Source organism: Kerstersia gyiorum (genome assembly GCF_004216755.1).
Classification (GTDB): domain Bacteria; phylum Pseudomonadota; class Gammaproteobacteria; order Burkholderiales; family Burkholderiaceae_B; genus Kerstersia; species Kerstersia gyiorum.
Genome location: NZ_SGWZ01000007.1, coordinates 56,355 through 114,025, shown reverse-complemented (window position 1 = coordinate 114,025; position 57,671 = coordinate 56,355). Strand labels below are relative to the sequence as shown.

Here is a 57,671-nt window from a genome sequence, read left to right as displayed (position 1 = left end):
CCAGCCGCGCCGCCAGCCGAAGCCGACAACGACAGCATGCGCAACACCGTCATCACGAAGCCCGCATACTCATCCGGCGCCAGCGCCAGCTCGCCGCGACCATGCACCGCAACGGTGTAGAACAACTGGATGGCATCCGCGTCCATCCCTTGGGCCAGGCGGACGATATCCGCCCCCAGGGGGTCATCCGCCGAGATCGCGGCCGGCACACGCTGGGCGACGGCGATACGCGACAGCAGCACCGCCAGGTCGCCCAGCGCACCGGAATACGACAGGCCGCGCACGGACAGTTCATCGGCAACCGCGAGGATGGCGGAACCATCCTGGGCCAGCAAGGCGTCCAGCAGTCGTACCAGATGACGCTGGTCTATGGTGCCCAGCATGCCGCGCACGGCTTCGTCCGTCATGCTGCCCGCGCTGTAGGCAATGGCCTGGTCAGTCAGCGACAAAGCGTCACGCATCGAGCCCGAGGCCGCCTGTGCGATCAGCCACAGGGCCTGCGTCTCGAAGGGAATGCCTTCTTCGCCCAGCACATGGCTGAGGTGGCCCACGATGGCATCGGCCGACATCTGCTTCAGGTTGAATTGCAGGCAGCGCGACAGGACCGTGGGTGGAATCTTCTGCGGATCAGTGGTCGCCAGGATGAACTTGACGTAGGGCGGCGGTTCTTCAAGCGTCTTGAGCATCGCGTTGAAGGCGTGCCCGGAAAGCATGTGCACTTCGTCGATCATGTAGACCTTGAAGCGCGCCGCGCTGGGCGCATATGCCGCTTGTTCGAGCAGTTGGGTCATTTCGTCGACGCCACGATTGGACGCAGCATCCAGCTCGACGTAATCCACGAAGCGGCCGGCATCAATTTCCGTACACGCACGGCAACATCCACAGGGGCGGGCCGTGATGCCGGTTTCGCAGTTCAGCGATTTGGCCAGGATGCGCGACAGTGTGGTCTTGCCCACGCCGCGCGTGCCGGTAAAGAGCCAGGCATGGTGCAGGCGCTGGGTCGTCAGCGCGTGCGTCAACGCACGCACGACGTGGTCTTGGCCGACCAGCGTGTCAAAGGATTTCGGGCGCCACTTTCGGGCAAGGACCAGATAACTCATTGCGCGATTGTAGAGCCTGTTGGCACATGCGCAAGATCACATTGCCAGATTATCCGGCCGCTTATCCTGCATGGGACGGAAACGAACAAGCCCGGTAGCGCTAACGCCACCGGGCTTGTTGAAATTCAAAAGGCGAGCCTGACTCCGGCACTGATTCTGCACGACTATGGCTGCTTCGTTCCCGACCTGACCAGATTCGCCGCCGAACCATGCGGAGGGGCCCGCCAAGCCGAATTCTAACAGAGTTTCATTTTATCTGCGCAAGGCTTTCCGGCCCCCGCCCCGGATGCCCTTTTCCGTCATGCATCAGGTCGGCCTGCGGCGGAACTGCGTCGTCACCAGCAACAGGGCCAGCGCAATCAGCCCGCCACCGCCCAGGTGCGCCAGGGACAATTGCTCGTCGAGGAACAGATAGCCCCACAGCACGCCGAACAGGGGAATCAGGAACGTGACGGTGGTCGTGCGTACCGGCCCCACTTCCGCCAGCAGGCGAAAGAACAGAATGTAGGCCAACGAGGTACAGACAAAACCCAGGGCAATCAGCGCGAGCCAGGCCTTGGCCCCGGCATTCAGCATATTGCTGCCCTGCTCCGGGTGCAGCAACAACGACACCAGCAGCATGGGCAGCAGGAAGATTGTTGCGCCCAACTGGCTGCCGAACGCCAGCAGGCGGTTATCCATGCCGCCCCGGCGCGTGATCCAAAGCCGCGTCAGGTACCCTACCGTGCCATAGCAAACCGTGGACACCAGACAGGACAGCATGCCGACCATGACCTGCCAGTCCAGCGCGACCGGCCCGCTTTGCATCAACACCCAGACCCCGGCCAGCCCGGCAAAGATACCGAAAACCTTGCTCAGGCTGACGGATTCGCCGAAAAAACAGGCCCCCACCAGCACGCTCATCAGGGGCGTATTGGCATTCAGGATGGCACTGTAGCCGGCTGGAATGAACAACGAGGCGATGGTGTAGCAGAGGAAGGGAATGCCGGAACCGATCACGCCCAGCAACAGCGCCGGTACCAGGCGGCCATCGAAATCCAGTTTGATGCGCGCCATCCTGAGCAGCGCGTACAGGCCGATGGCCGCAATAAAGACCCGCCCGAACACCGTAGGCATGACGCCCATGACCGGCGTACTGATCCGCAGGAACATGAAGCTGCCGCCCCACACTGCCGCCAGCAGCAATAACCTCGCCCAGCTGTCCGCCTTCATGTCTCCCCGCTCTCGCCGCTACCGGCATCAGTATCTTCAGCCCGCCACTGTATCGCCTGCCCAGGCCAGGCCGGGAGATGCCTATGCTCCATGCATGGACATTGCTGCATCCACACCACACGCGCCCCGGATGACCGAAGGGTGCCCGCCGTCCAGGCCAGCCACGCCAACGGCTCTTGCCGTGGCCTGCCAGGCAGGCCCACCCTGGCATCTCGCGCCATTCATGGGCCGCTGCCCCGCCGCGCTTATTTCTTCTCCTGATTTTCTTATCACAAAAAGGAATAAACGGATCAGCTTATACGAACACATACACATATAAACTGGCAGCGATTCCCCGGAAAAATTCATGAAACACGCCATTCTCACTACCGTCCTGAAAGGCGGCGCTGCCCTCTTCATGGCTGCCTGCAGCCTGCAGGCAGCCGCCAGCCAGCCCGTCCTGGACCCGGCCGCGCTCAATGAGCTGCGCACAGCGCCGGAAACCCGCATTATCGACATCCGCCCGCCCGAGCAATACCAGGCGGGCCATGTGCCCGGCGCCCTGTCCGCCCCCTATGGCTCCTGGCGTGGTCCGGCCAATAGCCCCGGCCAGCTGCCGCCGCTGACCCGCCTGGCAGAACAACTGCGCCAGCTGGGCCTGGACCAGGGCAGCCATGCCATCGTGGTCTCCAGCGGCGCGGACATCACCGACTTTGGCGCCGCCGCCCGAGTCTACTGGACCCTCAAGTATCTGGGCCTGGAAAACCTGTCTGTGCTCAACGGCGGCATGCATGCATGGCAGGACGCCGGCTTGCCCCAGGAACAGGCTGCAGCCAGCGTCGCTGCCAGCCAGTATGAGCCTGTGCTCAATACCGCGATCCTGGCCACCCAGGACGACGTGCAGGCACAGATAGGCAACCCTGAGGCACGCCTGGTCGACGCACGTCCGAAGAATTTCTTCCTGGGCCAGGTGAAGGCGCCCACCGCCTCGACGCCGGGGACCATCCACGGCGCGGTCAATCTTGAACACAGCGTCTGGTTCGAACCTGGCACCACCCGCATCGTCGGCGCCGAACAGGCCCGCGAAATCGCCCGCCAGCATTTCCCTGAAGTGGCCGACGACACCATCGCTTTCTGCAACACCGGGCATTGGGCCGCCACGGACTGGTTCGCGCTGTCCGAACTGGCAGGTCTGCCGAATGTGCGCATGTATCCGGAATCACTGGCAGACTGGACCAATGCCGATGCTCCCCTGCCCATGGACAACGAACCGGGGCGCGGCAGCCAGATCGGCAACAAGATCAAGAGCCTGTTCAACTGATGCTTTCCCGGCGGCGCGCCGAAGCCGGACGAATGCGCCGGTTTCCGGCCGCCACCGGCCCTTTGCCTTTCCTTCGCCCTTCTCCTGATATGTCACGCCTTCCACTCTCCATCGCCATCGCCGCTGCCTTCGTGGCGCTGGCCTGGTTCGTTTCGCTGCGCCAAGCCCTGCTATTCCTGGTCGGTCTGGGCATGGGCGGCATTCTGGCCGGCGCCCGCTTCGGTTTTACGACCGGCTGGCGCAAACTGATCGAAAACCGCGACGCTACCGGCGTGTGCGCCCAATTGATCCTGCTGGCCGTCGCGGCGGCCATCTCCATCCCTCTGCTGGCCGCCTTCCCCACCGACCTGATGGCTGCCCTGGGCCCCCCTAGCTTCAGCCTGCTGATCGGCGCCTTCGTCTTCGGCGCCTGCATGCAGATTGCCGACGGCTGCGGTTCAGGTACGCTCTACAAGGCAGGCATGGGCGTTCCGCTGAACATGGCCATCCTGCCGTTGTTCACGCTGGGCAGCTTCCTGGGATCGGCCCAACTGGAGCAATGGGTATCACTGGGTGCCGTCCAGCCGATCGGGCTGGTCAACACCTACGGCCCCGGCAAGGCCTTGCTGCTGACCTTCGTCGGCCTGGCACTGGTTGGCGCGCTGGCCCTGGCATGGGGCAAGCGCGGCGAACGCCGTTCGCGCTGGCTGGATCGCAAGCTGGTGATTGCCGGCATCGGCCTGGCCTTACTGGCCGTCCTGAACCTGGTCATCGCCGGCCAGCCCTGGGGCGTGGTCTATGGTTTCGGCCTGTGGGGCGCAAAGATTTTCACGTCGCTGGGCCTGTTCGATCCTGCCGCCAACCCGTTCTGGAGCCAACCCGGCAACTTCCATACGCTATCGCAGAATGTCCTGCTGGATGTGACCACCATCACCAACCTGGGTATCCTGGCCGGCGCCCTGTGGATTTCTGCCAGCAAGGCAGGCGCAGGCAAAGCCCTGACCGGCAAGCAGTGGGTCATCGGCCTGATCGCCGGGTTCCTGCTGGGCTACAGCTCGCGACTGGCGTTCGGCTGCAACGTGGGCGCCATGGTCAGTGGCATCAGTACGGGCAGCGTGCATGGCTGGATCTGGATCGTGCTGGCCTTCGGCGGCTCCATCCTCGGCGTGCGCCTGCGCCGCCGCTACGGTTTCTAAGGACAGATCATCATGCAGCGCAAATTTTCCATTACGCTTTTCTGGATCGTCCTGGTGGCCTTCCTGGCCTGGGACTGGTCAGCTTCCGCCCCCATCAACCTGCGCAAGGAACCAGCCATCATTGCATTGGGGTCTGGCCAGGCGCCGACCGGCGGGCACTGCTCGGCATTCTGAAGACAGGCGGGCCAACCGCGTACGCCCGGGCTGCAACCGGGCAATGATTGCCCGCCCCCCCCCGCCTGTCTGAACGCCAGCCCTTGCCGTCAAGCCTGCATTGAAGAAGGCCGGTGTGAATCGCTTCACACCGGCCTTTTCTGCGTGTCCCCATGGCCCTCACTTCAGGGCCAGGAGAAACACTGCCGTATCAATACAACTGATAACGCTGGCGATATCGGAAGGTTTGTTCAGGTTTTTCGGCAATGCGGAAGAACCATTCGATCTCCGTTCCGGGGTCCAGGGTTCCATTGGATGCCTGGCGCGGGTCATAGACGAGGAAGTAGACAGTTTCCCCGCGCTTGATCTTCTGGCCATTCGTCAATCCAACAAAGCTCGGCAATTCCGGACGATCGCCATCGGCCTGCACTCGCATATCCGACACGGTGTAATCCTTGTCATGGGCCGTCATGCTGAACAGGACACCTGCATTCCATGCCTTGCTCAAGGACGCGCCGCCTGCCGGATCCTGCTTCACGGCCACGGTATTCATCCAGTCATGCGGCCAACCCAGCTGCGGCTGCACACCCCCCCGGGTGGGATACAGATTGGCGGGGTCATCATAGGCGCCATGCGTCCTGAGCAGCAGGCCGGGATACTCCTCTTCCTTCACTACCTCGACCGCCACCTGCTGGGGCTGGGTCTTGACGATGCCATCGCTGGTAATGAACTGGTAAACATAGCGGCCTGGATACTGGGGCGTGAAGCTCAAGTTCTCGGTATCCACCGCCTCGACCTGTTCGCTGCCTTTCGGCTGCTCGATCAGGGTCCAGAGCGGATACAGCTTGTCGCCATCGGGGTCGCTCATGCTGATCGGCATCAGGTCGATGCGCTGTCCGACGAGATAAGGTTGCGCCGCGGTGCCCAAATGACTGCCCACCTGCTTGTTGGCGATGGACGTCCAGAGTATCGAGAACTCGCCATAGGCGTAATGATAGAGTCCGGCATATACCGGCGGGTTGTTGACGGACTTGACATGGATGCTGCCAGACGCGGCCTGGCTACGTGCGCCTTTGCTGTCCACCACCACCAGATCAACGACATACCGCCCCGGTTTATCGGCTTTCATGCTAGCCGTTTTGCCGCCGTTCAGTACCTGCAACGTCGCTGCGCTGCCGTCTGGCGTATCAGCCACGGCCCATTCGCATGTCAGTTCATCGCCATCCGGGTCGCTGCCGCCGCAACCGAACTTGATATCCTGATTGATCAGGGCTGTAGCAGCCGTCACCACGACACTTGCCTTCGGCTTGTGATTGGCGCCACGTTTGGCGGTATAGACCGCTTCGACCGGCAAGCTGTCCGCCAGACCATCATTGGAAATCAAGCGCACGCGATAGTCACCCAACTCCGTGGGCGTGAACTGTGTCGTGCTCCAGATGGGCGCGGACCAATCTGGCGGCGTAAACCCTGCCGGATAGTCCAGCAACTGCAATTTGTGCTTGCCCCAAAGCGAGTCTCCATCAATATCGTAGGATGAAAACGCGCTGATATTGGTGAGTTGGCCCAACTCCATCTCATACGTTTCGGTCGTCGTGACCGGATCCAGCCTTGCGACCGGCGGCGTATTCTCTGCCCCCTCGGGCTTGACCACATTCAGCAGGGCAGAAACCTGGTTGTAGAGCTGGCCATCGAAGACTTGCAGCGAGACCGACCAGTCGCCAGCAGCGACATCCGGCGTCATGCGGAATTCGGCCTGCTTGCCTTTGAGCTTGTTCGCAATCTCGGATCCCTGGGTCCAGCTTGTTGCGCCCCAGCGATAGCTGAGTTCATCCCCATCGGCGTCCGTGCTTCCGCTGCCGCTGAACACAACTTCCTGGCCACGTTCGACCTGATATTTTTTGTTCTTGCCAGTCAAGGGTTCTACCGGCTTGCCGCCAATTGACACCACTTCGATATTTGCTACCGGGGCAGTATTCCCTTTCGCCGCACGCACCAGCACTTCACGCGGCTGGCTGACCTGGTCGCCGTAGTTGACGATCAGCAAGGCCAGGTATTCGCCTTCCACATCCGCATGGAAACGCGCCTTGGCCGTCGTCGCATCCGTCAATTCGGCCTGGGAACCCGAAGGCTTGGACAACAGCGTCCAACGATACACCAGCGCACCGGCATCACCATCGCTGGGCGCAACGCTCTGGCTGCCGTCGAGCACGACTTCAGCGCTCAGGGCCACGTCCTGCACCGGCTCGGCGATCGCCACCGGCACCGTGGTCGTCGCCGTGATCGTCACGCTGTCAGATGCGCTATCAACCACGCCGTCGTTGACAGTTAGCGTCGCGGTATAACGGCCCGGCAGATCCGCCAGGAAGCTGGGGTTCACAATACCCGCATCGGCATAGACCGCGCTGCTGCCCATCGGTTTCTCGGGCAGGCTCCAGATGTAGCGCAAATCATTGCCGTTGGTACCTGCCTCACTCGCGCCACCGTCGAGCTGAACAACTGTTCCCATCGGCACTATCTGATCAACCCCGGCATTGGCCACCGGGCTTTTCGTTACCGGGCGCTCGCCGCTATCGCCATCTCCGCCGCCACCGCCGCACGCGGCCAACATCAGGGGAAGGCCGAGCAACATCACGTACTTGTTCAGTTTCATGCTGGTCTCTTTCTGTTCAAAAAAATCGGTTATTTCATTGCCCCGGCACAGCCAGGTCCACGCGCATGCCCGTTGCCGGGCATGCCTTCTTCCTACCCTTGCTGGCGGGGGTCATCCATCAGGTTGCTGTCGTCTGTATCCAGTCGGCGGCAAAGGTTTCAGAAGTTCAGCGTCAGGCCCAGCCGGGCCGTGCGTCCAGGCGCCGGCACCATGCCCAGGCTGAGCGGATCGACGTAATAGCGGTCGGTCAGGTTGTCGATGTTGAAATCCACCGACACCGCCTCGCTGTACTGATAGCGGGCGTAGATATCCACGACCTTGTAGTCTTGCCAAAGCGTCGGCCAGTTAAAGGCCCGCTTGGTGTCATCATTGAATGCCGGCGTCGGGTTGCGCTTGCCCATCAGGGTCAATCGGGCGCCAAGGTCCAGCTTGCCGTCCAGCCAGCGTGTGCCGAGCAGTACGCTGGCATGCCATTTCGGCGGAATCATGTCGTTGAAGTAGGACGCGGCGACACCATAGTTATTGCAGTCATCACGACGGTAGCTGCCCTCGTGGCAGACTTCGATGAAGTTGTAGCGGGTGCCGCTCAGGCGTGTGTAGACACGTCCGGCGTCGTAATCCAGGGTGGCTTCGAAGCCGCGCAGCTTGACGCTGCGGATATTGCGCATCACGAAATCCTGCTGCAGGTTTTCCCACTCGTTGGGTGAAGTGCGTGTCAGGTAATCGTTGGTCTTGTTGCGAAAGTAGGCCGCCTTGAATGCCAGCCTGTCGTTGCTGCGCAGCACATCGTTGGTCAGCAGGTTCAGGCCGAATTCACGATTGCGGGTATGTTCCGGCCGTAGCGGCACGCCGGGCGCGGGCTGTACCGACCAGCCCTGGGTAGATTCGAACAGGCTGGGCATACGCAACGCTTCGGCATGCCGCGCATAGAACTGCAGGCCATTGAGCCAGGGCTCCCAGCTGATGCTGTACACCGGCACCGTACCGCTGTTGCGGGTTTTATAGTGATAGGAGCAGGCTACGCCATCGCACATTTCCGTCGGCACTGCGACATATTGCTGGCAGCTTTCCACGCCCTGCGCATCCATGGCCCATTTGCCGCACTCATAGCGCATATCGGTACTCAGCTTGCCATCCCGGGTGCGGGAATTCTGGTAGCGCAAGCCGTAATTGATCTGCCATTCAGGCGCAGGCTGCCAGTGCCAGTCCATATACAGGCTGTATTCCCTGCGGTTGCCCTCGCGCCCTGCAGCGTCATCCAGCGCCCCGATGGACGGATCGGTCGAGATTTTCTCGTGCTGGAAGGTGGCGCCGTAGCTGAGTGTATGTTCGCCCCATACCTCGAACTGCGAGGTATTGCCCAGTTCCACCCCGATGCGCCGGTACGTTTCGGGTTCGGGTGCAACACCGGACTCGGCCCCGGCCTCGGCCTGGTCTTCCGAGGCGTAGTTGCGGTTCAAGCTGTCCGTATGCGTCATCCAGACTTTGGTGCGCAAATCCAGCCAGGACTGATCCGCCGGCTGCCAGTGATGTGAGAGCGTGGCAGTCTGCGCCGTCACTTCGCTGTTCTGCGTCTGGTAGATCTTGTTGAACCACATCAGCTGCGAAGGCATCAGCTCGCCATATTCGCTGTGGTAGCGCAGATAACTCAGTTCGATATCCTGAGCGTCGGACAACTTCAGCTTGCCTTTCAGCAACTGTGAATTGCTTTCGTTGTTACTGTTGAGCACACGCTCCCCAGTGTAGAAGCGCGTGGTGCCGCCATTCGTGACCGTAGCGGTGTCGTAGTAAATGCTGGGCGGCGGATCGGTCAAGGTGATGACCGGCTCTGCCCCCTTGCCATGCTTGCCGGCAAAGTACGTGCCCTGGCGGCGCTTGGAAACGGCAGCCACCAGCTCCAGTTTTTCGTTGCGCCAGGCGCCCGCGACACTGGAGGCATAGCTATAGGGATCGAGCGTGCCGGGACGGTCGAAGTTCTCGTCATTGCGATAGGTGTCAGGCATGCTGTACTGCCCGCCGCACAGGGCGGCGGGGTCGCAGTTGACCCGGTAGGTGCCGGCATTGAACATGCCGCCCGCCGTCCCCGCCGCGGGCGCTGCGCTGCTGTTGCCGGACGTACTGCCGCGCACGCGTATGCCCCAGTTTTCATCCTCTTTCTTGATGATGTCCTTGGCATTGATGGTGCGCATCGCCACCACCCCGCCAGTCGCCCCGGTACCCAGGGCACCAGCAACCGGCCCCTTGCTGATTTCTATCCCGCCGATCAGGTCAGGATCGACATAGGAACGCGAAGCCACGCCGGAATAGCCGCGATAGACCGTGGTTTCCTGGCGCGCGCCATCGACCAGCACCGGCACCCGGCCCTGGCCCTGCATCCCGCGGATGTTGATATCCAGTCCGCCTGAATTGCGGTTTTCGCCCACCAGCACACCGGGAATGCCCTGGAAGATGTCCCCGACCGAGGTGCCTCGAAAGCGTTCGATATCGTCCTGTGACAGGTAATTCACACTGGCCGCCGTGCGGTAAACCTCATCGGCCGGCTTGGGGTCGTTTCCCAGGACTTCCACCGCCTCCAGCTCCGACACGCCACTGCCATCCGGCGATGGCGCCAAGCGCAGGCGATAGCCGCCGTCCGCCGCACGATAGGCTTGCAGGCCAGTCCCGGACAGCAACCTGACCAGAGCCACGTCGACACTGTAGCGGCCGCGCACCCCCGGGCTATTGCGCCCCGCGGTCAGGCGCGTATCAGCCAGCACCATGATGCCGGCCCTGGCACCAAAACGGCTCAGGGCGTCATCCAGGCTACCCGCCTGGATATCAAAATCACGTTCGGCATTGGCCGCCGCAGCGGGCATGGCGGACTGGGCCTTGACGCCCTCTGGCGCATAGGCCGCCAGTATCAGCAAACTGACGAGAGAGACACGGAACCGCATTGGCATTCCTGAAAATTGGTTACCCCGCCGCGCCGCGATCATGCCCGCAGCGAGGCTTACATATGGGTTAACACTTCAGAAATGAGAAAGCGCCTCGTTGTTACAACTTTTTCGGCAATACCCGTATCCAATAACGGGAAAGCTGTTGCACCCTGACCGGCAAGTCCTGCGGCAGAGCGTCCAGCACCCTGTCGGTATCGCCCAGCGGAAAAGCGCCAGTCACGGTGAGATGCGCGACGTTCGGGTCGCACTGGATGACCCCCGAGCGATAGCGGGACAGTTCCTTGAGGAATACATCCAGCCGCATGCGGCTGGCGGCGAACATGCCCTGCTGCCATGCGGCAGGATCGCCCTGAATGTTTTCGATTTGCTGGCTGGCCTGCGGGCCGAAATCCAGCTGTTGCCCTGCCGCCAGCTCCAGGGGCTGAGGCAAGGTCGGCCCCTGCACCCGGACTTGCGCTTCCAGCACGCTCAGGCGCGTCACCTCGCCGCCGTCGAGGACGCGTGCAATGAAGCGCGTTCCCAAGGGTTCCATGACGCCGGCCTGCGTGTGTACCCACATCGGCTGCTTGACGGCAGGATCGTGCCCGGTCTGCACCAGGATTTCCCCTCGCCGCAACAGCAGCGTATTGCCTGCCTGCGTGATGTCGATATCCAGTGCGGTATCGGTGTTGAGCCAGATGCTGGCACCGTCGGCCAACAATACTTCCCTGGTTTCGCCCCTGGCGGTGCGGTATGCCGCATTCCAGGCCGGCCATGCGCGGTTGCCTTGCCAGACGGCGCCCGCGCCTACCGCAAAGGCACCACCGAGCATCAACGTCTTGATGGCTGCACGGCGTCCCTGCGCCGCGCTGGCCTGGTGCAGCACCTTCACGGCGGCACGCGGCGCCATGCTGGCGGTGCTGCCGCGCAAGCGCGCACCTACCGACACCACGCCCTGCCAGGCCCGTTCGTGGTCCGGATGTTCGGCCCGCCAGCGCCTACAGGCTGCTTCGGCATTGCCACTGGCATCATCGTTGACGCGCAGCAGCCAATCTATGGCCTGATCCAGCAGTTTTTCATTGGGCAGCGCTACCGCGCCTTCGTCACGAGCAGACATACCGTGCTACCCCACCATCGCGAAATAGCAATGCTTGATGCCCTGCGCCACCGCTTTCTTGACGACATTCACGCTCAGCTTCAATTCCGCGGCGATCTCGGGGCTAGTCATGCCTTCCAGCTGGGACATCAGGAAGATCAGGCGGGTACGGGCCGGCAAGCCGTCCAACACAGCGCAAGCCTGCTCCAGCGCCTGTACCGCCAGCAGCTGTTCCTCCGGGGAGGGTGCCAGGGGTTCGGGCAGGCTTTCCAAGGATTCCTGGTAGGCGCGAGCAATGCGTTCATGACGCACATGATTGAGCAGCACATTGCGCGCCACGGTCGTCAGATAGGCGCGCGGCGCCTTGAGCACCTGCGCCAGATCGGCACGCATGATGCGCTCGAAGGTATCGTGCGCCAGATCCTGGGCCTGCGCCGCGTCCGGCAGGCGCCGCCGCAACAAAGACACCAGCCAGGCGTGATTGTCGCGATAGAGGTCGTTGAGGTCGGCGGGCGAAGACGCGGGCGCGGAAGAAGACATGGGCATACCTGGCCGACAGTGGCAGGCGGCGCCCGCACACCAAATTAATGTAAATCAATCTCACTATTGGAGCATAACCGGCAAACTTGCAAAAGCAAGGAAAAGCCCTCAGCGGCGCGCACGCAACAGTCGGCCGCGCCGTAGCGGCCCCGACAACGGGACAGAATGAGACGAAAACCAGGCGAACAACAGCACCGCCCCTCCCAGGCGAGCGCCAAGGGATGCGACTGGAAGCCGCATCCGTCCTTCAACTTGCCATCGGCCTAGCGTCAGCGCGCCGGGGCGCTGCCCATATCCAGCCAGAGATCCAGCCGGGGGAAATACAGGGCCGCCCGCGCCGCGCTGCGCGTCAGCGCGGTGACCTGATCCAGGTAGCGCACCATCTGCGGCATATAGCGGACGCGCATGCGGCCCGCGAATGCCTCGGCGGTCTCGCCCGGCCAGGGCGTACCGGTTTTGTAGTCGACGATCAGCCAGGTGCCATCGTCCTCGAACGCCAGGTCCAGGATGGATACCTTGCCGCTGGCGTCGAGCAGCGGCCACTCCCGGCGTGCCGCCGCACGCTGCAGCAACCAGCGGCCGCGGTTGTTGCGCAGGGTAGCCAGCAGAATTTCCAGCACATCCCCTGCGTCCTGCGCCGCATGGGCCGTCCGGGTGCCGGCACGCGTCAACTGCCGCGCCATGATGTCCAGGCTGGCGCGCAGGCGCGTTTCCGGCCAGCATTCCAGGCCATCCTGCCCCAGCCGTGTCAGCCAGGCATGCACCAGCGTGCCGATAGCTGCCTGGCGGCTTTCCTCTTCCCCCCACTGGACGCTATCGCCTACCGGCGCCGCCTGCCCCGTCAGGGCAGCATCCGCACCGCTGCTTGCAGCCGGCGCCGTGTCCGCCAACGACAGCAGATCATCCTGGGAAATGCGCTGCAGCAATGCCCCATGCAAACCGGCGGCCTCGGCAGGGGCCAAATCCGCTTCCGGCAGCACGGGCGGAGGCGTTCTGTCGCAATCGTCCAGCAACGGCCACAAGCGCCCCAGCAGGCTGCTGCCTGCCGGCTGGCGCACTTGTCCGCTATCGTCGAGCATGACGCTACCAACCAGATGCAGGCGCTGCCGGGCACGCGTGGCGGCGACATACAGCAAGCGGTCGACTTCGTAATCACCGCGCACCTTCTCACGTCGGCCGATATAACGCGACAGCGGATCGGGTTCAAGCTGTGCGCGCGGCTTGGCAGGCCCGAACAGCACATTGCCGGCAACATGTTCGAAGCTCAGCAGCGGCGTGGACGCCGCCCGCGGCACGCGGTGCAGCCCGTAGAGGATCACCGTGTCGAACTGCAGGCCCTTGGATTTGTGCATGGTCATGATTTCCACGACCGGCCCGCTGCCTGGTTCCGGCTGCCCCGAGGCGAACAGGCGCGCCAGCGCAGCATCCAGCGCCACGGTATCAAGTTCGCCATAAGGCGCGAGCTTTTCCAGCAGCACGAAAACGCTTTCAGCGTCTTCTGCGGTACTGCTGCCGGCGTAGAGCCGGGCTCCCCCCAGGCGTTGCCACAGCGACTCGACCCAGGCCGCCCAGGGCAACACGCCATTTTCGTTGCCGCGATCGAGCAAGATAGCCGCCACGCGCAGCAACCGTTCCCGTTCTGGCACCGGCAAGGAAGCAAGGATCTCGCCGACGGCACTGCCCGCCGCAGCGTGCAGGCACTCGCGCAACACCTGTGGCACCGGCCGCTCGTGCCGGCTGCCAAACAGTCGCGTCAGTGTCGTCAGAGTCAGGCCGCACCAGGGCGCCCGCAACACCGACAACCATGCCAGCCGGTCGGCCGGATGCACCAACGCGCGCACCAGTTGCACCAGGTCCGCCACGACATGGCGCTGCGCCAGCGGCACCAGCTCCACGGCACGGCAGCCGATACCAGCCCGCGTCAGGGCACGCACCAGCTCGCCCAGATGGGTACGCGCCCGAACCAGAATGGCCACGGAATGCGGCTTGCCCGCGGCCGAGGCCAGGGCATCGCGCACCAATTGCCCGGTAATCGCCAGCGCGGCTGCGTCCGACTGCGTCGCCGCGTCGCCCCAGGCCGCATGAAAGCATACCGCCCGGCCCGGCAACGCGGGATTGAATGCAACCGACCGCGTATAGGCCACGGCCCCGGCGTCGGCATTTTCCTCTTCGCGCGATGGCAACAGGCTACCGAAACGCTGGTTGACCCAATCCACGACTCCGGCCTGCGACCGGAAGTTATCGGTCAGGTTCAGGAACTCCAGCCGTAACTCGCCGATGCCGTGATCGCGCACCTGCAGGAACAGCCCCACTTCCGCCTTGCGGAAACGGTAAATGGACTGCATCGGGTCGCCCACCAGGAACAGCGTACGCCCATCGCCCTGCATCCAGCCCGATGTGAGCTTTTCCAGCAGGCGCACCTGAGACTGGCTGGTGTCCTGGAATTCGTCGATCAGCAGATGCCTGATGGAGGCATCCAGCTTCAGCAACAACTCGCCCGGGTCATCGGCTGACCCCAGGGCAGCCTCGGCACGCTGGGAAATCTCGGTGAAATCGACCTCGCCTTCTTGCGCGAAGCGCACCCGCAATTGCGCTGCCGCCAGGCGCAGCACGCGCCATTGCGCTTCCAGGATTTCCCATTGATCGTCCGCAAAATGTGCTGGCGGCAATTCACGCATGGCCGCCAGCGCAGACGCCCATGAAGTGTCCAGGGCGTGTTCATCCAGCCACTCACCCAGCACTTCCTTTTGCTGGCTCTTGGGCGGACAACCGAGGTTCTTGTTCAAGCCCCGGGGCGAACGCGGTTTGCCTTCGCTGGTCAGCAACAGATCTGCCAGAGCCGCCCAGGCCCGGGCCTGCGAGGCGTCACGCGCCAGCGGAGGCAACCAATCGCGCAGCGGTGCCAGTTTGTGGTGCGGGCCGCTTTCATCCAGTGAAGCGACTGCCAGGCGTGCCGCCGGCGCCAGCGCGTCCTCCCAGCCACGCGGCATGCGCCGGGCGGCGGCCTCGATATCGGCCTGGATGAAGTGCGCGAGCGTGGCCTCCTGGCCGGCACGATCCAGGCCGTGGCGCAACAAGGGCATCCACTGGTCGCGCTGCGCCAACATGCTGGCAATCGCCTCCATCGCCGCGGCGACATCCACATCCATATGCGCCAGCAAACGCCGTACACATTCTTCGGATTCTGCCATGCGCAGCGTTTCCAGCGCGGCAGCTTCATAGTGGCTCCAGGCGTTTTCCGCGATGCCCGGCATGCCGCCCAGTTCGGAGAGCCACGGCATGCTGCGCACCAGGCGCGCGCAGAACGAGTCGATGGTCTGGATCGCCAGGCGCGCCGGATGCTTGAGCAACTGCCAATCCTGCTGTTCATCCCGCGCCAGGGCCTGGCGCGCCAGGCGCCAGCTGGCGCGCAGATGAGGCGCATCCGGTTCGATGCCGCTGGCGGCATGACGCAGTTTTTCCAGCACGCGCGCATGCATTTCCGACGCGGCCCGGCGAGTAAAAGTAATCGCAACGATTTCTTCCGGGCGCTCGACCGTCGCCAGCAATGCCAGGATGCGATCCGTCAGCAGCTCCGTCTTGCCCGAGCCCGCCGGGGCCTGCACCAGAAACGAACGCCCAGGGTCCAGCGCCCGGCGGCGCTGTGGCGCGTCCGCTGGCTCACGCACCGCGCCCTGGGGCGCTGCCGGTACAGCGGGCACGCCGGCCGCTGCAAACTGCCCCTCGCCCTGCCCGCCTGCCAGTGCCGGCGGCGTCACATCATTCGGCATGTCGTCAAATTCAAACCCTTGCTGCGTCATGCTCATTCCTCTTCCCGCTGCAGCCGGAGAAACGGCAACGCGTCGCAATAGACCAAATCCTGCGGCTGCAGGACGAAATTGGCGGCATAGCCACGGCTGAATTCATCAGCCAACATGCCGATGGACGCCTCCCAGCGCCGCAGCACGGACGACCAGTCCTGCCCTTCGAAGGCCTTGCTGTCCGTCACCGGTGTGACTCCCTTGATGCCCAGGTCTTCCGCGCCCAGCCCCTTGGCCCGGATGTGCCTTGCATGCACCTGAGCCAGCATCAGCCCGGCGATACCGGATTGCGCCGTCCCGGCCTGGCCAGCCAGGATCGCCGCATAGAACGGCAACTGCAGGTTGACCGGGCGCTGGCGCGACCAATCCGCCTCGGGAAACGCTTCTCCCATGCCGGTTTTGTAGTCGATGATCAGCATGCTGCCATCACCCAGTTGGTCGATGCGGTCCACCCGCGCGTTGAGCGTCAGGCGGCCGTGCTCCCAGCGGTAGCGTTCTTCGCGCTGATAGACGGCAAAAGGCGGGCGTGCCGCTTCGGCATGGCACCAGTCCAGCAACAACCCACGACCGCGCTCGCACTCCAGTTCGCGCAGCGCCGGCTCGTAGGCGCCCAGGTGCTCCTGCGCCGCCTGGCGCACCACTTCCACGACCAGCGCCTCCAGGCGCCCCTCTTCCATGGCGGCATGCAATTGATCCTGGTCGGGCAGCATATGGCCCAGCAACTCCAGCGCATGATGCAGGAACTGCCCGCGCACGTTCATCCCGGCGACCGGTTCATACGCCGGCAATTCGCGGCCGCCCAGGCGATGGCGCACAAACGCCCAGAGCGGATTGCGCGCCTGAGTATCCAGTACATCCAGCCCCCCCGTCACCTGCTCGCCTTCAGCCAGAGGCGGCCCCTGGCTGTCATCGAGTTCTTCCAGCTGCAGTGGTGGCGCGTTGGCCGCCGCTGCTTGCGGCGGCACCACTGGCAGCCCGGCAATGAACGGCGAAGGCCGTAATTCCCGCTCGCCTTCGCGCTCGGCATGGCTGAACACCACGGCAGGTGCACCGCGCAACAAGGCCTCGTAGAGTTGTGCCGCCCAGGCGCGTTCACGGCCCGCCGTCGCCCGCGGAGCACCGGCACGTCGCAATGCCGGCGCCGGAACCAGCGGATTGGGCTTGGGCGACGCAGGCAGGACTTCGTCCGTCAGGCCGATCACCCAAAGCCCGTCCCAGCGCCCGCCCTCGGCCTCCAACAAACCCAGTACATCCAGCCGCGCACGAAAATCGCGCTGCGGCTGGAAAGGCATGCTGTCGGCCAGGCGTTCCAGCAAGGCAACCGCCATGCGTCCGCCCAGGCGGCCTGCCACGGGTTCGAGCGCGGCAAAACGCGCCAACGCCTCGCCAAAGGCCTCCAGAACCTGATAGCTCACGCTATCTATCTGCTGCCGTCCCGGAAACCCCAGCGCATCCAGGGTATGGCGCATGGCGGCTGCCCAGACGGCGGCACCAGCAGCCCCCTGGGGCACACGCCAGGCCTCGCGAGCCCGCTGCCAACGCTCGGCAAAAGCCTCGCCGCCGTCCTGCAAAACCCGGTTCCAATGCGCCGCCCCCACCGTACTCCAGCCGCGCCTGCGCCACTGTGCATCCAGTGCCGCAGGCGGCCAGCGCAGACCGCCCCAATCGACATGCCCGGCCAGCAGCGCCGCCCCCAGGGTGGCGGCATCGCAACCACTGGTGTCATCCCAGCCAGCCATGACCTTCAACCATGCCAGCGCGGCGCGCACTGCCGGCCACTGAGGCAGCGGCCTAGCCACCGAAATATTGAACCAGGCAGACTCCGGCAGCTCAGGCGCCAGCGGCCGCAACGCGCGCGCCAGCACCCGGCGCGCCAGCGGCGCATCCGCTTCCAGGCCGGAGGCCACGATCGCAAACCGCCCTTCGGGTTGGGCAACCAATTGCTGCGCCGCCCATGCCGCCGCTTCACGCCATTCGGCCGCGTGGTCCACCGCCATCAGGCGCGTGGCTTCACCGGTATCCGCCTGCTCTTCCGTCAACGCCAGACACTGCGTGCCGGCCTCTCGCGCCAAAGCAAGAATGCGCTGCATGCGTGGCGACTGCTCGGTAAAACCAGCCAGCACCAACACCTGCGGCCAACGAATGGCCTGTTGCCGCATGGCAGCCAGTACACGGCCTATGGCCTGATTCGCATCCTCGGCGTCCAGCGCCTGCAGTTTTTCCAGATAGGCGGCGCGCCAGGCCAGGAAACGGCGGTATTCGTCCGTTTCCTCAGGACCGAGTACCTCGATGTCCCACTCGTCAAGCAGGGTATCGGCCTCGCGTGCCAGCGACGCGGCCTGCGCGGCATCCATCAGCAGGCGTTCGGCCTCGGCCTCGTGAATCACATCCATCCACACCATGGCGGACGCAAAACTATCCAGCCAGTGCGCGGGCAAATGGGCATCCGGCACGAATGCCAGGCTCTCTGCCGCCTCGCGGTACCAGGATGCCAGCGGCACGATATGCGGCAACTCGCTGACCTGGCGCGTACTGCGCAGGCGCTCGGCGAGTGCCTGGGTCAGTCGGCGCGCCCAACGGTTATTGACCGTCAGCACCAGCGTCCCGCCTGCCGGCATGTCCGCCAAGGCCGCGATGTCGATTCTGGGCATATCGGTATGTAGCTCTGGCATAGATTCCTGGGTTCCTGACTGGCTTGCGCAAGCGGGAATCATAGCGCGCCGGCCGGCAGCCGACACCCTGCCCCGACAGCCCGCCCGGCTGCCAGCCAGACCACCCGCGCCTGAATCAACACGTGCAAAGATGGGGCATTAACAGTTACAATGCTGGATTCAGGTGCCGCTTCGTCCCCATAGTTCAACGGATAGAACAAGAACCTCCTAAGTTCTAGATACAGGTTCGATTCCTGTTGGGGACGCCATAAATCATGCGTAATGCATTGATTTATAAGGAAATATAGGCAACAAATAAAAATCTTTATATCATCCCTTATACCAAAAAAGTCGGCTCTACCCCGTAAACGGGGGACCGGTCACTCATCAGACTCGGTTGATCACACCATTCCAGTCACACTGGGCCAAGACCCGCATGCGGTAATTCTCAAAGTTTCCTTGCCTTACACAAAATCTCACATGATGCATGCGTGGGCAACACAGGGAATGCATCTGATGCACTGATCGTCTGGCGCAAGGCCGACGTCGCATCGCATGCGCAGTCATACTGCATATACCATCAGCCCGGCATATTCCCCTTTACGCGCTCCGATTCAGCGAAGCCATCATGCCCGGCGCCAGTGGAACATGGCGTGACCACCACGCGTGCGCGGCCTCGAAACAAACTGTACTTCGCAACAGCAACAGCGCCACTGTTATCGCTGCCCGTCCGGGCAACCGTCGGGCGTAGCGATGTATCTGTGCGCAGGCGCATAAGCCCCTGCGCACCTGCGCCTTACTCCACGCTGACGAACACCGGATTCGAATAGAACCACAGATCGTTGTAGTTACGCGCATTGATGGCGTCGAACCGGGCCTTGTTCTCGGTGATCGTCACCTTCGCGTCCGGCAGCGGTTCGCCGTTGGCGGTCTCACCGTCCACGTCTGCCCCAAGATTGGTACCGCGCAGGCGCAGATACTGGTTGCGTTCGGCAGTCATGGTATAGCGGATCGTGTAATAGCCGTCTTCGTCCAGCGTCCAGTCCTCGCGGGTGAATCGTGCCAGCACATGCGTGGACGAATTGGTCGCACGTTCGTACGCGGCTGTGCCGGGCTGGGCCTTGCCGGTGACGTCGCCGACGATCAGGTCCACGTGATCCACTGTGGGACGCACGTAGGTCGGATTGCCGCTGCCCAGCGGATACTCGTAGTTATTGGCGGAAGGGCTGCGGAAGCGGATGGTCACGTCCACCTCGCTGCCCTGGGCCACCTTCAGTTCCTGGCCCATATGGGCGCTGGCATCGCCACTCGCAGCCTGGAAATCCAGCGCGTCGATCAGATCGCCGAACACACCGAACAAACGCCCGGCGCGCAGGCCGGCCAGAATGTCGGCCATGGTATCGCCATCCTTGAACAGATACGTGCGTGCATACTCTCCTGGTGCGTAGCCGCTGCTGTGCTGGCCGTTGGCGGTCAGAAAGTGATAGTCGGAATTGGCCACGTTCCAAACGCGCCGGCCTTCGCCTAGCAGCGCGTCCCAGGTGCCGCCGAGCTTGGCAACCAGATAATCCGTTCCGCCGTAGGTCCGCGAGGGCAGATTGCCATCGGTATAGGCTTCGGCATAACCGCCGCGATCAGGCTCCATCTGGTTGCCGACCATACCTTCCATTGCAAAGAAAATCTCTGGTGCCAGATCGTTCATTTCGCGGATCTGGGCAATGGTGTATTTGCCCATGTAGCGCGAAGGATGATTCAGCAGCACATAGCTGTCTGGATGGTTGTCGCGCAGCCAGGCGATAGCCTTGAGCGAATCGGCGTGGGAGGAATAGGCCCGGGTCTCGGCGGACAGGCGCTCGACCAGAGAGGCATCGAACAGCGCGGCGTCGCGGCTGGTAAACAGGTACTCGAATTCGGCCACAGCCGTCAGCGATTCGGCGGAGAACGGGGCATCCAGGCCGATACCGATGTTCACGTGATCATGCGTGGGCATATCCCATTCGAACGACGAGAAAATCGTTTTGCCAGCGTACTTGCCGTTGGCCTGCGCCTGCTGGATGAAAGGCACTTCATACTCAGCCATGCCTTGCGAAAAAGGAATCGAACCGCCAGCGATCTCGGCGCCGGTATGGTCGCGGCGGGACAGGCGCAGGTGGTTGGAAATAGAGACCCAATCCAGATCGTAGCGCTCGAAAGCAGAATCGAGCACGTGTTCCAAGCTGACCTGGGCGTCGTCGGACTGATAGGTATGCACGTGCAGATCGCCCGCGCTCCAGGCGCCGGATTCTGGCTTCGGCTCGACGGTGGGCGGAATCGTGATGCCCGTATTGTCATTGTTGTCGCTGCCGCAGGCGGCGAGCAGGATGGCACAGGTCAGACCCGCCAGCATGGAGGGCAGGCGGGGTGCGAGGCGTTGGGAATGCATATTGAGGTGAAGCTCCGATGTGGCATCGGGCTGGACGATCCAGCCAGGGAAGCCGCGCAGGGAGCGCGGCGCAATGCCGATGAGGACGGGTGTCGGTAGCAGCCCGGATTAGAGGTGCGGGAAAACTATAGAGATTTGATGTGACGGTTCAATGACCCAAGCAGAACGCGCGGTTCGGACGTGAGTCGTCACGAATCAACGCTGGTGTCGTTGATGCAGCCGCATGCACACGGCGCGTCGGCGCCCATTACATCGTATTACGCGACTGCGCCGGATCAAGGGCGTTTGCGGCAGGAAACGCTACCATCCGGGATGTCTCGCCCCGCTGCCTGCCACGGCAGCTCCGGCCCCGGTGCTGGTGCGAATGTTTGAGTGCTGGCCGTGGCGCCAGGCGGGTTTTCCTGCTTTACGAAGGAGCCGCTATGAATCTTTCCGTGCTGGGCCGCTATGCCGTATTCCTGGCCTGTATTGCCTATACCGTCATTTCGCTGCCGCTGTTGCTGCTGGCCGGCCATTTTTCCTGGGCGTGGCTGCCTACCCTGATCACGCTGGCGCTCAGCATCCTGGGCTTTTACGATCTGCGCCAGACCGCTCACTCAGTGCGGCGCAATTACCCGGTTACGGGTAATGTCCGCTATCTGGTGGAGAGTTTCCGCACGGAAATCCGCCAGTATCTGATAGAAGGCGATAACGAGGCCCTGCCTTTCTCCCGCGCCCAACGCGCACTCGTCTATTCACGCGCCAAGCAGCAAAGCTCGGACAAGGCTTTCGGTTCTCTGCTGGATGTCTACCAGCCCAGCTATGAATTCATGGCGCATTCGATCCGCCCCGCCCCGCTGGCAGACCCCGCCACGTTCCGCGTGGATATCGGCGGCCCCGCGTGCAGCCAGCCTTATTCCATGTCGGTGTTCAATATTTCCGCCATGAGTTTCGGTGCTCTGAGCGCCAATGCGATCCGCGCACTCAACCGGGGCGCGCGCATGGGTAATTTCATCCACGATACAGGCGAAGGCGCCATCAGCCCGTACCACCGCGAATACGGCGGCGACCTGACCTGGGAACTGGGTAGCGGCTATTTCGGCTGTAGGAACGCGGAGGGGCGCTTCGATCCCGCCCTCTTCGCCAGCAACGCCGCTGATCCCCAGGTGAAGATGATCGAGATAAAGCTGAGCCAGGGCGCCAAACCCGGCCATGGCGGCATTCTTCCCAAGGAAAAGATCACACCGGAAATCGCCGCCACGCGTGGTGTTCCCATGGATCGCGACTGCGTATCGCCTTCCAGCCACAGCGCCTTCAGCACACCGCTGGAGCTGTTGCAGTTCATCACGCAGTTGCGCGAGCTTTCCGGCGGCAAGCCGGTCGGCTTCAAACTCTGTATCGGCCATCCCTGGGAATTCATGGCCATCGCCAAGGCCATGCACGAAACCGGCATCCTGCCCGATTTCATCGTGGTGGACGGCAAGGAAGGCGGCACCGGCGCCGCTCCGCTGGAATTCATCGACCACATGGGCTTGCCGCTGCGTGAAGGGCTGCTGTTCGTCCACAACACGCTGGTCGGCCTGAACCTGCGCCAGTCCATCCGGATTGGCGCCAGCGGCAAGATCATCAGCGCCTTCGATATCGCCAGCGTCCTGGCCATGGGTGCCGACTGGGCCAACTCTGCCCGCGGCTTCATGTTCGCCATTGGCTGCATCCAGTCCCAATCCTGTCATACCAACCACTGCCCTACCGGGGTGGCGACACAGGATGAGCGCAGGCAGCAGGCGCTGGTGGTGCCAGACAAGGCGGAACGTGTATTCCATTACCACCAGAATACGCTCAAGGCCCTGGCAGAGTTGCTGGCAGCCGCCGGCCTGTCCCATCCTTCGCAGGTGGAGGCCCGCCATCTGGCCCGCCGCATGACCGGCACGGAAATCCGCCTGTATTCCCAGCTACATCACTTCCTCAAGCCGGGCGAGCTGCTGTCGGGCGCAATCGGCAGCGAGTTCTATGAACGCATGTGGCACATGGCACACGCGGAGAGTTTCGAACCGCTCGCTGCCTGATGCACAGGGACGGCGGGCGCCCCATGCTGTCAGCCTGGGGGCCGTCCTCCCTGGTTGCGGCCGCCCGCCTCTTGCGCGGCCACTGGCCGCTGGCGGCGCGCGGCCAGCCAGCCCAGCCCCACGCCCGCCAACCCCAGGCAGAAGCCGTAGACATGGGCGATGCTGACGATGGTGCCGCCTATCATCCGCTCTTCGGAAACCGAGGGCGCCACCAGCCACTGCCAGAGCATCCAGGCCAACACGCAGGCCAGCGCCAGCCAGGCACTTTTATCCCCCTGCAAACCCTGGGGCAGCAGGCACAGCACAAACATGCCATATAGCACGCCTGACAGCCCCACGTAATCAGGCACCCCGGGCGACAGCCACCACAGGCACAGCCCTACGCCCAGCGCCAAGCAGGCCAGGCGCAGCCACAGGCGGCGGTCGAAGCGCTCGGGCGCCAGCAGGCAGCACAACAGCACGCCGGCGCAATTGAGCCATGCGTGATTCCAACCCAGGTGCACGAAGTGCGCCGTCCACAAACGCCAGAGTTCACCGGCGGCGATGGCATCGCGTTCGAACCGCAAGGCGCCACGCACGCTCTCGCCTCCCAGCTGCAACAGCAGCAGTACCCCCACCAGCCCCACGGCCCTGCGCCATTCGGCGCGTATGCCCATTCGCATGAAAAATACCCTTGCGATCTTTGCCCCACGCATGGCTGCCGGCCGCCCAGGGCCGGGCCGCCGCACACCCAGGCGGAAATGATAAAGCAAGCGGCAGCCCTTGCCAGTGCCAGAGCCTGCGGAAATTCGACCGCAAGAACCGGAGTGCCGGGGCCGGCAACAGATACTAAGCTGCAGCATCAGGATTACCCAGGTGAGATAGCATCATGATTTCCCCATTGTCCGCCCAGCCGGCTGCCGGCCCCGCACACCCCGTTCCGACACCTTTTGCCGCCATGCCTCCACCCCAACCGTCTTCCATGCATATGCCTGTCGCCCCCGCCGGCGCTGCCATACCGCCAGCCGACGCCACGGCGCATGGCGCCATCTTCCTGCTGTACCGCACGGAAACACCGCTGGGGCAGGCCTTGCTGGTCACGGACGAACAGGGCCGCCTGCGCGCGCTGGACTGGCATGACCACGAAGCCCGTATGCGCCAACTGATGACACGCCAATACCGCAGCCTGGCCATCCGCCTGCGCGATACCGCCGAAGCGCCAGTGGCTGCCGACGCTCTGCTACGCTATTTCGGCGGAGAACTCCACGCGCTCGACCACCTGTCTGTCGCCCTGGGCGGCACGGAGTTTCAGCGGCAGGTCTGGCATGCCTTGCGCAGTATTCCCGCCGGCCATACCCTCAGCTACGGCGAACTGGCGAAAAATATCGGACGCCCGGCCGCCGTGCGAGCTGTAGGGCTGGCCAACGGGGCCAATCCCGTCAGCCTGGTGCTGCCCTGCCACCGCGTGATCGGCAGCAATTCCTCCCTGACCGGATACGGTGGCGGCCTGCACCGCAAGCACTGGCTGCTGGCGCACGAACACGCCCTGCCTGCAGCCTCGTCCGCGCCGCCCGAACAATGCAGCAACCGGCTGCCCGGATTCTGACCATGGCTGACGCAACCCACGCCCCGGCCACCGTGCAAGCGATTGCCGCCGACCTGTCACCGCAGGCCTACGAACGAGCGGCAGCGCACCTGTCCAGTCTGGATGCTGACTGGGCGCGCAACATTGCTGCCATCGGTCCCTGCCGCCATGCGGCCAAACCCGCCCGCGAACCCTATGAAGCCCTGGTGCGCGCCATCGCCTACCAGCAGTTGAGCACCAAGGCCGGCGACACCATCCTGGCACGCCTGCTGGCGCTGTTTCCCGGCAGCCCGTTCCCGGCTCCGGCGCAGTTGCTGGCCTGCGACCCGGCTGCCATCCGCGCCTGCGGGTTTTCCGCCGCCAAACTGGCAACCGTGCAGGGCATCGCCCAGGCCACGCTGGAAGGCACCGTGCCCTCGCGTGCGCAAGCCCTGCAGCTCGACGATGACAAGCTGATTGAACGACTGGTCACACTCAAGGGCGTGGGTCGCTGGACCGTCGAGATGCTGTTGATCTATACACTGGAACGATCCGATATCCTGCCTGCGGACGATCTGGGCGTGCGTGACGGCTACCGGCTGCTCAAGCGCCTGGAAACAATGCCGAGCGCCAGGCAAATGCGCGAATTCGGCCTCGCCTGGCAACCATACCGCACCATCGCTACCTGGTATCTTTGGCGCATGCGCAGTGCCGTTACAACCTGAGCCTGTCTCCTTGTCATCCACAGATCTGGAACCCATGCATCATGACTGACCAGCCTGCCTGCTACGACACGGACGAACAACGCTGGCACGCCGTGGTAGCACGCGATGCCGGTGCGAATGCGCATTTTGTCTACGCCGTGCGCACCACCGGGCTCTACTGTTTGCCCGGCGCCGCCGGCAAACGCCCGCGCCGCGAGAATGTCACATTCTTCCCCACGCCCGCTGCTGCCGAAGCCGCTGGCTACCGGCCCAGCCAACGTGTCCAAGCGCTGGATCAGGCCTCGGCGCGCCATGCCGCCATCATCCGGCAAGCCTGCCTGCAACTCGAAATGGCAGAGACTGCGCCCGGCCTGCACGCGCTGGCGCAACAGGCCGGCATGAGCCCCTACCATTTCCACAGGATATTCAAGGCAGAAACCGGCGTCACGCCCAAAGCCTATGCCCAGGCCGCTCGCGTGCGCCGCCTGCGCTCGGCATTGAGCGGCGACACGACTTCGGTCACCGCCGCCATTTACGACGCGGGGTTCAACTCCAACAGCCGTTTCTATGAAAATGCCACACAGGTGCTGGGCATGCCTGCCCGGAGCTATCGTGCGGGCGGCGCCGGCGCCCTCATCCGTTTTGCCATCGGGCAATGCAGCCTGGGCGCGATTCTGGTGGCCCAAAGCCAGCAGGGCATCTGCGCCATTCTGCTAGGCGATTCGCCGGAAGCGCTTTTACGCGACCTGCAGGACCAATTTCCCAGGGCAGAACTGCTGGGAGGCGACCCGGCATTCGAACAACGGATCGCCCAGGTAGTCGGGTTCATCGAAACCCCTGCGTTGGGCCTGAACCTGCCGCTGGATGTTCGCGGCACGGCCTTCCAGCAAAGAGTCTGGCAGGCGCTGCGCGAGATTCCCCCCGGGGCCACAGCCAGCTACATGGACATCGCCAACCGCATTGGTGCCCCCAAGGCGGTACGCGCCGTCGCCCAAGCCTGCGCCGCCAACAAGCTGGCTGTCGCCATTCCGTGCCATCGTGTCGTGCGCCAGGACGGCGACATATCGGGCTACCGCTGGGGCGTTGCGCGCAAACGCGAACTGCTGCGGCGCGAACACGCCGATTCCACGGCTGCGGCGCCCGACAACGCTCCGACAAAACCCCGTCAAAAACCCGGTAAAACGCCAACATAGGCCCGATTGATACCACCCCTGACACTTGCTCTCCGGCTGCCTGGCATGCTTCCACGGCTCGCTGGACTGCTACAGCCGCGCGTTGGATAACGACAGCAGTGAAGAACTGTGACGCGGTCGCCTGCCCGTGGGCGGCCAGGGTGCCCCGATGAGCTATATCGGGACCGATGGCAAGCAATATGTCGTCGTGATCGCAGGCGGTGCCACCCGTACCGGTACCAATGACAACCGTAGCGATTACGTGATCGCCTACAACCTGCCGTAAGCCACATGCGGCTGAGCCCGGCCTGGATTGCTAGAAGCGATCCGGGCCGGGCCCGTGGCAAGCCAGAAAGACGGCAAACCGCTTGCCGCACCGTGTGCCGATGCAGCAAGCCTGGTGGTGTAGACCGTCAGGCGAAGCGATAGAGGTCAAAAGGCGTCGGATCCAGGATGGGCTTTTCACCAAGCAGCAGCGCTGCGGTAATTTCGGCCGAGACCGGGCTTTCCGTCATGCCCCAGCCCGTTGCCGTATTGATGACCATGCCAGGTACTTCTTTCACGACCGAGATGATCGGATTTTCATCCGGTGCAATCGCCATCGCGCCACTCCACTGGTCAATCAGCGTCGCCTCCTTGAACGCAGGGAACTCTGCCCTGAGCTTTTCCAGTGAGGCATTGAGTTCCGGCAGATCAGGGGCCGCAACCATGTTCCTGTTCGTTTCAAATGGCGAAACCTCATCCAGTGCCCAATGGGTCGACTGCATGAACGAATTCAGCAATTGCTCGTTCAGCGAAATATGAACCGGGAAGTCAGGCAAGGCCAGCAACGGGAGATACTTGTACCCGTAGATGAAGGACTCTTTCACCACCGGCGCCACAATGACTCGGGGCGAGGTCGCATAGGTACCGTCCGCCTGTTCGCGGAAGTAGATATTTCCAGGCAGCGCCACGTTGCCGCCCGGCAGGCCTGGGGCCGCGCTGACGAGTTGCTGGGACTGGTAGGCCGGCAGCGTCGGAACTGAAACATTCAGGTTCTGCATGAACAGCCTGGACCACGCGCCACCCGCCACCACGACGCGGGAGGTCCTGATGGCGCCCTTTTCGGTCACGAGATCGGAAATCGCCCCTGCCTGGGTTTCCACGCCACGCGCAGCGCAATTCGTATAGATCTTGACACCGATACGCTTGGCGTATTCGGCAATGACGAACGTCGTGACCTCGGCATCCAGACTGCCGGAGTCCTCTTCGAAACCGGCGATCTTCCATTCAGAAACAGCACCCCGCAGCCGCTGGGCAAGTTCCGCTCCCTCAATGATGCGGGTCTTGAACGGAATATCGGGACCGAGTTCCGCGCTCCTGGCGGCGATCCACTTCCGGACATTTTCGAGGTCTTCTTCGTCCAGCGGCACTTCAACCCGGCCCTGGGTGCGGTAGCTGGTATCGAAACCAACCTTCGCATTCATTTCACGCCAGCGCTGCTTGCCCAGATGGTGCAGCATGAACGTAGCGTCAGGCATCTTGTAAGTGATGACCTGGCCATAGAAGCGGCTCGACTGCTCACCCGCGATATTGCCCTTCTCGACGATCACGACCGACAGTCCGCGTTCAACCAGGCTGATTGCTGTCATGAGGCCCAGAATACCCGCGCCGACAACAACGACGTCTGCCTGAGCCGGCAGCGGTCCTTCCATGCCTTCGACAAAACCGACCCGGGGCTGGCCCGGAACCAGGCTTCCTTCGCGCGTCAGCATGGGGGTCAGGACCGCGCCACCAGCCACAACGACGGCAGCCCCTGAACCCATCAGGAGCTTTCTTCTTGTGATGTTCATATCAAAACTCTCAAAACTTTCATGTGTGTCCGGCTGATCTATCAATGCTCAACCAACCGCGCCATTATTTCACATCTCCCACGGAAGCAAGCATAAAGCAGATGAGAATCACTTGCTATTATACAAATGCAAATAGTTGATTATGCTTATATATCCAATTCAGGCACCCTCTGGCGCACCTCAGGATTGGGATCATTCTGAGGCAAAAAAACCGCCACGCCATGCATCCCGGGTTTACCGGGAGACACGTCGTGGCGGTGCTCCGGCCATCCAACCGTCACGGGCAAGGAGCCACGCGCCGGTTGCTGCGGTCAGCAGATCAGGCCAGTTGGTAGTGCGAGGTCAGCAGATCGCCGAAGCGGTCGTAGGCAGCGTTGGCGCCGGCCACGACACGATCCTGCTCTTCCTGGCTCAGTCCGCTTTCGTTCAGCGCGTTGACAAAGCTCTTCCAGGCCTTGGCACGGCCTTCCGGATAGGCGGCCAGATTGCGGGCACCATGTTCGGCGGTCAGGCCCAGCTTTTCACCGGCTTCCTTGAACAGGAAGGCAGCGCCCAGCGTGGAACCTTCGGAGACATACAGCCAGCCCAGCGCTTCGGGCGACACCACGTCCGAGGTGGCGATGGCGATGTCTGCCGGGGCATCGGCGCCGATGTCCTTCAAATCCTGCAGCGCGGCTTCCTGGCGGCCACGGATATCCAGATCCGGCACCAGTTGCTTAAGGCGCTCGTCGCTGAACAAGAACTCGACGTCGCGCTGGAACAGATACTGCGCTTGAACAAACTTTGCATAACTTTGCACATCGGCAAAGGGATTGGCACGCGCCATCAGGCCGTGCATGCGCTGGTGCTGTGCGCCGGTCTCAGTTTGCAGACGCTTGGACAGCGTGACTTCCGTCGTTGCGGCTTCCTGGGTTACTGCGGACATGTCTGGCTCCTTGCGGGGAAGATGACTGGATAATGCGCGCCAGCCCTGGCGCCGCCAAGGGGCGCAGCACCGGCGCCATGCCGATACCGGACTGGTACCTGACCAGTGTATCGGAGCGCAAGGAAACGCAATCTCAAGAATGTTCTATCAAGCTCAACGCATCAGGGCTGGGCTGGCGAGGATTCCGGCGCGACTTTCACGAAGCCCTGGATCACCGGCCTCGGGTCGGCAGCCATGCGCACGGCTTCGACCGCGCCATCCTGGTCTATCGAGACCTCATCGCGAGCCACCGCCACCAGTGTGACGCCCGGCGCCAGGGTTTCACCCACGCGGTAAGCACGGGGCGTGGCGCCATCCACGCTCAGCACGGCAGCGCCACGGTCGTTGCCCATGGCGATGATCCCCGCCACCGTCACGCGCACCCGTTGATTGCCGCCGCCGAACCAGCGCGCCACCGGCTGGACGTCCGTACCAGCCACGGTCTCGAAAGTCATTGAGGGAGGAATGGCGCCGGGCCGCGGCGCCAGCAGCAAAACCGTCCATACCCCCAACCCGACGGCCAGCGCCAGGGCCGCCAGCAGGCGTACCAGGCTCGCCGGATTCACACGGATCTGGGGAAAACGTAAGGCAGGAAGACGAAAATTCACAAATGCACCGTGACAGTGGCAAATATTCAGGGCCGCGAATCGCGGGCAGGCAAAGTCCAGATATATTAGGGCAGGAAACGCAGGGACAGCAGCAGGAAAACAGAAGGAACAACAGGAACGGGTACCAAGGCCCTCCGCCTCGCAGCCTGCAGCAATAAGCACTGTCATCCCGGCGCAACAGAACGGGGGTTATCGTACGGAATTGTCCGGATCACGCACAACCCTGCCTTTCTATATGATGTGCGGGCCCAATCTCCCCTATCCGGGAGTGACAAAGTATAAACTAATGCTATTCTCATTCATTTGACAGTTTTTTGACGTCGCCATGATACCCACCGCCTCCCCGGCCCCCCGCTTCCTTTCCCGCCAGCGCCGTTTCCGCCGCGCCGGTCGGCAGTCCGGTTTTTCCCTGATCGAAATCATGGTAGTCGTGGTCATCATGGGCATTCTCGCCGCGCTGGTGGTGCCTAACCTGCTGGATCGTCCCGACCAGGCGCGTATCGTCGCCGCCCGCCAGGATATCGGCGGCATCATGCAGGCACTCAAGCTCTATCGCCTGGACAACGGCCGCTACCCGAGCCAGGCTCAAGGCCTGGAAGCGCTGGTCAAGCGTCCCGACGTAGCGCCGTTGCCCAACAACTGGCGCTCCTATATGGACCGCCTGCCCAACGACCCCTGGGGCGCTCCCTATCAATACCTGAATCCCGGTGTACACGGCGAAATCGACGTATTCTCGTTCGGCGCGGACAGCCAGGCCGGCGGCGAAGGCAACGATGCCGATATCGGTTCCTGGCAATAAAGCCTTACCCGGTCTTTCTGGCGGACAACGCGGTTTTTCCCTGCTGGAACTTCTGGTCGTGCTGGCGATCATCGGTATCGTTACCGCCATCGCCGGCCTGAGCGCCTTTCCCTCCTCGAAGGATCGCGCCTTGCAACAAGATGCCCACCGCCTGGCTCAACTGCTGCCCGTCGTGCAGTCGGAAGCCCGTAGCGGCGGGCGTCCCATCGTTTGGGAATTCGATACGCAGGGCTACCGCTTCGCACGCCGCCCACACACGCTGGCGCTACCGGTAGGCATGAGCGCGCTGGCGCCGGTGGAATCCGAGTATTTCGAGAACGACGACTTGCTGCGCCCACGCCGCTGGGACAGCGAAACGCCGGTCACCGTGCGTATCTCGCCCAATTCGGCCAATGTCTTCAATGTGGAATGGATGCCTGACCCGATGGTCATCGAGCTGGACAACGGCCAGCAACACCTGCGCATAGAGCGCGATGCAACCGGGCACTACGAGGTCGTGCTGCCATGAACCTGCCTCGCCTGCGGCGTGCCCGCACGTCCGGTTTTACGCTGATAGAAGTACTGGTCGCGCTGGCCATCGCCGGCGTGGCACTGGCTGCCTGCGTGCGCGCCCTGGGGCTGAGCGCAAGCGGCACCCAGGCCATGCGCGAGCGCAGCCTGGCGCTGCTATCAGCGGAAAACCGCATGGCCGAGCTGCGCCTGCTCAATGCCTTCCCAGGCCCGGGGCGACAAACGGAAAACTGCCCCCAGGGGCCGCTGACCCTGACCTGCGAGCAGGAAATCCGCAGTTCCAACAACACCAATTTCCGCCAGGTCACCATACGAGTCCGCGATGCCGAAGGCACGGTACTTGCCGACCTGCGCGGCCTGCTGTCGTCGCTGAGATAAGCCATGCACAGCCGGCAACATGGATTTACCCTGATCGAAGTTCTGGTCGCGCTGATGCTCATGGCGCTGGTCAGCCTGATTTCATGGCGCGCACTCGACAGCGTGGAGCGCACCAGCGAACGCCTGGAACAGGTTTCCGAAGACATCATGTCCCTGATGCGCGTTTTCGGCCAGCTGGACCGCGACCTGCGCCTGCACGCAGACAACAGCATCCTGCCCGAATACCATCCGGTCGGCCAGGCTGTGGTCGCCCGTTCGCTGCCGGCCGGCATCAACTATATCCGTACCGATGGCGGCGTCCCCTATCTGCAGGTCATACGCGCCGCCCCGGCCGACAACGGCACCTGGCAGCAGGTGCGCTGGTGGCTGGAAGGGACGCGCCTGATGCGCGCCATCGCCCCCGCTGGCCGGCAGTTGCCGCTGCCCGAGCCGCCGCAAAAAGGCACGGTCGTGCTCGAAGACGTGAATCTGTTCGAAGTCCGCGCCTGGCTGCCGGGACGCGGCTGGACCAACCTGCCGCTGCCAGATGGCTCGCCCAATGCGACAGGCCTGGAAATCACCCTGGACCGCACAACGGGCCCGGATGCCGGCCGCTATCGCAAAGTGGTGCTGCTGCCATGATGCGCCGACGCTCCTACCCCGTTCGCCCCGCCCGGCCTGCTCCAGGGCGCAGCTTGCTGCCGCGCTTGCCCAGCATGCGGCTGACAGCCTGGCGACAACGCGGCATGGCCGTGATCAGCGCGCTGATCGTCGTGGCGGCCGCCGCCATTGCCGCCACCGCCATCCTGGAACGCCAGGCCTACCTGGCGCGCACCCTGGCCAGCGAACGGGACCGGGCGCAAGCCGACTGGCTATTGCGCGGCGGGCTGGACTGGTCGCGCGTCATCCTGCGCTGGGATGCCCGACGCAATGCCATCACCCGGCCGGATTCGGCCTGGGCCCGCCCGATTACCGGACTGGAAATTTCCGAGCCGGACGATCCTCGCACCGCGCTGTTTTCCGGCCGTGCGGAAGATGAGCAGGGCAAATACAACCTGAACAACCTGGCCGCCCAGGGCATCATCAAGCCAGACGAGCTGATGTCGCTGGAACGCCTGCTGAACTATCTGCGCGTGCCCACCCATCTTGCCAGCAGCATTGCCCAGCGCGTTGCCGACAGCCAGCCCACCGAGAACCGGCGTGCCAGCGCACCCGGTCTGCGGACGATCAACGATCTGCGCGGCATCGACGATATCGACGCCACTACCGTAGACCTGTTGCGCCCCTATCTCACCGTTTTGCCCGCCACGACGGCCATCAATGCCAATACCGCCAGCGCGGAAGTGCTGAGCGCCGCCATCTCCGGCCTGTCGCTGGCCGATGCACGGGCCCTGGTGGTACAGCGTGACCGAGGCCAGTGGTTCAACAACAGTGGTGACTTCGTCAACCGTCTGCCCAACCGCGAACTGGACGTCGGCAACCGCATCACAGCCAACAGCAACTGGTTCCGGGTAGCCGGAGAGGTTTCACTGGACAATGCCGTCGTCGGCATGGAGGCGTTGCTCAACCGCGCCGATCGCAATTCCCCGACGGTCGTCTGGATCAAGGAAATGAATTGAAGAATCACCTACGCCTGGCGCTTCCTCCTCTGGCCAGCCTGAGACCCGAAAGCCACGTCGCCTTTGCGCTGCTGGACCGCAACGGCACCGTGCTCCGTTCCGGTGAGCTGCAGCTGGCGCAGCTTGCCAGCGCCGTGCCGGCGCCCGGCGTACAAGCCATCCTGCACCCTGGCGACGCCGTCATCGTCACGCTCAATGTGCCCGCACTGTCCGGCAACCGCCTGGACCTGGCCGTGCAATCGCTGGTGGAATCGATGGCCCTGTCGGATACCGACGCGCTGTGCATCATCCACGGCCCGAGGCAGGAAAACGGCAGTGCCATCGTCGCATGGACCGACCGCGAACCGCTGCTGCGGGCCTGGCGCCTGCTGGCGGAAGCCGGCCTGAATGTCCAGAGCCTCACGCCGCTGCCGCTGGCGTTGCCTGCGCAAGACAAGGAACGCGAGCGCCAGTTGAGCCTGCCTGCCGACGAGCGCTGGCGCCAACCGCTGCCCAAATGGTCCTTCGCCCGCCCGGAATGGCGTCCCGCCGCCGACCAGCGCCGCTGGCGCGCGCCGCTGGCGTGGGTCGCCGGCGCTGCCGCCCTCTGGATTCTGGGCCTGAACATCCATGCCGCGCAGCGTGGCGCCGAAGTCCGTACCCTGACGACAGGCATTGAACAAAGCGTACGCCGCGCCTTTCCGGAAATGTCGGTCATCATCGACCCGCTGCGCCAGGCGGAAAACGCCCGGGATACCTTGCGCCTGGCGCGCGGCGCCAGCAGCAATGATGATTTCGTTCCGCTGGCCCTGGCTGCGGCACGCGTCATGAATGGCGCCGAAGGCCGGGTCGCACGCCTGGTCTATGACAAGGGCGAATTGCAGCTGGGCTTCAACGAGGGCTTCACCGCACCGCCGGAAGCCAGCCTGAACCAGGCCGCCGCCGCCCAGAGCCTGGAAATACGCAAAGACGACACCCTGGAAAATACCTGGATCATTCGCCGTGCCCGCGAACGCAGCCGGGGAGGACAGCAATGAATACGCCGACATCACAGGCCACCCCGGCCTGGAAACAGAACCTGGAGCAATCCAGCGAACGCCTGCGCGCCTGGTGGTCGCAACGCGAACCGCGCGAGCGCAAGCTGCTGCAGGCTGGCGGCCTGGCGGTAGCGCTGGCGCTGGTCTGGCTGATCGGCATCAAGCCGGCGCTGGGCGCCATTGAGCAGGCCGACAAGCGCCTGCCGCAATTGCAGGCAACGGCACTCAAGGTCGACGCCGTCATCCGCGAGGCGCAGGCCCTGCGCCGTGGCCAGAGCGGCAGCATTCCGGCCGAAGAACTGACGCCGGCACTGCAATCGAGCCTGCAACGTGCCGGTCTCTCCGAGCTGGCGACCCTGCGCGAAACCGAGGCCGGCATGGACGGCGCGCGCCAGTGGGAAGTCCTGCTGGAGAACGCCAGCGCCGGGCGCGTCATCGAGTGGCTGGCGGACGTGCCTGCCCTGCTGCATGTGCAGACCCGCAGCGTCGACCTGTCCCGTACCCGCATCGACGGCCGCGACCGTCCGGGTTCGGTAACGGGCAAGATCATCCTGGCAGCCCCGCAGGAGAATGCTTGATGCGTCGTAAACTGATCCTCAAAATCATCGGTTTCATACTGATCGCGCTGGCTGCCGCACTGGCTGTCATGCCCGCCCGCTGGGCCATGGTTCTGCTGCCTGCTTCGCTGCCGCTCGCCATCGTCGACGCCAGCGGTTCCATCTGGAACGGTAGCGCCACTATCGCCGTCGGCCCCGAAGGCCGACGCCGCACCCTGCCCGATCCGCTCAGCTGGAAACTGGCCTGGCGCCAGGGGCCTGTGGCAGACCTCCGTCACCCCTGGCTGGGCGGCCCGGTCACGCTGGCCCCTGGCTGGCGCGGCCTGGCCATCAATGCGCAATCGCTGCGCCTGCCTGCCTCCACACTGACCGCCTTCCATGCCGCGCTGGACACGATCGCACCCGGGGGGGAGCTCCAATTGAACTGGCCCGCATCCACGCTGGGGGCCGCCACGCCGCCCGGCACCCGCCTGCTGGATATCCAGTGGCGTAACGCCTCGTCCGATCTCACCCCGGTGAAACCATTCGGCAGCTATGATCTGGCGGTTAATCAGGATACCGATAAACGCGTCAAGCTGACGCTGGCCACCCGGCAGGGCCCGCTGCGCCTGCAAGGCGAAGGCACCATCAACAGCAAGGGGCTGGCGTTCGACGGCACCGCCGAAGTCGAAGCCAGCGCCAACGCCGATGTCCACGGCGCCCTCAATGAACTGCTCGCCGCGCTCGGACCGCGCACAGGCAATCAGACCCGCCTGCGCTTCCGCTGAGCCCGCCCCCAGAAACGAAACGATATCGCCATCATGACCGTCAAGCGCAACGCCCCGACCTCTTCCTTTCCGCTGATTCCCAGCGCCCTGCTGACCCTGATCCTGGCTGGTTGCGCCACCGTGCCGCCGCCCGAGCAACAGGACGCCTCAGAACTGCTGGTCCGCACCAGCGGTGGTGTGCAGCGCAATGCCGACGACAGCCGGTTCCGCAACGACCTGCCACCGCCACCGCCACCGCCCGCCCAGACTTCGCGCAGCAAGCAGGTCACCACGGCTGCGGCGACGCCGCGCACGGTTGCCGGCCGGGGCACCACCAGCGATAACCAGGTCATGCTCAACTTCGTTGACGCCGACCTGCAGGGCGTGGTGCGGGCGCTGGCACGCTTCACCGGCAAGAACTTCATCGTCGACCCGCGCGTCAAGGGCCAGCTCACACTGGTATCCGAAGCCCCGGTATCACCGCAAACCGCCTATACCATGCTGCTGGGCGCGCTGCGCATGCAAGGCTTTGCCGTGGTTGAGGTTGATGGCGTCAGCCGCGTCGTGCCCGAAGCCGATGCCAAGCTGCAAGGCAGCCCGGTCAGCGCTGCCGACGGCACAGTGCCCAGCAGCGGCCTGGTCACGCGTGTCTTCTCGCTGCGCTACGAGAATGCGGCCAATCTTGTCCCGGTGCTGCGGCCCATGATCGCGCCCAACAACCCTATCAACGCCTATCCCGGCAACAATACGCTGGTCATCACCGACTACGCCGACAACCTGGATCGCATCGCCCAGGTTATCGCCGGGATAGATACGCCTCACTCGATCAATACGGACGTCGTGCCCATCCGCTACGCCATCGCCGCGGATATCGCCGGCCTGGCCTCGCAATTGCTGGAAGGCCAGGGGGGCTCGGGCGACGCCACCCAACGCATTTCCGTCGTGGCCGACCCGCGTACCAATAGCGTGCTGATCCGCGCCGGCAGTCCGGCCCGCCTGGATCTCGCCAAGGAACTGATCCAACGCATCGACAGCCCCACCACCAAGCCCGGCAACCTGCACGTGGTCTACCTGCGCAACGCCCAGGCAACCAAGCTGGCGGAAGTCCTGCGCGGCGCGCTGACCGGCCAGGGCGGCAGCAGCACTGGCAGCGAGGGCCTGTCCAATACCTCTGGACTGTCCTCGTCATCGTCGAACTCGTCCTCCAGCAGCTCGCGTTCGGCCAACAGCCTGCTGGGTACCAGCAGCAACAACAGCAGCGGCAACACCAGCAGCAGCGGCAGCAGCAACAACCAGCAATCCGTAGCCTTCTCGGCTGGCGGCGCAACCATCCAGGCCGACCCGTCAACCAACACCCTCATCATTTCCGCTCCCGACCCCCTGTATCGCAGCCTGCGCGAAGTCATCGACCAGCTCGATCAGCGCCGCGCCCAGGTACTGGTCGAGAGCCTGATCGTTGAAGTCAACGCCGACAACTCGGCTGAATTCGGCATCCAGTGGATGGTTGGCGGCGACAGCATCAGCAGCGGCAATACATCCTTCGTCGGCGGTTCCAACCTGGGCGGCTCGGGCCTCACCGGTAACGGCCCCACCACCATCGACGCGCTAGGCAAAGGCCTGAGCCTGGGCGTGGTCAAGGGTACGGTAGATATCCTCGGCAATGAAGTCCTCAACTTGGGCGTACTGGCGCGCGCCATGGAAGGCACTGGCCAGGCCAACGTGCTGTCCACCCCGAACCTGATGACGCTGGACAACGAGGAAGCCAGCATCATGGTCGGCAAGACCGTGCCCTTCGTCACCGGCCAGTACACCACCTCAGGCGACGGTTCCAGCAACCCGTTCCAGACCATCGAGCGTGAAGACGTCGGCCTGACGCTGCGCATCCGTCCACAGATTTCCGAAGGTGGCACGGTCAAGCTCGCGCTCTACCAGGAGGTCAGCAATATCGACGATGCGGCCTCCACCAGTTCAAGCAGCATCGTGACCCGCAAGCGTTCGCTGGAAACCAATGTCCTGGTCGATGACGGCCAGATCATCGTGCTGGGCGGCCTGCTGGAAGACAACGTTTCCAACACCACCGTGGCGGTCCCCCTGCTGGGTTCCATCCCTTTCATCGGCAATCTGTTCCGCTACGACAAACGCACCCGTACCAAGACCAACCTGATGGTCTTCCTGCGGCCGCACATCGTGCGCGACGCGCGTGACAGCGCCAGCCTGACGCTGGACCGCTACAACTTCATGCGCGCCGCGCAGAACAACATGCCGCTGGAATCGCGCTGGCTGACGCCGGATGACTCCCGCCCCCTGCTGCCAGAACTGGACCGCAACGATGCGGGTCTGCTGGATCTGCGTGACGACGGCCCAGCCCCGGCCAGCCCCGTGACGGCGGAACCCCAGGTCATCCTCGACAATACGGACGCCGGCCAATGAACGCACGCCTGCCCTATTCCTGGGCCCGAGCCCAGCGCGCGCTGATCCAGGCCAGCCCGAACGGCCTGGCCCTGGTGCTAAGCCCGGATACGCCCGCCTGGGCCCGGGCCGAACTTCAGCGTCGCTATGGCGAGCTGCCCAGCCGTGAAGTCAGCGACGCGGAACTCGATACGCTGCTGGCCGCCGCTTATGCGCAGACCGATGACGCCGCGGCCGTGGTCGATGCTGCCGCCAGCGAAATCGACCTGGACCGCCTGTTGCAGGATATTCCTGAAGTCGAGGACCTGCTCGAGGCACATGATGACGCCCCGGTGATCCGCATGATCAATGCGCTCTTCACCCAGGCCGCGCGCGACGGCGCCAGCGACATCCACATAGAACCATTCGAAACGCACTCAGTAGTGCGCTATCGCGTCGACGGCACCTTGCGCGACGTAGTCAGTCCGCGCCGCGCCCTGCATAGTGCGCTGGTGTCCCGCATCAAGATCATGGCCAGCCTGGACATCGCCGAGAAGCGGCTGCCGCAGGACGGCCGCATCGCGCTGCGGGTTGGCGGCCGCCCGATCGACGTGCGGGTTTCCACGCTGCCCACCGGTCACGGCGAACGCGCCGTGCTGCGTCTGCTGGACAAGGAAGCCGGCCGCCTGCAACTGGAAAAACTCGGCATGGCGCCCGATGTACTGCGCCAGCTGGACCGTCAGATCCGCCAACCGCACGGCATCGTGCTGGTGACCGGTCCTACAGGCAGCGGCAAGACCACGACGCTGTATTCTGCACTGGGGCGCCTGGATGCCAGCACCACCAATATCCTGACGGTGGAAGACCCGATCGAATACGATCTGCCCGGTATCGGCCAGACCCAGGTGAACCCGCGCATCGACCTGACCTTTGCCTCGGCGCTGCGCGCCATCCTGCGCCAGGATCCGGACGTCATCATGATTGGTGAAATCCGCGATCTGGAAACTGCCCAGATCGCCGTGCAGGCCTCGTTGACCGGCCACTTGGTGCTGGCCACGCTGCACACCAACGATGCCATTTCCGCCGTGGCCCGCCTGATCGACATGGGGGTCGAACCCTTCCTGCTGGCCAGCACCCTGCAAGGTGTGCTGGCGCAGCGCCTGGTGCGCCGCTTGTGCCAGCACTGCTGCAAGAAGCATGATGACGGCACCGCCAGCTGGACGCCTGGCGGCTGCCCGGCCTGCAGTCACACTGGCTACAGCGGCCGTACCGGTATTCACGAGCTGTTCACCGTGACGGATGAAATTCGCTCACTGGTGCACAACAATGCCGATGAACTGGCATTGCGCAGTGCCGCACAAACCGCCGGCATGCGCACGCTGCGCCAGGATGGCGACCGCTGGATCGCACAAGGTGTCACATCGGTGGAGGAAATCACCCGTGTTACCCGAGACGCCTGACCCTGCCCGCCGCCCTGCCCTGACCCCGGGCGCGGAATTCCGCCGCCCGCCCTACCCATACATCCTCCCCAGCCATGCCTTCCTACCAGTATGAAGCCGCCGATACGACAGGCCGCATCGAGCGCGGCCTGATTGATGCCGACAGCGAACGCGGCGCACGCCAGGCGCTGCGCTCGCGCGGCCTGGTCGCGCTGAAAGTCCGCGCGACCGGCGCTTCACGCCAGGGTAGCCAGCGCAGCAGCCTGGGGCCGCGCATCAGCGACTCGGACCTGGGCTGGCTGACACGTCAGCTTTCCAGCCTGCTGGCGGCACGGCTACCGCTGGAAGCAGCGCTGACCGCCACGCTGGAGCAGGCGGAACGCCGCCACGTCGCGCATACGCTGGCGGCGGTTCGCGCCGATGTGCGTGCCGGCCATCGCCTGGGCGAAGCCCTTGCCGCCCACCCACGCGACTTTCCCGACATCTACCGGGCGCTGGTCGATGCCGGCGAACAATCCGGCGACCTGGCCCAGGTCATGGAAAAGCTCGCCGACTACATCGAGTCCCGTGGCGCGCTGCGCAGCAAGATCCTGACCGCCTTCATCTACCCCATCATCGTGACGGTCGTGTCCATCGGCATCGTCATTTTCCTGTTGAGCTATGTCGTGCCGCAGGTGGTGGGGGCATTTTCACAAGCCAAGCAGAAACTGCCTGCGTTGACTGAAATGATGCTCAGCGCCAGCGGCTTCATCCGCGAATGGGGGGGCGTCACCGCGTTGGCGCTGGCTGCCCTGTTCGTGCTCTGGCGCTTCAGCCTGAGGCGTCCGGCGGCAAAACTGGCCTGGCACAGCAAGGTCCTGCGCCTGCCTGTCTTTGGCCGCTACGCCATGGGTGTGGACATCGCCCGCTTCTCCGCGACGCTGGCCATTCTCACCAGCAGCAACGTCCCGCTGCTGGCCGCGCTGGATGCCGCGCGCAAGACCCTGCGCAACGAACGACTGCGCAGCGCCGTCAATGACGCCACGGTACGGGTACGCGAAGGTGCGCAGCTGTCCGCCGCCTTGCAGGCGCAGAAAATCTTCCCGCCGCTGCTGGTCCACCTGGTCGGCAGCGGCGAACGCACCGGCGAACTGCCCGCCATGCTGGACCGCGCCGCCAAGACGCTTTCCAGCGAACTGGAACGACGTGCCATGACACTCACCGCCCTGCTGGAACCGCTGATGATCCTGATCATGGGCGGCATCGTACTGGTGATCGTCCTGGCGGTGATGATGCCCATCATCGAAATCAACCAGCTGGTGCAATAGGCGAAAGCGCAACATCGGTCACACGCCGGGTCAGCCACCAGAACACCAGGGCCAGCAGGCTCACCAAGGCTCCCAGCGCGTATACACCCGCCCATCCAGATCGCGCATAGGCCAGGGTGGAGCCGATGGCGCCCAGGCCACTGCCGACTGCATAGAACAGCATATACAGACCGACCAGGCGGCTGCGCATGGCCATCGTTTGATTGCACGCCAGGCCGCCGCCGCCCGACGGCCCCATAAAAGTCCCCATGATCGCTGCTTCAGTCAATCCAGTTTCAAATAAAAACTAGTTGAATGCCAGATCACGTGGTTTTAAAATGCAACCACCAGGTTTATCCGCCAGCCACCAGGAGATGCCGTGCCGTCCCGAAAAAAAGCCCCCCAGGAAACCTGCCCGGTTGCGCGTTCCGTTGATGTGATCGGTGACCGCTGGTCCCTGCTCATCGTGCGTGATGCTTTTGACGGCATCAGCCGATTTGGCGATTTCCAGCGCAGCCTGGGAATGGCCAGGAACATTCTGGCCGATCGGCTACGCAAGTTGGTCGATGCCGGCATCTTCGCCATGCAGGATGCATCCGATGGTTCGGCCTATCAGGAATACAGCCTGACGCCACGAGGCAAGCGCCTGTTTCCCATTGTGGTCGCGCTGCGCCAGTGGGGCGAACATCATCTGTTTCCGCATGGCGAAGCTCACTCGATACTGGTGGATAAGCGCACCGGGCGCCCCATCGCCCCCATGGCGCCTCAAGCCGAGGATGGATCGGCACTGTCGCCCGAGGGCACGGAGGTCAAGAAAATAGAGGCGACTGACGCAGGCGCCACCTGAAGCCTGGCAGACCCCCAAAAAAAATTTGCCGTATCTCTCTTTTTTTCACCAATAGTGTTGACACACAAAAAAATAAGCCATATACTTCTTTTCCTACGCTTCTGACACGGAAGAGAACTTCTGAAGTCGACGAAACGTTGCCCAGGTGGCGGAATTGGTAGACGCGCTAGTTTCAGGTACTAGTGCCTTCGGGTGTGGAGGTTCGAGTCCTCTCTTGGGCACCAATTGCAACGGCTTGAAATCGAAAGATTTCAAGCCGTTTTTACTTTCCGGCGGCATTCTCCCCAGCTGAATTCCTGCATCGCCGTTCCAGCCAGCCCGGCAACCTTGTCTCACGTCTGCCGGTGGCGACGCCAGGCAATCCTCATTGCATCAGCCACCGACCGCAGGGAACGCCCCTGAGCCCCCCCCCCAATGCAGCAAGCTTGCGCGCTTGCCGGACCAATCCGGCAAGCGCACGTCCGCCGCCCTTATCAAGAGATCAAAACGGCAGCCCTGCATATTGCTCGGCCAGCGTCGCCAGCGCACGCTCGGATTTCTGCAGGTACTGGAACTCGTTGAGACGCATTTTTTCCTCGAACCCGGAATCCTGCGGAAAGACATGCAACAGCTTGGTCAGCGACCAGGACACGCGCTCCGACGCCCAGACCCGCCGCAAAGCCGTCTCCGAATACCGCTCAAGCAATTCATCCTGCTGGTGGTTGTAGTAGGCATCGAAAGCTCGCGACAGGTAATAGACGTCGGATACCGCCAGGTTCAGGCCCTTGGCGCCCGTCGGCGGCACGATATGGGCAGCATCGCCCGCCAGGAACATCCGGCCGTGGCGCATCGGCTCGGCAACGAAGCTGCGCAAGGGAGCGATGGATTTTTCTATGCTGGGGCCGGTCACGACGGTGCGCGCCAGCTCGGCCGGCAAGCGCCGCTTGAACTCTTCCCAAAAACGTTCGTCGGGCCAGTCATTGAGGTCCGTATCCATCGGACACTGGATGTAGTAACGACTCAAATTCGGGTTGCGCTGGGATGCCAGGGCGAAGCCGCGCTCATGGCGCGCATAGATCAAGTCCTCCATCGGCGGCGTTTCCGACATGATGCCCAGCCAACCGAATGGATAGACCTGCTCATAGGTCCGCAGAACACTGGCCGGAATGGATTGCCGCCCGATGCCATGAAAGCCATCGCAGGCGGCAATGAAATCGCAATCTATCCGACCCGCCTCGCCATTGCGGGTATAGGTCACATAGGACTGGACGCCCGTAATATCGTGCAGCACGACATCGGTGGCGCGATCAAGGATTTCCGTGCCCGCGCGATCATGGGCCGCATACAGGTCTTCGGTAATGGCGGTCTGGCCATAGGCAACCATGGGCCGACCGGCATACTTCATGGTGTCGATCACAAAAGAACCTTCGCCATGCCAGGTCACCAGCGTACCGTTGTGCTCCAAGCCTTCGCGATCCAGCCGTTCGCCCAGGCCCACATCCCGCAGCAACTGGACCGTGCCATGCTCCAGCACGCCGGCCCGGATGCGCTGAAGCACATATTCGCGGCTTTGCCGCTCAAGCACGGTGCTACTGATGCCATGCAGCGCCAGGATATGGGACAGCAATAGCCCGGCTGGGCCGCCGCCGATGATCGCGACCTTCGTCTTCTTCATGATTGTCTCCTCTGATTGTTTGGGGCGGGCCCGCCCTTCCTGGCGCCATTGCCTGGCCGCTCTCAAGTGCGTTCCCGCCCATCGGACCGGCTTCAAGCCTGGCCGTCATCCTCCAGCCAGGCGCGCAACATCCGCGTCACTGCCTGTGGCTGTTCCATGGTGCTCATGTGCCCGCTGTCTTCGATGACGACCAGGCGTGCGGCAGGACACTGCCGCTGCATTTCCTCATGGCGCGCGACCGGGCTCCAGGCATCCTGCCGCCCGCAGGACAGCAGCACCGGCACTTGCAGGCGCGCCAGAACGCCGCTGGCGTCCGGCCGCTCGATCAGCGCCTGCAACTGTGCGGCAAAAATATCTGGCGTCTTGCGTTCTATCATCGCCAGGATTTCCTCGAAGAGCGGCGTTTCCAGCCTGTCCTTGTGCACCATGCCTCGCGCCCATTCCCGGCCCATAGCGCGCATGCCTTGCGTACGTGCGATATGCAACAGCGCCATACGCCCCGCCACCTCTCGTTCGCCCGCAGCCCCTGATGCCAGCGAGTGCGTGCCGGTATCCAGCAAGGCCATACGCTCCACCCGCTCGGGCATCTGGCGAGCGATTTCCAACGCCACCCGCCCTCCCATCGAGTGACCTGCCACGGCAAAACCGCCTGCCGGCACGGCATCCAGCGCAAGGCTGGCCATGGCGCCAATCGAATCCGCGCAGCCATAGTCCGGTACCACGCAGTGGTAGGCCGACAAGGCCTCGCGCTGCTCGCGCCAGACCGTCTCATCGCACAACAGCCCCGGCAATAACAGCAAAACCGGTTTGCTCATGTTTTCCTGCTCCCTATCTTCTATTCGTTCATCGCCCGCATCCGCCAACAGGCGGGTCCGGGCGGCTCACTGCCACACCGCGCCCCCTTCCGGGCCAGCCGCTTCAAGCCCCCTCGCCCTTGCCCGCTGGCGGACGGCCACCTGCCAGCATCATGTCGCGGTAGGCCTCCTCGCTCATGCCTGTCATGGTGGACACCATCTTCTGAACACTAACACCATCGGTTGCCCCCACCTTGACCAGGAAATAAATGCTGCCGCCCAGCGCGATGCAACGGTTCAGGTCACGCGCCAGCAGCGCCTGCTTCTGCTCTTCCGACATCGGCCATTCATCCAGGTAGACGCGTTCGTCGGACTTGAAGCGCTCTCGGTTGGCGGGCTGCATCAGGCTCATGCAAAACTGATTCAACCAGTAGCCCTTGCGGGATTGATCGGCGTCGAACACCGTTGTCCCCGGCACGTCCAGATAAGGTTTATCCAAGGCCATGTCACCTCCTCGAGCGATTGCAAAGCAGCTATCAGTATCGGCAAACCAGGCCACCACCACCAATCAAAAAAAGCGCCTTTTCAATGTTTTTTACTTATATGCTGGAAAACACCTAGTCCTTCCAAAGAATCAAAAACAAGACTGCCATTAATAAAATCCAGCCAATGACAGGCATTCAACGACAGGCTTGCTGGCACAGAATCATGCATCCTGGTTATGCTGTGCCACAGGCCTGATTCCTTTTACGTTTCCCTGCCCATGCGCTCCGCCCCGCATTCCCCCGCCAGCCAGGCAACACACGGCACGCCAACCCTGCTGCCGATGCTGCGCTCGCTGCGCGCCATGAGCGCCGTCGTGCAGCACGGCACCACCTTTGCCGCCGCCGAAGCCTGCCATGTTTCCCAGCCCGCCATCACTCGCGCCATTCAGCGCCTGGAGCGCGATTGCGGACTGGACCTCTTCTTGCGCACCGCGCGTGGCATGGCGCCCACCGAACCGGGCCGGCAAATGGCGGCGCGGGTCATGGCCTTGCTGGCATGCCTGCAGACTGGTGCCAGGGAAGCCCTGGCCAGCGACGCATCGAAGCGTGGGGGCGACGGCACGACGGGCCGGTTTGCGCGCAGCGTTACGCCCAGCCAGATCCAGGCGCTGCTCAGCGTGGCAGCCTGGGGCAGCGAATCGCGCGCGGCCCAGGCGCTGGGCATCTCCCAGCCCGCCATCCACGCCGCGCTGCAAGGACTGGAACGCCTGATCTCGGTGCGGCTGTTCTACAAACTGCCATCTGGCACCTGGCTCACGCCGCCAGGCGATGCGCTGTTGCTGCGCACCCGGCAGGCGCTGGCTGAACTGCGCGGCCTGGAAAGCGACCTGGCGGCCTGGCAAGGAGAAACCCGAGGCACGATAGTCATCGGCACGCTGCCACTGTCCGTGCCCATTTTCCTGCCGCACGCGATCCAGACCATCATGCAGGCGCACCCCGGCGTGCGAGTGGGCATCATTGACGGTACTTACGAAGACCTGCTGCAGCGCCTGCGCAGCGCCGATATCGACGTCATTGCCGGCGCGCTGCGGCGCGACCCGGTGGATGATGACATCCGCCAGATAGCGTTATTCGAAGATGATCTGGTCATTGTTGCGCGCCCGGACCATCCCTGCCTGCAGCAAGCCGGCCTGCAGCTGGACGACCTGACGCGCTGGCGCTGGGTCACGCCCCTGCCGGACACGCCTGCGGACCGCCTGCTGCGCCAGATATTCGCCGCGCAGGGCCTCGCGCCGCCCTCCGGGCGCCTGTATGCCAACAGCCCGATGATTACGCAGGCACTGGTGCAACAAACCGGGCACCTGGCCATCGCGTCGCGGGGTCAGGCACAAATCGAGGCCCGCCACGGAAACCTTTGCATTGTCCCGGTTGCAACGCCAGGCACCGGCAGGAAAATCGGGCTGGCCCTGCGCACGGCCACCCAGGCCTCGCCACAGCTCCATGCCCTGCTGCAGGCCTGCCAGGATGCCGTCGCGGCACCTGGCAGCCTGCCCGCTGCCCTCAGGGCAGATGGTTCAGCCAGGCCTCGCTGCTGAACTTGCCCTGCGCCAGGCTCTCCGCGGCAGCAAACTCTTCGGGTGTAATCTGCCCCGGCGTGCCGCCATTGAGCGCGGCGAAGGTCGCCTTCATGCGGGCGATGATCTGCTCGCGCGCCAGCCCGGTCTGGCTGCGCAAGGGGTCCACACGCTTGGCGGCGCTGGCAGTGCCTTTGTCGCTCAGCTTTTCCCGGCCGATGCGCAATACCTGGAGCATCTTGCCCGCATCCATGTCGTAGGCCATGGTCACGTGATGCAACACGGCACCATTGGCGAAACGTTTTTGCGCAGCACCACCAATCTTGCCCTGCGGGCTGGTAATGTCGTTGAGCGGTTTGTAGAACGCGGCAATGCCGAGTTCGTTGAGCGCCTTTAGCACCCAGTCGTCCAGAAAGGCATAGGATTCCGCGAAGCTCATGCCACGCACCAGTTCGCCTGGCGCATACAGGGAGTAGGTAATCGTCGAGCCGGGCTCCACGAACATCGCCCCCCCGCCCGTGATGCGACGCACCACATCCACGCCCAAACGACGCGCAGCATCCATGTCCACTTCGTTTTTCAAGGATTGGAAGCAGCCGATGATGATGGCCGGATGGCTCCACTCCCAGAACCGCAGGGTCGGGGCACGCTGCCCTGCCCCTACCGCCTGGCCCAGCACATCGTCGAGCGCCAGGTGCATGGCCGGCGACATTGGGCCGGCCTCGACCAATTGCCACTCGTAGTCACGCCAGCTGCGCTCCACGCCCAGCGCGCGGCGCACGGCGATGGCGACCGCTTCCGGACTGAAGCCAATCAAGGCTGCATCCGGCCGCAACCCACGGCGTATGGCTGCAGCCATGTCTTCCGCCGAAGCACTGACCGGCAGTCCGTTGAGGGACTGCCGTATATCGGCCAGCGCCTCCGGCGGCTCGAGGAAAAAATCCCCGGCGACACTGACATCGCGCAAGCAGCCTGCTTCCACTTCCAGATCGACCACTACCAGCTTGCCGCCGTGAACCTTGTACTCACCATGCATGGAAAAACCTCTATCGCAACACGACAGCACCCGGCTGCCATGCCGGACGGCAGCCGGGTGCAAAACCGGCCCGACCACGATGGCCAGGCCGATCATCCTTCAGGCTCAGTTCGCGCCCTGGCGCAGCAATTCGACCACAGCCTGCGCATCTTCCGCGCTGCGCATGGGCACATGCACAGCCGGTCGCTCATAGGACGATGCCACCTGCGGAACAGCGACGATCTGGTCATTGATCGTCAGCACCAGGTAATTGCCTGCCGCCTGGCGACTGATGGATTCCAGCTTCTGCGCACCCTGCTCATTGAAATCGAAGCGCAGGAAAACCTGGCCCTGCTGGCTTTGCAGGGGAACGATCTGCTGCAGGTCAGCCTGGGTAAAAACGGGCTGCGGCAAGGCATACACGCTGGTCTCGGGATTGAGCTGGATCTGCACCAGGTCATCCGCCGGCTGCGGTTGCGCAAGAAAGAAACGAATGGCGGGCGCGGTATTCGCAGCAGCCTGCTGCTGCGTCAGCTGCGCCTGTTGTGTTTGTTCCTGGCCTTGCTGCTGTGCCTGCTGCGCGGCCTGGGATTCGCTTTCCGGCTGGCGCGGCACCGTGTTCTGGCAAGCCGCCAGGCTCACGGCACCTGCCAACATCAGCCAAGGAAACAAAGGTCGCGTGGAAAATTTCATGTCTTGCTGGCCCCAATAAAGAGAATTGAAAACAGGTTGTGAAAACTGCACGGCCATACCTTGCCACGGCTGCCGCGCGACTTCCAGACGGCCTTACATCTTCACACATAACGTATTATCCACTTTTACCTGAAATAAATTGGCATCACAGGCCAGTGCACACCTCGACCGCCCGCCTCCCACGGCGGCTGACGACGCTTGTGCATGTGTTTGCAACATTGCGCTAGCACCAGGGAAACGACGTTCCTGCCGCCAGGCTTCTATTTCCGCCGCAATCCGCCCTGCCGCCCGCTTCCCCCTCGGGATTGCCCGTAGCATTCTGATACTATCGCGCTCCCCGCGCCCAGCATGCGCGCACCAGGCCTGCCTTCTAAAATCGCGCATGCATGGCGCACACCGCGTTTCCAGCGCCTGGTTCGTGTTCCGGACACAGCGCAACTGGCCGGGCCATGCCGCACAGGGCCGAGCCTGAATCATTCCTACGAGGATCTATGAAACTCTCCACTCCGCTTGCAGCAATCGCCGGTGCGATCGTCGCGGGTTCCGCTGTATTTTTCTACTTCCAGCAACACCAGTCCCAACAACCGGCCGCCACGCCGCTGACTGTTGGCAAGCAAGTCTCGGGAGAACTGTCCAGCAAGAGCCTGCTGAACTATAGCGACGGCGTTCGTAGCGCTCTGTTCAGCCTGGACGCGGAAAAAGACCAGTTGTTCCGCATCATCGTCACTGGCGCCCTGCGCCCGCAGATCAGCGTGCTGCGTGACGGCAACCTGGTTTCGCGCCTGAACAACCCGTGCGACGACTGCTCCGGCTCGAACCGTAATAACAAGACGGTACTGGGTTTCAAGACCGAAGCCAATGGCACCTACAACATCGCGGTCAGCGGCATGGACGCCAGCGCCTACGGCCCGTTCCAGGTGGAAGTGGAAAAACTCCAGCCGTATTCCGGCGAGCCCGTCACCGCCGGCCAGAACGTTACGGACTGGGGTACTGGCAAGGTGCTGGAATACCGCCTGAACATTACCGAAGAAGGCATCTACCGCATCGACATGCGTGCGTCGCAACAGGGCCTGGACCCTTATCTGGTGCTGCGCGACAGTGCCGGCAACGACCTGTTCAGCGACGACGACAGCGGCGGCAACCTGGATGCGCGCCTGCAAGTGGCACTGAAACCCGGCAGCTATACCATCGTGGCCGACTCCGCCATGGAAACCAGCCAGTTCCAGGGCGGCTTCACGATTGATGTCGAACGCCTGCCGATGCCCGAAGGCGAGCTCCTGGCGCCGAATGCCGCCCTGCAGCTCAACGGCCCCTCAGGGACAGCAGTTTATGCAGGTGAGGAACAACAGTACTCGTTCCGCCTCAACGAACCCGCCCTCGTCACCGTGGAAATGAGCGCCCAAGGCTTCCAGGCCGACGTGGCGATCAGCGCCGATACCGGCAACGTGCGCGGCAGCAGCAGTGGCCAGCGCAACCGTGTTCGCAGCGTCCTGCAGCCGGGCACCTATTACGTCAACATCGGCGGCGGCACGCAAAGCGGCCCCTACACCCTGGCCGTTAAGACCCAGGCAGTGCCCGAAAATGCCGGCGGCGGCACCCTGAAGGTAGGCGAACCACGTGCGGCACTACTGCTGGGCGGCAACGAAGCCGATAGCTACACGCTGCAGATCACTCAGGGTGGCACCTATGCCATCACCATGCGTGCCCCGGACTCCGACAGCTACCTGACGCTGCTGCAGGACGGTTCGACGCTGGCAGAAGACGATGACAGCGCCGGCAACATGGATGCGCAGATCGTCACCGAACTGGCGCCCGGCACTTACGAGGTCCAGTCCCGCACCCTGGGCGACGGCGACCGCGACCGCCGCTATACCATTTCGGCCCAGCGCCGTTGATGTTTCGTCCTGGCCGCCAACGCGGCCAGGACGAAACTGCCCTTGCGGCCATCAGATACCTGAGCGCATCCACGCGCTGCGGCCCATCCAGGCCGGCCCGCATCGGGCCGGCCTTTTTCGTTCCTGCCCGGCGCTCACCCGCCCAGCCTGCGCCACCAGACGGCCGCCCACCGGTCACCTGTCTAGTACCAAAAACCAAGAGTCCCCCCGCCGCTGCGGCTTTACCCCATTAGCAAATAAATAATCCTTCGTTCGGCCACGGGCGCCATATTTCTAGAATTCATTCCACGGCAGCAAAAGTCCGCCGGCGCCTCCGGCGTCTGTTGCGGCGCGCCGCGTTTCTCTAGAAAGCATCCGCCATGACTCTGAATATTTTTACGCAGGCTCCCTCATTTTCCCTGCTGCAGGCGCTCCCCGGGGCCTGGGCACGAACCAGCCTGCGCCTGTTGGCCAGTGCCGTACTGGCCAGCACGCTGGCCGCCTGTGACAGCAACACCCCCGCCGCCAATACAGCGGGCGGCAGCAATTCGGCCAGTGCGCCGGCCGCCCCCACCGGCCAGTCCGGCACCACGGCAACGCCTCCGGCAGGCGCCGGCACGGCAACGGCTGCCCAAGCTGCGGCAGGCGACTACACCTTGCGCCTGGGCTATATCGGACCGGGCCAGAGCATAGGCGGCCCGGTAGGCTGGGCGCTGGAAAAAGGCCTGCTGGCCGACGCCATCAAGGGGCTGGGTTTCAACCAGATCACCCAGCACATTTTCCCCAATGGCCCCGACCTCAATGAAGCGCTGCTGAGTGGCAAGCTGGATGTCGGCATCTATGGCGACACGCCCGCGCTGTTCGCCCGCTCCAGCGGCGGCGCCACCCGCCTGCTGGGGTTCAACGGCATTGCCAGCGATGCATGGCTGGTCGTGCCCGCCAATGGCGTCGACACACCGGCCGAGCTGGCCGGCAAACGCGTGGGCCTGCCACGTGGTTCCTATCTGCATCGCTACTTCGCCGGTCTGAAAGACCAGGGCGTCATCAAGGATGTCGAAGAAGTCCACCTGTTCCCGCGCGACGCCCAGCCCGCGCTGGAACGAGGCGACATCGCAGCCTATACCGCCCCGACGGGCCTGGGCCCGCAGCTCAAGGCGCAAGGCCTGAAAGTCATCGACCAGGCCAGCCAGCACGGCCTGGAAGGCAACTCGGTGATCGTCGCCAGCGAAAACTTCCTCAAGGCTCACCCCGGGTTCGCCGCGGCTTTCGACCACGCGCGCGAACAAGGCGCCCGCGACCTGCATGCCAACCCCGACGCTTACTACACCTACTACCTGACCACCACGGCCTTCAGCGAGCCGGTAGTGCGTGAATCCTGGCCAGTCAGCTCGTTCAACATCGACGCCTTCCCGCAACAAGGCCTGGATCTGCTGGAAGGCACGAAAGCCTTCCTGCTTTCCAACGGTCTGGCCAAGGAGGATTTCTCGATTGCCGACTGGCAATGGCATGAACCCGCCCAACAGGAAGGCGCAAAGTGAGCCGGACCGGCCGTGCGTCCCTGGCTCCGTCTGCCACCGCACCGCTGCGCGCGGTCTGGTGGCAGGCTATGCCTTGGCTGATCCCGATACTGACCATCATCGTCTGGCACTATGCCTCCACGCACGGGCTGGTGTCGGCGCGGCTGTTTCCGCCCCCACTCGAAGTCCTGCACACGTTCGTGCGTCTGTTCATGAGCGGCGAACTCTGGCACCACGTGGGCGTGAGCTTCGCACGCGCGGCGGCAGGCTTCACGCTGGGCACCGCGCTGGGCCTGGGGCTGGGCCTGCTGACCGGCCTGTCGCGCACAGGCGAGCGCCTGCTCGATACCACGCTGCAAATGCTGCGCAACATTCCCTCACTGGCGCTGGTGCCGCTCGCCATCATGTGGTTCGGCATCGACGAGACCACCCGCATTTTCCTGATCACTTTCGCCGCCCTGTTCCCGGTCTATCTGAATACCTACCATGGCATCCGTTCGCTGGACAGCGGCCTGATCGAAATGGCGCGCAACTACGGCCTGAGCGGCTGGCGGCTCTTGCGCTATGTGGTGCTGCCGGGCGCTGTGCCTTCCATTCTGGTTGGCGTGCGCTACGCACTGGGCGTGTCCTGGATCGTGCTGATCGTCGCTGAAACCATTTCCGCCAAGTCCGGAGTCGGCTATATGGCCATGACTGCCCGGGAATTCCTGCAGACCGACATCGTCGTGCTGTCCATCATCATCTATGCCTTGCTGGGCAAGAGTTCCGATTGGGCGGCACGCCTGCTGGAACGGCGCTGGCTGAAATGGCATCCATCCTATCAATTGGCGGAGGCCCGGCCATGAGCAGCCAACCTGCATTTTTTCCTTCGTTCTGGCGCCGCCTGCTGCCGCACTCGGCCAGCGCTGAACCCCAGGCAGAGACCGGTGCAGCCCGCGCCCCCCGGCAACCAGCCTACGACCGAACAGCCGCCGCTGCTGGCCAGGGACTGGCGCTATCCATCCGCGGCCTGGAAAAATCCTTTGGTTCGCAGGCGGTCATCCGCACGCTGGACCTGGAGGTCGGCGCTGGGCAGTTCCTGGCTATCGTCGGCCGTTCAGGTTGTGGCAAGTCCACGCTGCTGCGTGCATTGGCCAGCCTGGAAACCGCTGATGGCGGCCAGTTGCAGGCCGATGGCGGCAGCCTGCGCGCCCAGGCGCGCAATATCCGCATGATGTTCCAGGATTCGCGCCTGCTGCCCTGGCTTTCCGTGCTCGACAACATCGGCCTGGGTCTGCGCGGCGACTGGCGCCCGCGCGCCCGGGCAGCGCTGGAAGAAGTGGGGCTGACCGAACACGCAGGCAAATGGCCCGCGCAATTGTCCGGCGGCCAGCGCCAGCGCGTCGCGCTGGCACGGGCATTGATCCATCGTCCTCGCTTGCTGCTGCTCGATGAACCCCTGGGCGCCCTGGATGCACTGACCCGCCTGGAAATGCAGGCGCTGGTGGAAAAAATCTGGCAAACCCACGCCTTCACCGTGCTGCTGGTCACGCACGAAGTCGAAGAAGCCGTCGCGCTGGGCGATCGTGTCGTGCTCATGGATGGCGGCCAGGTTGCGCTGGACCTCGCCGTTCCGCTGCCCCGGCCGCGGGCCCGGGGCAACCCCGCGTTCGTCGCCCTGCGTGAAACCGTGCTGGACCGCGTGCTGCAAAAAACCTGACACCCCGGCGCAACGGCATCTCTGCCACGGCGGCAGCCAGCACCACCGGAGCCGCCCCGGCCCCGGCCGTCGGAATGCCAGAGCGGCATTCCGACGGCCTTTTCCAAATTTTCTGTTTTCCCCTATCGCCATGGCTTCCTACCCCAGCAGTAACCTCGTCCGCCCCGGTTCCCACGACCATGAATACAGCGCCGACATTCTTGTCATTGGCGGCAGTGTCGCAGGCTGCTGGGCAGCACTGAGCGCGCGCACGGCCGGCGCCAGCGTCATCCTTGCGGAAAAAGGCGTGGTCGGCGAAGCCGGCGTCGTGGCCAAGGCCAGCGGCAGCGCCTGCTACACCCGGCCGGGAGAAACCGCCTACAACGACAAGCTGATCCACTCACGCCATGCGGCTGCCTGCGGCCTCGACGACCTCGCCTATATCGAAAAAGTCTACGAAGAAAGCTACCGCATCGGCCTGCAACTCAAGGCACTGGGTTTTCAGTCGGCCTATGGCCTGCCGACGCTGGATGGCAGCCCGCCCAGCCTGCTGGCATTCCAGGGCCCGTATGCCCTGCTGTTCCTGCGCGAACAACTGCTGCAGGCCGGCGTGCAGATACTTGACCACAGCCCGGCGCTGGAATTGCTGGGTCATGAGGGCGCGGTTGCGGGTGCGGCAGGCTACAACACTGAAGACGGGCAAAGCTGGAGCGTACGTGCCGGCGCCGTCATCCTGGCCACGGGCGGCAACGCCTTTCTATCCGGCGCCATGGGCACCGAAGGCACGACTGGTGACGGCCACCTGATGGCAGCCGAGGCTGGAGCCAATTTTTCCGGCCTGGAGTTCAGCGGGCACTACGGTATTTCACCGAAAGGCAGCCCCACTACCAAGGGTTTCTGGTACAGCAGCGCCACCTTCTACGACGGCAATGGCCGCGAGCTGCCAGCCAATGGCTGGGAATCCGTCGCCGATGTCGGCCGTGCCATCATCGAAACCGGCGGGGCCTACGCCAGCATGAACCGGGGCAACCCGCACCTCAAGGCCTTTGCCAAGACAGTCAGCAGCATCTACGAGCACTTCCGTACCATCGGCGTAGACCCGTTCACCGAACGCTTTCCTCTGGAACTGCGCTACGAAGGCCTGATCCGCGCTGCCGGCGGGCTGACGACCGACGAACGCTCTGCCACCAGCGTGCCAGGGCTGTATGCCGCCGGCGATGTCACGGAGCGCACCCATTTGTGCGGTGCTGCCATGAGCGGCGCCGGACCGGCCATTGCCTGGTGCCTGGTATCGGCCAAATGGGCGGCCCAGGCCGCCGTAGCGGCGGCGCAACCCGCCCCGGCCCCACAGCAGGCCCTGCATGGCCTGGGCGGAATCGGCCTGCGGCCACGCGGTGCAGCCAGCAATGCCCCCAGCGCAGCCATCCGCCAGGGTGTCCAGGCGGAAATCCTGCCCATCGAAAAAAATGTTTTCCGCAACCTGGGCGGCATTCGCGCCTCCCTCGACAAGCTGGAAACGCTCTGGGACCAGGCCAGCGCAGGGCTGGCCCCCAATGCCGACCAAAGCCCGCGCCACGCCCGCGAAACCGCTGCCATGCTGGCGGGCGCACGCTGGATCTACCGCAGCGCCAGCGAACGCCGCGAAACCCGGGGCATGCACCGTTTGCAGGAACTGCCGCATGCCGACCCGGCACAGCAGGACCGCATCATCATCACCGGGTTGGACGACATCCGCCTGCAACGCATCCCCGTCACGCAAGCCGCGCCGTCCACGCAGGCAGCCTGAGCGGTTCGTGCACAGGACATGATCGGCGCTGCCGGCCATGCCCTGTTTTTCGCTAGGAAACCAGCAGCCACAGCCAAACAGCCATAACGAAAAGGGGCTTACAGTTTTCACTGTAAGCCCCTCTGAATTGGCGCGCCCGGCAGGATTCGAACCCACGACCCCTTGGTTCGTAGCCAAGTACTCTATCCAACTGAGCTACGGGCGCATTCTGTCTTGTGCTTCCTTGCGGACCGGCTTTTTTGAAAGCCAGATGAGCAACAAGTGCAGAGAAAGAAATATAGCATGTATTTTTCTATTCATGCAAGCAGAAAAATAAATGCCCACAGATACACCTAGCCTGTAACACGTCCCTGCCCCGCTGGCACACCGGCGCACAATACGAAAAAGCCGTGGCATCCCCGGCTTTTTCCTGCATTTCCGCGTGTTCAGGCCAGTCAGCGGCCAGATTCAGAAAATGCTGTTGAGCGCCACGAAAATAATGGAGCTGAGGATGGCTGCCGCAGGCAGGGTGATGATCCAGGCCATGGCGATCGGCTTCATCAGGCCCCAGTTGGTCTGGCGATTGGCCAGGCCAATGCCCAGTACGGCCCCGATGAGGATATGCGTGCTGGAAACCGGCATGCCCATCAGGGACGCCATCATCACCACCACGGCTGCCGCCAGCTCGGCAGAGAAGCCAGAGGCCGGGTGCATTTTGGTCAGGTTGGTGCCCACCGTGGCAATCACTTCCTTGCCGATGAACCACAGGCCCACCACCAGCGCCACGCCGAACGTAATCATGGCTTCCGCCGGAATGGCCGCCGATTCGCCGATGGAACCCGTACGCATGACATCCAGGATGGCGGCAAACGGACCGATGGCATTCGAGATGTCGTTGGAGCCATGGCTGAACGCAAACGCCGCTGCCGTGAACAGCTGCATCCAGCTGAACATCATGAAGGTCGATTTGCTCAGGGACTTGCGCTTGAGCGTCTTGGCAAAGATAAAGGTCGCCATCCAAACAAAGGCGCCGATCATGCCGATCAGCACATACATGTGCAGCGACGACAGCCCCAGGTTGGCGTTCTTCAGTCCTTTGAAGAGCAGCATGGATGCAATGACTATGGCGCCGATGGCGGCAATAAACGGCACGCCATTTTCCAGCGCGCGGTAGGCTCGGATTTCTTCCTTGCGCTGCTCGAACTGGTGCAGGCCACGGTAGTAGTCCGACTGCAGATGTTCCGGCTCGAACTCCTCGTCTTCCATCAGTTGCGCGTCCTGCTCCAGCAGGCGGCTGTAGGACGCTTTCTGGATATCCGTCAGGCTTTCGAACGCTTCCTTGTGCTGTTTCTTGTAATCACGGCGCGCACGGCGATTTTCACGCAGCTGGGCGTCCGCCGTCTCGTTGTAGTTAAGCACATGGCGCTTGACCTGCGCATAGAGCAGGTACGACATCACGCCGCCAAGCAGGGGCGACACCACCCAGGACAGCGCAATCGTGCCGATCTTGTCCCACTGCACCAGATCCAGCGCGGCGCTGCCACCGCTCAGCATGAAGCCCAGCGTGATGGAACTGCCCACGATAGCGCCGACAATGGAGTGCGTCGTCGATACCGGGTAGCCTTTCTTGGAGGCATACAGCAACCAGATCGCCGCTGCACATAGCGCCGACATCATGATGTGCACCAGTTGCAGCGGTTCCAGATGCATCGCCGACATATCGACAATGCCGCCGCGGATGGTCGCGGTGACCTCCCCGCCCGCCAGGACTGCACCGCTGACTTCGAACACGGCGGCAATCAGCAGCGCCTGTTTGACCGTCAGGGTCCGTGCCCCGACACTGGTTCCAAACGAGTTGGCGACGTCATTGCCGCCAATATTGAAGGCCATGAAGACCCCGAACAGGATCGCCAGGATCAACAGTACGGGGTGATTGAAGTGGGTGTAGCCCAGGGCCCAATAGACAAAGTAGCCAGAGACGCTGACCAGCAGTACGGCAAAAAACAAGCTGATGCGCCAAGACCCCGCAGTGTCGTCGACGGGCTTGGCATGCAGTGGAGATGCACTCATGAGAAGTTATTCTGTTTCCAACTCACCACCCAAAACCGCAGTGACCGGCAAATCCGGCCCACGGCTAACAGCAGTTCTCATCCCGGAAGCCCAGGCTGATGTGGTCGATTGAACTGCCATCAAAAAATGACAGGAATTTGACCATGCTTTTCGCCAAATAGGGAGATCACGTACGCGAGTATCGCAAGTAGACGACAGAAAAAAGCGCAAGGGGTGCCCAAAAAGGTGCGCATCCCGGGAAATTCCGGTATGGGGACGGAGACAGTCCGGCACCGTGCACAGGCAACGAAAAAGGGGTCTACAGTTTTCACTGTAGACCCCTCTGAATTGGCGCGCCCGGCAGGATTCGAACCCACGACCCCTTGGTTCGTAGCCAAGTACTCTATCCAACTGAGCTACGGGCGCATTCTGATTTTTCCATTACCTGCCCTTGCTGTAAGGACGGCGCGAAAAACGCAGAAGCAGAAATATAGCACGCTCTCGTTTTAAATAGCAAGCCTATTTTTACAGATTTTTTTCATGCCATCGGCGATGCCGCCGGCCCTGCTCCTGACGCCGCGCATGGCACTGACAAGCTGCCATCCACACCACTGTAAAACGAGCGGGCAGAAAAAAGCCCTTGATGTCTCAAGGGCTTAGTTCTAACTGGCGGAGACGGAGGGATTCGAACCCTCGATACGGGTATAAGCCGTATGCTCCCTTAGCAGGGGAGTACCTTCAACCACTCGGCCACGTCTCCGTGAAACCGTAATTCTAGCACGATATTTTTTATTTTGTCGCGCCCCCCGCATAGATTTTTTCATTCCTCGTTTCACGTCCCTGCACCCACAGGCAAAAATGAAGAAACCATGGAATCAGGCGCCAGATGGCCCGCAATGCGCCCAGCGCCTGGCAGATGCGTAACAATATGGCCATCTGCCCTGGCGGCGCCTGCTTTGGCGGCATGACAATGAGACTGCAATCCGGTATTACCTTCAAACTATTCTTGACTTTGTTTGCAACCTGCATCGTGGTGATCCTGGCCATGGGTGCCGCCATACGCTACAGCTTCGATGCCGGTTTCCGCAGCTATATCCAGCAACGGGAAGAACGCAAGCGCGAGGAAC

Annotated in this window: 47 protein-coding genes, 5 tRNA genes and 1 other RNA gene (2 of these 53 cut by a window edge); 28 read left to right on the top strand and 25 right to left on the bottom strand. The window is 63.3% G+C overall.

What is annotated here, in order from left to right; genetic code table 11:
• From EV679_RS16445 to EV679_RS16435, 3 genes are all read right to left on the bottom strand, one after another.
• Positions 1-1,100: the 5' end (the start) of a DNA polymerase III subunit gamma/tau gene (locus tag EV679_RS16445; RefSeq protein WP_130487789.1), read on the bottom strand. It extends 1,174 nt beyond the left edge of the window; 1,100 of the gene's 2,274 nt are visible here — the first part of the coding sequence; the start codon lies at positions 1,098-1,100; its stop codon lies off the left edge, out of view.
• A gap of 128 nt (positions 1,101-1,228) precedes the next feature.
• Positions 1,229-1,326: signal recognition particle sRNA small type (ffs, locus tag EV679_RS16440), an RNA gene on the bottom strand.
• 80 nt (positions 1,327-1,406) lie between these two features.
• Positions 1,407-2,312, bottom strand: coding sequence for a DMT family transporter (locus tag EV679_RS16435; RefSeq protein WP_068370249.1), 906 nt, complete (start codon positions 2,310-2,312; stop codon positions 1,407-1,409).
• Between the two features lie 346 nt (positions 2,313-2,658).
• Between EV679_RS16435 and EV679_RS16430 the strand changes: the two genes are divergently transcribed.
• The 3 genes from EV679_RS16430 to EV679_RS17680 all read left to right on the top strand — a co-directional run bounded on the left by EV679_RS16430 (position 2,659) and on the right by EV679_RS17680 (position 4,961).
• The gene (locus EV679_RS16430; RefSeq protein ID WP_068370252.1) at positions 2,659-3,612 is read left to right on the top strand and encodes a sulfurtransferase; all 954 of its coding nucleotides are present in this window, start codon (positions 2,659-2,661) and stop codon (positions 3,610-3,612) included.
• 89 nt (positions 3,613-3,701) lie between these two features.
• Positions 3,702-4,787 carry a YeeE/YedE thiosulfate transporter family protein gene (locus EV679_RS16425; protein WP_127774738.1) on the top strand — a complete coding sequence of 362 codons (1,086 nt, stop codon included), beginning with the start codon at positions 3,702-3,704 and terminating at the stop codon, positions 4,785-4,787.
• Positions 4,788-4,799: 12 nt separating this feature from the next.
• Complete coding sequence (locus EV679_RS17680; RefSeq protein ID WP_165390075.1) at positions 4,800-4,961, top strand: hypothetical protein; 162 nt, start codon at positions 4,800-4,802, stop codon at positions 4,959-4,961.
• A gap of 190 nt (positions 4,962-5,151) precedes the next feature.
• Here the strand turns inward: EV679_RS17680 and EV679_RS17755 are convergent, their stop codons facing one another.
• The 6 genes from EV679_RS17755 to EV679_RS16395 form a co-directional block, all read right to left on the bottom strand.
• The gene (locus EV679_RS17755) at positions 5,152-7,590 is read right to left on the bottom strand and encodes a PKD domain-containing protein (protein ID WP_207224955.1); all 2,439 of its coding nucleotides are present in this window, start codon (positions 7,588-7,590) and stop codon (positions 5,152-5,154) included.
• A gap of 158 nt (positions 7,591-7,748) precedes the next feature.
• Positions 7,749-10,523: a TonB-dependent receptor gene (locus EV679_RS16415; RefSeq protein ID WP_207224954.1), complete on the bottom strand. Its 2,775-nt coding sequence runs from the start codon at positions 10,521-10,523 to the stop codon at positions 7,749-7,751.
• Positions 10,524-10,623: 100 nt separating this feature from the next.
• Positions 10,624-11,622 carry a FecR domain-containing protein gene (locus EV679_RS16410; RefSeq protein WP_130487787.1) on the bottom strand — a complete coding sequence of 333 codons (999 nt, stop codon included), beginning with the start codon at positions 11,620-11,622 and terminating at the stop codon, positions 10,624-10,626.
• 6 nt (positions 11,623-11,628) lie between these two features.
• The gene (locus tag EV679_RS16405; RefSeq protein WP_130487786.1) at positions 11,629-12,141 is read right to left on the bottom strand and encodes a sigma-70 family RNA polymerase sigma factor; all 513 of its coding nucleotides are present in this window, start codon (positions 12,139-12,141) and stop codon (positions 11,629-11,631) included.
• A gap of 269 nt (positions 12,142-12,410) precedes the next feature.
• Positions 12,411-15,941 (bottom strand): UvrD-helicase domain-containing protein, encoded by a 3,531-nt coding sequence (locus EV679_RS16400; RefSeq protein ID WP_242611514.1) that lies wholly within the window; start codon positions 15,939-15,941, stop codon positions 12,411-12,413.
• Between the two features lie 2 nt (positions 15,942-15,943).
• Positions 15,944-18,613: a PD-(D/E)XK nuclease family protein gene (locus EV679_RS16395; RefSeq protein ID WP_130487785.1), complete on the bottom strand. Its 2,670-nt coding sequence runs from the start codon at positions 18,611-18,613 to the stop codon at positions 15,944-15,946.
• Between the two features lie 173 nt (positions 18,614-18,786).
• Between EV679_RS16395 and EV679_RS16390 the strand changes: the two genes are divergently transcribed.
• Positions 18,787-18,861, top strand: a tRNA-Arg gene (locus EV679_RS16390).
• Positions 18,862-19,388: 527 nt separating this feature from the next.
• Here EV679_RS16390 and EV679_RS16385 read toward each other — a convergent pair.
• Positions 19,389-21,014, bottom strand: a complete 1,626-nt coding sequence (locus tag EV679_RS16385) for a CehA/McbA family metallohydrolase domain-containing protein (protein ID WP_130487784.1) — start codon at positions 21,012-21,014, stop codon at positions 19,389-19,391.
• A gap of 422 nt (positions 21,015-21,436) precedes the next feature.
• On the opposite strand from EV679_RS16385, the gene EV679_RS16380 reads away from it, so the two are divergent.
• Positions 21,437-23,059, top strand: coding sequence for an FMN-binding glutamate synthase family protein (locus tag EV679_RS16380; protein WP_130487783.1), 1,623 nt, complete (start codon positions 21,437-21,439; stop codon positions 23,057-23,059).
• 29 nt (positions 23,060-23,088) lie between these two features.
• On the opposite strand, the gene rrtA is transcribed toward EV679_RS16380, so the two are convergent.
• Positions 23,089-23,721, bottom strand: a complete 633-nt coding sequence (rrtA, locus tag EV679_RS16375) for a rhombosortase (protein ID WP_130487782.1) — start codon at positions 23,719-23,721, stop codon at positions 23,089-23,091.
• A 275-nt stretch (positions 23,722-23,996) separates the two neighbouring features.
• Between rrtA and EV679_RS16370 the strand changes: the two genes are divergently transcribed.
• The 3 genes from EV679_RS16370 to ada are packed head-to-tail and all read left to right on the top strand — an operon-like array spanning position 23,997 to position 26,499.
• On the top strand, positions 23,997-24,644 hold the full coding sequence (locus tag EV679_RS16370) for a methylated-DNA--[protein]-cysteine S-methyltransferase (RefSeq protein WP_242611513.1): 648 nt from the start codon (positions 23,997-23,999) through the stop codon (positions 24,642-24,644).
• Between the two features lie 2 nt (positions 24,645-24,646).
• On the top strand, positions 24,647-25,327 hold the full coding sequence (locus EV679_RS16365; RefSeq protein WP_068370277.1) for a DNA-3-methyladenine glycosylase family protein: 681 nt from the start codon (positions 24,647-24,649) through the stop codon (positions 25,325-25,327).
• A 41-nt stretch (positions 25,328-25,368) separates the two neighbouring features.
• A complete protein-coding gene (ada, locus tag EV679_RS16360; RefSeq protein ID WP_068370279.1) occupies positions 25,369-26,499 on the top strand; it encodes a bifunctional DNA-binding transcriptional regulator/O6-methylguanine-DNA methyltransferase Ada in 1,131 nt (376 codons plus the stop codon).
• 392 nt (positions 26,500-26,891) lie between these two features.
• Here ada and EV679_RS16350 read toward each other — a convergent pair whose 3' ends face one another.
• The 3 genes from EV679_RS16350 to EV679_RS16340 all read right to left on the bottom strand — a co-directional run bounded on the left by EV679_RS16350 (position 26,892) and on the right by EV679_RS16340 (position 29,882).
• Positions 26,892-28,310, bottom strand: a complete 1,419-nt coding sequence (locus tag EV679_RS16350) for an NAD(P)/FAD-dependent oxidoreductase (RefSeq protein WP_068370281.1) — start codon at positions 28,308-28,310, stop codon at positions 26,892-26,894.
• Positions 28,311-28,629: 319 nt separating this feature from the next.
• On the bottom strand, positions 28,630-29,235 hold the full coding sequence (locus EV679_RS16345) for a biliverdin-producing heme oxygenase (protein ID WP_068370283.1): 606 nt from the start codon (positions 29,233-29,235) through the stop codon (positions 28,630-28,632).
• A 161-nt stretch (positions 29,236-29,396) separates the two neighbouring features.
• Entirely contained in the window at positions 29,397-29,882 is a 486-nt protein-coding gene (locus EV679_RS16340; protein WP_238591349.1) for a type II secretion system protein N, read from the bottom strand.
• A gap of 325 nt (positions 29,883-30,207) precedes the next feature.
• Here EV679_RS16340 and gspG point away from each other — a divergent pair, with 325 nt between their 5' ends.
• From gspG to gspF, 11 genes are all read left to right on the top strand, one after another.
• Positions 30,208-30,681 carry a type II secretion system major pseudopilin GspG gene (gene gspG / locus EV679_RS16335; protein ID WP_068370286.1) on the top strand — a complete coding sequence of 158 codons (474 nt, stop codon included), beginning with the start codon at positions 30,208-30,210 and terminating at the stop codon, positions 30,679-30,681.
• Positions 30,656-31,189, top strand: a complete 534-nt coding sequence (locus EV679_RS16330) for a prepilin-type N-terminal cleavage/methylation domain-containing protein (protein WP_068370288.1) — start codon at positions 30,656-30,658, stop codon at positions 31,187-31,189. The genes gspG and EV679_RS16330 overlap by 26 nt, the downstream gene beginning before the upstream one ends.
• The gene (gspI, locus tag EV679_RS16325; protein ID WP_127774750.1) at positions 31,186-31,569 is read left to right on the top strand and encodes a type II secretion system minor pseudopilin GspI; all 384 of its coding nucleotides are present in this window, start codon (positions 31,186-31,188) and stop codon (positions 31,567-31,569) included. Before EV679_RS16330 ends, gspI begins: the two co-directional genes overlap by 4 nt.
• A 3-nt stretch (positions 31,570-31,572) precedes the next feature.
• Positions 31,573-32,190: a PulJ/GspJ family protein gene (locus EV679_RS16320; protein WP_068370292.1), complete on the top strand. Its 618-nt coding sequence runs from the start codon at positions 31,573-31,575 to the stop codon at positions 32,188-32,190.
• Between the two features lie 104 nt (positions 32,191-32,294).
• Entirely contained in the window at positions 32,295-33,167 is an 873-nt protein-coding gene (gspK, locus tag EV679_RS16315; RefSeq protein WP_083969563.1) for a type II secretion system minor pseudopilin GspK, read from the top strand.
• On the top strand, positions 33,164-34,183 hold the full coding sequence (gspL, locus tag EV679_RS16310) for a type II secretion system protein GspL (RefSeq protein ID WP_068370294.1): 1,020 nt from the start codon (positions 33,164-33,166) through the stop codon (positions 34,181-34,183). The genes gspK and gspL overlap by 4 nt, the downstream gene beginning before the upstream one ends.
• The gene (gspM, locus tag EV679_RS16305; RefSeq protein ID WP_068370295.1) at positions 34,180-34,761 is read left to right on the top strand and encodes a type II secretion system protein GspM; all 582 of its coding nucleotides are present in this window, start codon (positions 34,180-34,182) and stop codon (positions 34,759-34,761) included. The genes gspL and gspM overlap by 4 nt, the downstream gene beginning before the upstream one ends.
• A complete protein-coding gene (gene gspN / locus EV679_RS16300) occupies positions 34,761-35,507 on the top strand; it encodes a type II secretion system protein N (protein ID WP_130487781.1) in 747 nt (248 codons plus the stop codon). Before gspM ends, gspN begins: the two co-directional genes overlap by 1 nt.
• A gap of 33 nt (positions 35,508-35,540) precedes the next feature.
• A complete protein-coding gene (gene gspD, locus EV679_RS16295) occupies positions 35,541-37,916 on the top strand; it encodes a type II secretion system secretin GspD (protein ID WP_068370299.1) in 2,376 nt (791 codons plus the stop codon).
• Complete coding sequence (gspE, locus tag EV679_RS16290) at positions 37,913-39,334, top strand: type II secretion system ATPase GspE (protein WP_068370301.1); 1,422 nt, start codon at positions 37,913-37,915, stop codon at positions 39,332-39,334. Before gspD ends, gspE begins: the two co-directional genes overlap by 4 nt.
• A gap of 74 nt (positions 39,335-39,408) precedes the next feature.
• Positions 39,409-40,620: a type II secretion system inner membrane protein GspF gene (gene gspF, locus EV679_RS16285; protein WP_068370303.1), complete on the top strand. Its 1,212-nt coding sequence runs from the start codon at positions 39,409-39,411 to the stop codon at positions 40,618-40,620.
• On the opposite strand, the gene EV679_RS16280 is transcribed toward gspF, so the two are convergent.
• Positions 40,601-40,816 (bottom strand): hypothetical protein, encoded by a 216-nt coding sequence (locus EV679_RS16280; protein WP_415777589.1) that lies wholly within the window; start codon positions 40,814-40,816, stop codon positions 40,601-40,603. The two genes, gspF and EV679_RS16280, sit on opposite strands and share 20 nt — an antisense overlap.
• A 162-nt stretch (positions 40,817-40,978) precedes the next feature.
• On the opposite strand from EV679_RS16280, the gene EV679_RS16275 reads away from it, so the two are divergent.
• Together EV679_RS16275 and EV679_RS16270 are read left to right on the top strand one after the other, a co-directional pair.
• A complete protein-coding gene (locus tag EV679_RS16275; protein ID WP_068370307.1) occupies positions 40,979-41,446 on the top strand; it encodes a winged helix-turn-helix transcriptional regulator in 468 nt (155 codons plus the stop codon).
• Positions 41,447-41,585: 139 nt separating this feature from the next.
• Positions 41,586-41,670: transfer RNA gene (locus EV679_RS16270), tRNA-Leu, on the top strand.
• A 257-nt stretch (positions 41,671-41,927) separates the two neighbouring features.
• On the opposite strand, the gene pobA is transcribed toward EV679_RS16270, so the two are convergent.
• The 3 genes from pobA to ligA all read right to left on the bottom strand — a co-directional run bounded on the left by pobA (position 41,928) and on the right by ligA (position 44,399).
• On the bottom strand, positions 41,928-43,100 hold the full coding sequence (pobA, locus tag EV679_RS16265; protein WP_130487780.1) for a 4-hydroxybenzoate 3-monooxygenase: 1,173 nt from the start codon (positions 43,098-43,100) through the stop codon (positions 41,928-41,930).
• A 92-nt stretch (positions 43,101-43,192) separates the two neighbouring features.
• Positions 43,193-43,915 carry an alpha/beta fold hydrolase gene (locus tag EV679_RS16260; RefSeq protein WP_068370312.1) on the bottom strand — a complete coding sequence of 241 codons (723 nt, stop codon included), beginning with the start codon at positions 43,913-43,915 and terminating at the stop codon, positions 43,193-43,195.
• A 103-nt stretch (positions 43,916-44,018) separates the two neighbouring features.
• Complete coding sequence (gene ligA / locus EV679_RS16255) at positions 44,019-44,399, bottom strand: protocatechuate 4,5-dioxygenase subunit alpha (RefSeq protein WP_068370313.1); 381 nt, start codon at positions 44,397-44,399, stop codon at positions 44,019-44,021.
• Between the two features lie 258 nt (positions 44,400-44,657).
• Between ligA and EV679_RS16250 the strand changes: the two genes are divergently transcribed.
• On the top strand, positions 44,658-45,974 hold the full coding sequence (locus EV679_RS16250; RefSeq protein ID WP_165390074.1) for a LysR family transcriptional regulator: 1,317 nt from the start codon (positions 44,658-44,660) through the stop codon (positions 45,972-45,974).
• Here the strand turns inward: EV679_RS16250 and EV679_RS16245 are convergent.
• The gene (locus tag EV679_RS16245) at positions 45,940-46,665 is read right to left on the bottom strand and encodes a lipoate--protein ligase family protein (protein ID WP_301290039.1); all 726 of its coding nucleotides are present in this window, start codon (positions 46,663-46,665) and stop codon (positions 45,940-45,942) included. The genes EV679_RS16250 and EV679_RS16245 overlap by 35 nt on opposite strands.
• A 429-nt stretch (positions 46,666-47,094) precedes the next feature.
• Positions 47,095-47,661 carry a SecDF P1 head subdomain-containing protein gene (locus tag EV679_RS16240; protein WP_127774762.1) on the bottom strand — a complete coding sequence of 189 codons (567 nt, stop codon included), beginning with the start codon at positions 47,659-47,661 and terminating at the stop codon, positions 47,095-47,097.
• 491 nt (positions 47,662-48,152) lie between these two features.
• Here EV679_RS16240 and EV679_RS16235 point away from each other — a divergent pair, with 491 nt between their 5' ends.
• From EV679_RS16235 to EV679_RS16215, 5 genes are all read left to right on the top strand, one after another.
• The gene (locus tag EV679_RS16235; protein ID WP_127774763.1) at positions 48,153-49,556 is read left to right on the top strand and encodes a hypothetical protein; all 1,404 of its coding nucleotides are present in this window, start codon (positions 48,153-48,155) and stop codon (positions 49,554-49,556) included.
• A gap of 359 nt (positions 49,557-49,915) precedes the next feature.
• Positions 49,916-51,073 (top strand): ABC transporter substrate-binding protein, encoded by a 1,158-nt coding sequence (locus EV679_RS16230; RefSeq protein ID WP_068370319.1) that lies wholly within the window; start codon positions 49,916-49,918, stop codon positions 51,071-51,073.
• Complete coding sequence (gene ssuC / locus EV679_RS16225) at positions 51,070-51,897, top strand: aliphatic sulfonate ABC transporter permease SsuC (protein ID WP_372726438.1); 828 nt, start codon at positions 51,070-51,072, stop codon at positions 51,895-51,897. Before EV679_RS16230 ends, ssuC begins: the two co-directional genes overlap by 4 nt.
• Positions 51,894-52,751, top strand: a complete 858-nt coding sequence (locus EV679_RS16220) for an ATP-binding cassette domain-containing protein (RefSeq protein WP_202969538.1) — start codon at positions 51,894-51,896, stop codon at positions 52,749-52,751. Before ssuC ends, EV679_RS16220 begins: the two co-directional genes overlap by 4 nt.
• Before the next feature lie 130 nt (positions 52,752-52,881).
• On the top strand, positions 52,882-54,516 hold the full coding sequence (locus EV679_RS16215) for an FAD-dependent oxidoreductase (protein ID WP_130487778.1): 1,635 nt from the start codon (positions 52,882-52,884) through the stop codon (positions 54,514-54,516).
• A gap of 128 nt (positions 54,517-54,644) precedes the next feature.
• Here the strand turns inward: EV679_RS16215 and EV679_RS16210 are convergent.
• From EV679_RS16210 to EV679_RS17745, 5 genes are all read right to left on the bottom strand, one after another.
• Positions 54,645-54,721, bottom strand: a tRNA-Arg gene (locus EV679_RS16210).
• Positions 54,722-54,963: 242 nt separating this feature from the next.
• Entirely contained in the window at positions 54,964-56,565 is a 1,602-nt protein-coding gene (locus EV679_RS16205) for an inorganic phosphate transporter (protein WP_127774767.1), read from the bottom strand.
• A gap of 328 nt (positions 56,566-56,893) precedes the next feature.
• Positions 56,894-56,970, bottom strand: a tRNA-Arg gene (locus tag EV679_RS16200).
• Positions 56,971-57,211: 241 nt separating this feature from the next.
• Positions 57,212-57,304, bottom strand: a tRNA-Ser gene (locus EV679_RS16195).
• A 29-nt stretch (positions 57,305-57,333) separates the two neighbouring features.
• Positions 57,334-57,591, bottom strand: a complete 258-nt coding sequence (locus EV679_RS17745; protein WP_207224960.1) for a hypothetical protein — start codon at positions 57,589-57,591, stop codon at positions 57,334-57,336.
• Between EV679_RS17745 and baeS the strand changes: the two genes are divergently transcribed.
• On the top strand, positions 57,473-57,671 hold the beginning of the coding sequence (baeS, locus tag EV679_RS16190) for a sensor histidine kinase efflux regulator BaeS (protein ID WP_339139345.1). 1,247 nt of this gene lie beyond the right edge of the window; only the first 199 of its 1,446 coding nucleotides appear in the window; the start codon lies at positions 57,473-57,475; its stop codon lies beyond the right edge, outside the window. The two genes, EV679_RS17745 and baeS, sit on opposite strands and share 119 nt — an antisense overlap.

Coding starts and splice junctions, on each gene's coding strand:
- gspG (WP_068370286.1), top strand. CDS start 30,208: ATGATACCCACCGCCTCCCCGGCCCCCCGCTTCCTTTCCCGCCAGCGC.
- ligA (WP_068370313.1), bottom strand. CDS start 44,399: ATGGCCTTGGATAAACCTTATCTGGACGTGCCGGGGACAACGGTGTTC.
- EV679_RS16405 (WP_130487786.1), bottom strand. CDS start 12,141: ATGTCTTCTTCCGCGCCCGCGTCTTCGCCCGCCGACCTCAACGACCTC.
- EV679_RS16235 (WP_127774763.1), top strand. CDS start 48,153: ATGAAACTCTCCACTCCGCTTGCAGCAATCGCCGGTGCGATCGTCGCG.
- EV679_RS16215 (WP_130487778.1), top strand. CDS start 52,882: ATGGCTTCCTACCCCAGCAGTAACCTCGTCCGCCCCGGTTCCCACGAC.
- gspN (WP_130487781.1), top strand. CDS start 34,761: ATGCGTCGTAAACTGATCCTCAAAATCATCGGTTTCATACTGATCGCG.
- ada (WP_068370279.1), top strand. CDS start 25,369: ATGACTGACCAGCCTGCCTGCTACGACACGGACGAACAACGCTGGCAC.
- pobA (WP_130487780.1), bottom strand. CDS start 43,100: ATGAAGAAGACGAAGGTCGCGATCATCGGCGGCGGCCCAGCCGGGCTA.
- EV679_RS16320 (WP_068370292.1), top strand. CDS start 31,573: ATGCACAGCCGGCAACATGGATTTACCCTGATCGAAGTTCTGGTCGCG.
- gspF (WP_068370303.1), top strand. CDS start 39,409: ATGCCTTCCTACCAGTATGAAGCCGCCGATACGACAGGCCGCATCGAG.
- EV679_RS16260 (WP_068370312.1), bottom strand. CDS start 43,915: ATGAGCAAACCGGTTTTGCTGTTATTGCCGGGGCTGTTGTGCGATGAG.
- EV679_RS16245 (WP_301290039.1), bottom strand. CDS start 46,665: ATGTCGCCGGCCATGCACCTGGCGCTCGACGATGTGCTGGGCCAGGCG.
- EV679_RS16415 (WP_207224954.1), bottom strand. CDS start 10,523: ATGCGGTTCCGTGTCTCTCTCGTCAGTTTGCTGATACTGGCGGCCTAT.
- EV679_RS16240 (WP_127774762.1), bottom strand. CDS start 47,661: ATGAAATTTTCCACGCGACCTTTGTTTCCTTGGCTGATGTTGGCAGGT.
- EV679_RS16400 (WP_242611514.1), bottom strand. CDS start 15,941: ATGACGCAGCAAGGGTTTGAATTTGACGACATGCCGAATGATGTGACG.
- EV679_RS16205 (WP_127774767.1), bottom strand. CDS start 56,565: ATGAGTGCATCTCCACTGCATGCCAAGCCCGTCGACGACACTGCGGGG.
- EV679_RS16230 (WP_068370319.1), top strand. CDS start 49,916: ATGACTCTGAATATTTTTACGCAGGCTCCCTCATTTTCCCTGCTGCAG.
- EV679_RS16280 (WP_415777589.1), bottom strand. CDS start 40,816: ATGGCCATGCGCAGCCGCCTGGTCGGTCTGTATATGCTGTTCTATGCA.
- EV679_RS16350 (WP_068370281.1), bottom strand. CDS start 28,310: ATGAACATCACAAGAAGAAAGCTCCTGATGGGTTCAGGGGCTGCCGTC.
- EV679_RS16425 (WP_127774738.1), top strand. CDS start 3,702: ATGTCACGCCTTCCACTCTCCATCGCCATCGCCGCTGCCTTCGTGGCG.
- EV679_RS16330 (WP_068370288.1), top strand. CDS start 30,656: ATGCCGATATCGGTTCCTGGCAATAAAGCCTTACCCGGTCTTTCTGGC.
- gspE (WP_068370301.1), top strand. CDS start 37,913: ATGAACGCACGCCTGCCCTATTCCTGGGCCCGAGCCCAGCGCGCGCTG.
- EV679_RS16435 (WP_068370249.1), bottom strand. CDS start 2,312: ATGAAGGCGGACAGCTGGGCGAGGTTATTGCTGCTGGCGGCAGTGTGG.
- EV679_RS16410 (WP_130487787.1), bottom strand. CDS start 11,622: ATGTCTGCTCGTGACGAAGGCGCGGTAGCGCTGCCCAATGAAAAACTG.
- EV679_RS16365 (WP_068370277.1), top strand. CDS start 24,647: ATGGCTGACGCAACCCACGCCCCGGCCACCGTGCAAGCGATTGCCGCC.
- EV679_RS16385 (WP_130487784.1), bottom strand. CDS start 21,014: ATGCATTCCCAACGCCTCGCACCCCGCCTGCCCTCCATGCTGGCGGGT.
- EV679_RS16220 (WP_202969538.1), top strand. CDS start 51,894: ATGAGCAGCCAACCTGCATTTTTTCCTTCGTTCTGGCGCCGCCTGCTG.
- EV679_RS16370 (WP_242611513.1), top strand. CDS start 23,997: ATGCCTCCACCCCAACCGTCTTCCATGCATATGCCTGTCGCCCCCGCC.
- rrtA (WP_130487782.1), bottom strand. CDS start 23,721: ATGCGAATGGGCATACGCGCCGAATGGCGCAGGGCCGTGGGGCTGGTG.
- EV679_RS17680 (WP_165390075.1), top strand. CDS start 4,800: ATGCAGCGCAAATTTTCCATTACGCTTTTCTGGATCGTCCTGGTGGCC.
- gspD (WP_068370299.1), top strand. CDS start 35,541: ATGACCGTCAAGCGCAACGCCCCGACCTCTTCCTTTCCGCTGATTCCC.
- gspM (WP_068370295.1), top strand. CDS start 34,180: ATGAATACGCCGACATCACAGGCCACCCCGGCCTGGAAACAGAACCTG.
- gspI (WP_127774750.1), top strand. CDS start 31,186: ATGAACCTGCCTCGCCTGCGGCGTGCCCGCACGTCCGGTTTTACGCTG.
- EV679_RS16380 (WP_130487783.1), top strand. CDS start 21,437: ATGAATCTTTCCGTGCTGGGCCGCTATGCCGTATTCCTGGCCTGTATT.
- EV679_RS16345 (WP_068370283.1), bottom strand. CDS start 29,235: ATGTCCGCAGTAACCCAGGAAGCCGCAACGACGGAAGTCACGCTGTCC.
- EV679_RS16395 (WP_130487785.1), bottom strand. CDS start 18,613: ATGCCAGAGCTACATACCGATATGCCCAGAATCGACATCGCGGCCTTG.
- gspK (WP_083969563.1), top strand. CDS start 32,295: ATGGCCGTGATCAGCGCGCTGATCGTCGTGGCGGCCGCCGCCATTGCC.
- EV679_RS17745 (WP_207224960.1), bottom strand. CDS start 57,591: ATGGCCAGGATCACCACGATGCAGGTTGCAAACAAAGTCAAGAATAGT.
- EV679_RS17755 (WP_207224955.1), bottom strand. CDS start 7,590: ATGAAACTGAACAAGTACGTGATGTTGCTCGGCCTTCCCCTGATGTTG.
- EV679_RS16430 (WP_068370252.1), top strand. CDS start 2,659: ATGAAACACGCCATTCTCACTACCGTCCTGAAAGGCGGCGCTGCCCTC.
- EV679_RS16250 (WP_165390074.1), top strand. CDS start 44,658: ATGCGCTCCGCCCCGCATTCCCCCGCCAGCCAGGCAACACACGGCACG.